Origin of the sequence: Ruegeria sp. HKCCD7251 (assembly GCF_013031165.1) — a bacterium.
Taxonomy (GTDB): domain Bacteria; phylum Pseudomonadota; class Alphaproteobacteria; order Rhodobacterales; family Rhodobacteraceae; genus Ruegeria.
Genome location: NZ_WPZC01000011.1, coordinates 57672 through 113377 on the forward strand (window position 1 = coordinate 57672; position 55706 = coordinate 113377).

Consider the following 55706-nt stretch of genomic DNA (forward strand, 5'->3'; position numbering starts at 1 on the left):
GGCTGTAGCGACGCCCGGCGGCACCGGGGCGTGTCGGCAAGCGTTCGAGATGATCCGCATGGCCAACCCTTCGGCGCGCGTCTTTGTGTCGAACCCAACATGGCCGAACCACCTGTCGATCCTGAACTATCTGGGGATGGAGACCGTTCAGTACCGCTATTTCGACGGTGAGACCCGAGGCGTTGATTTCGATGGCATGGTCGAAGACCTGAAAACGGCCAAGGCGGGCGACGTGGTTCTGCTTCATGGCTGTTGCCATAACCCGACCGGAGCCAATCTGAACATGGTTCAGTGGCAAGAGGTCGTGAACATCATCAACGAGCTTGGCCTCGTGGCGATGATCGACATCGCCTATCAGGGCTTTGGTGATGGTCTTGAGGAAGATGCGCAGGCTACCCGCCTTGTTGCCTCGTCGGTCAAGCGTTGCCTGATCGCGGCGTCTTGTTCCAAGAACTTCGGTGTATATCGCGAACGCACCGGGCTGTTGATGGCGATCAGCGATGATGCGGCGCAGACGGCGCTGAACCAGTCGACGTTGGCGTTTCTGAATCGTCAGAACTATTCCTTCCCGCCCGATCACGGGGCGCGGGTTGTGACGACGATCCTGAATGACGACGCCTTGCGCGCGGATTGGGCGGCCGAGCTGGAAGAGGTTCGCCTGTCTATGCTGGGTCTGCGCCAACAACTGGCCGACGAGCTGCAAAGACTGAGCGGGTCCGACCGGTTTGGCTTTGTCGCCCAGCATCGCGGCATGTTCTCGCGCCTTGGCGCAGCCCCGGAACTGGTCGAGAAGCTGCGTGCTGATCACGGCATCTATATGGTCGGCGACAGCCGGTTGAACATTGCGGGTCTGAACGCCAACACGGTGCCGATTCTGGCACAGGCGATTGTCGACGTCGGCGTTTGAGTTATCCATCACAACCGTTAAAGCCGCGCAGGATTGCGCGGCTTTTTTGTTTTTGGCCAATTCCAAAAGAAAAGGCCGGGCGCGAACGCCCGGCCTTTGAGTGGTGAACTCAGGTCTTAGCCTTTGGAGAATTCGGGATATGCTTCCATCCCCAGCTCTGCCATGTCGAGGCCGTTGATCTCGTCCTCTTCGCTGACGCGAATGCCGACAACGGCTTTCAGGATGCTCCACAGGATCAGCGCGCCGACAAAGGTGAACACGCCGTAGGCTGCGATACCGAGAAGCTGGGTGCCCAAGGATGCTTCGCCGTAGAAGATCACGGCGATGGTGCCCCAGATGCCTGCGAACAGGTGAACCGGAATTGCACCAACAACGTCGTCGATCTTGAACTTGTCTAGCATCGGAACCGCGAAGACCACGATGATACCACCGACGGCACCGATCCACAGCGCGCCGAACAGGGTCGGGGCCAGAGGTTCGGCTGTGATCGAAACCAGACCGGCCAGCGCACCGTTCAGCACCATGGTCAGGTCAGGCTTTTTGTACAGCAGTTGTGTCAGGATCAGGGCTGTAACAGCGCCCGAAGCGGCGGCCATGTTGGTGTTGGCGAAGATACGCGAGACGTCTGTTACGTCGCCCACAGTGCCCATCGCAAGCTGCGAGCCGCCGTTGAAGCCGAACCAACCCAGCCACAGGATGAACGTACCCAGAGTTGCCAGTGCCAGGTTCGAACCGGGCATCGGGTGGACCTTGCCGTCCTTGTATTTGCCGATCCGCGGACCAAGGATGATCGCGCCTGCCAGCGCTGCCCAGCCACCGACCGAGTGTACGACGGTCGAGCCAGCGAAATCCGAGAAGCCAGCTTCAGACAGCCAGCCGCCGCCCCACTGCCAGGAACCCGAGATCGGGTACATGATACCGGTCAGTACAACGACGAAGATCAGGAAGGGGAACAGCTTGATCCGCTCGGCCACGGCACCCGACACGATGGAGGCGGTTGCAGCCACAAAGACCAACTGGAAGAAGAAGTCCGATCCGATCGAGGCATAGTCCAGAGCAGCCTCGGCAGGGTCGACACCGACCGGGTCAAGCACGGTCGGGCCGCCAATAGCAAAGAAACCATTGAAGTCGCCCGGATACATCGTGTTGAAGCCAACCAGCCAGTACATGATCGCGGCTATGGAAAACAGCGCCACGTTCTTGATCATCTGCATGGCGACGTTCTTGGAGCGCACCAGACCGCCTTCAAGCATGGCAAAACCTGCCGCCATGAAGAAGACCAGGAACCCTGCCATCAGGAACAGCAGCGTGGTGAAGATATACTGGGTATGGAGCGCGGCTTCGCCGTCGGCGGCCTCTTGCGCCAGACCCATCTGCGGCAGCGCGACGATCGCGGCAGCAGGGATGAGAGATTTCATCAGGTTCATTGTCAGTCCTCGAATGATTGTGAGTGGGGGCGCTTACAGCGCCTCTTCGTTGGTTTCCCCGGTCCGCACGCGCAGGGCCTGCTCGACATCGAGGACGAAAATCTTGCCGTCACCGATCTTGCCGGTTTTGGCGGTTTTGGTGATGGTCTCGACGATCTGGTCGGCCATCGCAGCGGGCACCACGATTTCCAGTTTGATCTTGGGTACGAAGTTCACGGCATATTCCGCACCGCGATAGATTTCTGTGTGACCCGATTGCGAGCCGAAGCCCTTGATTTCGGTCACCATCATGCCGCGCACGCCAGCTTCGGTCAGTGCCTCGCGCACCTCCTCCAGCTTGAACGGCTTGATTGTCGCAATGATCAGTTTCACGTTGATCCCCTCTGCTTCCCGGTCTGTCCGGCTTGTTTGCACTCGCAGCAAAAAAGCGCGGCTGACGGTTTTAAGGAACGCTGAGTGCGACCGAAAGCTGGGGAAATTTGCAGCTAGGTGCACAATTTTTGCACAGATTGAGATAAATGCCCAAAAAATGTGCAAAGTGAGGAAGAGATTTACCGGAAATTCGGACCTCAACTTCACAGGTTTTGCAGGGTATGGTGCCTCAAAACGATAACCGGGCAGAGTTCGGAAATGACAGATTCCAAGCGCCGCAAAACTCCTTTGGTGGCGGATAAAAGATACCCGTCCAAGGGCCGTAAACCCAAGGCGACCAAACGCACCGCGAAACCTGCGGGAAAGAAGGCTGTCGCACGTAAAACCACCACACGAAAGCCCACCCGCAAGAAAACACGCAAGAAATCGGCCGGAGGTGGCGGAGGGATATTCCGCCGGATGTTCCGCTGGCTGTGGCGGATGATCTGGGGCGTGACATGGCGCGTGGGGGCCGTTTGCGCACTGTTGCTGGCGCTGGCGATTGGCGTTGTCTACACCTCGTTGCCCGATGTCGATTCGCTTTTGGACGGCCGCGCGCGCGGGTCGGTCACGATGCTGGACCGCGACGGTAAGGTGTTTGCATGGCGCGGTGATCAGTTTGGCGGTGTCATTACGGCTGATACCGTGTCCCCGCACCTTAAACACGCGGTCATCGCGACCGAGGACAAGCGGTTCTATCGCCATTTCGGTGTCAGCCCGCGCGGGGTTGCCAGCGCCGTGCGCATCAACCTGAGCGAAGGCCGGGGGCCGCTGTCGGGCCATGGCGGTTCGACCATCACGCAGCAGACGGCCAAGTTGCTATGTCTGGGCGTTCCATACGATCCGGCTGAATGGGAGTCCGAGGCGGCCTATGAAGCTGATTGCCGTAAGGGGTCGTTGTGGCGCAAGGCCAAGGAAGCCGTTTACGCGATGGCGATGGAGGTCAAATACTCCAAGGACGAAATCCTTACCATCTATCTGAACCGGGCGTTCCTTGGCGCAGGCGCGCGAGGGTTCGAGGCGGCCAGCCAGCGGTATTTCGGGATTTCAGCCGCCGAAGTATCTCCGTCCGAGGCCGCGATGCTGGCGGGTCTTCTGGTCGCGCCGACCCGGTATGCGCCGACGAACAACCTACAACGCTCGCAGGATCGGGCGCGTCTGGTGGTCGGTTTGATGGAGGATCAGGGATATCTTTCCCCTGCGCAGGCCAGCGAAGCCCGCACCCGCCCCGCAGAATTGTCCGAAGCCGCCGCCGCGCGTGCAGGCGGATATTTCGCCGATTGGGTCATGGCCAGCGGGCCCGAGTTCTTCACCCGCAACACGACCGAGGATGTGGTGATCCGGACGACTCTGGATCAGCGCCTGCAAAAATCGGCTGAAGAGGCGCTGCAATATATCTTTCAAGAAAAGGTTCGCGAAGGGTCCAAGGCGCAGGCCGCGATTGTCGTGATGTCCGCAGATGGGGCTGTGCGCGCCATGGTCGGCGGTCGCAAGACGCGTGTATCAGGTGCGTTCAATCGCGCGACACAGGCGTTGCGCCAGACCGGATCATCCTTCAAACCCTTCGTCTACGCGACAGCGTTGGAGCTTGGGTATTCCCCGCTGGATACGGTGGTGGACGAGCCCTATTGCATCAATATTCCCGGTTCGGGTCAGTGGTGCCCCAAGAACTATACCAACAAGTTCTATGGTAGGGTCACGCTTGCGGATGCCTTGAAGAACTCGCTGAACATCCCGGCCGTCAAAGTGGCCGAGGTTGCGGGGCTTGAAAACGTCCGCACTGTCGCCAGCGGTTTTGGGATCGCCAATGATCTGGCCGAAGGTCCCGCCCTTGCCCTGGGCGCGTCGGAAAGCACGCTGATTGAGATGACCGGCGCTTATGCGGGTATCCTGAACGGTGGCTCGTCCGTGGAACCTTATGGTCTGACCGAGTTAAAGCTGCTGGGGGACCAGGCGCCCGTAATGGTGACGACGACCGGCATCGGAGAACGCGTCATCAACGACAAGGCGGCCAAGCAACTGACATGGATGATGGAGCGCGTGGTCTCGGAAGGCACCGGCGCGCGGGCGCAGCTTCCGGGCTGGCAGGTGGCGGGCAAGACCGGCACGACTCAGGCCGCGCGCGATGCTTGGTTTATCGGGTTCACGGCGGATTACGTGGCGGGTGTCTGGATGGGTTATGACGACAACACGCCCCTTTCCGGTGTCACCGGCGGCGGGTTGCCTGCGGAAATCTGGAAGGAAACCATGCTGCGCGTGACCGAAGGGATGACGCCGACGCCCTTGCCGATGCTGGCCCCGGACCCGCCCGTGCGAACCGCGCAGCCCCGGCAGCAACGCCGCAGGCAGGGCAACGGGTTCGAGAACGCCATTAACAACCTGTTGAATAATATCTTTGGCAATTGATCGGGCAAAGAAAAAGGCGGTGCGCTGGGCACCGCCTTTTGCATTTGTATGCTCGCGTGATCAGACGGTTTCGTCCAGCGCCGCCAGAATCGCGTCACCCATTTCGGTAGTCGACACAGGCTGCACACCTTCCTCGGCCAGCAAGTCGGCGGTGCGGACACCATCGGCCAGAACTTTCTCGATCGCGGCTTCCAGACGATCGGCCTCATCCCCTTGGTCAAAGCTATAGCGCAGCGCCATGGCAAAGCTCAGGATACAGGCGATCGGGTTCGCCTTGCCCTGACCCGCGATATCAGGGGCCGAGCCGTGGACCGGTTCGTACATTGCCTTGGGACGGCCATTGGCCATCGGTGCACCCAACGAAGCGGATGGCAGCATCCCCAACGAGCCGGTCAGCATTGCCGCGCAATCGGACAGGATATCGCCGAACAGGTTGTCGGTGACGATCACATCAAACTGCTTGGGTGCGCGCACCAACTGCATTGCGCCATTGTCGGCATACATATGGGTCAGCTCAACCTCGGGGTAATCCTCGGCCACACGGTCCACGACCTCGCGCCACAGGATGCCCGATTCCATGACGTTGGCTTTTTCCATCGAGCACAGCTTTTTGTTCCGGCGCATCGCCAGCTCAAAGGCCGAGCGTGCGGCGCGTTCGATCTCGGATTCGGTGTAGCGCTGGGTGTTGATGCCCACGCGTTCGTTACCTTCTTCGAAGATGCCGCGCGGTTCGCCGAAATAGACGCCCGATGTCAGTTCGCGCACGATCATGATGTCCAGACCGGCGACGATGTCTTTCTTCAGCGATGAGAAATCAGCCAGCGCGTCAAAGCACTGCGCCGGGCGAAGGTTTGAAAACAGGTCCATTTCCTTGCGCAGGCGCAGCAATCCGCGTTCAGGTTTTACACTGAAATCAAGATCGTCGTATTTCGGGCCACCAACCGCGCCCAGCAATACCGCATCGACCTCTTGCGCCTTGGCCATGGTCTCATCCGATAGGGGCTTGCCATGGGCGTCATAGGCGGCACCGCCGACCAGATCCTCGCTCACGTCGAACGCCAGACCGCGGTTCGCGCCGAACCAGTCGATGATGCGGCGGACTTCGGCCATGACTTCGGAGCCAATACCGTCTCCGGGCAGGATGAGGAGCGAGGGGTTGGACATGAAGGATCTCCTTGCGTTTCGTCGCAATGGCCCTAGCGCCTGCGCAGCATGGGGTCAATGCGAGGAAGCTGTAAGCTGCAGGTAAAACCCGTATCTGTGCCCGGAACGACGAATTCCTGAAGAAATGCTTGCCACGCGCGGCCCTGCCGACGCTCAGGTGTTCGGTAGAAACGCCGCGTTGAACGCCTTGCGCACCCACTCAACAGTGACCTGCACGCGCTTGTACCCAACAGTATCCGGGTTGAGATAGAGGTACAGGGTGCGGCTGAAATCCGGACGACCTGTGCCAACACGCACCAGATCATCGCGCCCTTCGGCAAGGCACATTGGCAGCAACCCCTTACCCGCCCCCGCAGCAACGGCCGAGACCAGCACGCTGGCGTCCGTTGCGGTTAATCTCACTTTTTCGGCGTGTTTGCTCAGGCGTCTGACCGCGCGGTTGATGATTGGGCGGCTGGCCTCTTCGTCAAAAAAGGCAACCCAGCTTGCGGGTTCTTCTTGCAGGTGGGCGGCGTGGTAAACGGCGTAAGGGACCTGACCCAGTGTGACCGTGTATTCCGCAGATTCGGGCGGAACTTCGAACCACATCTGAATTGACGCCTCGCCCGAGATGCGCGTTGTTGCGGCACGGGTCATGAACCTCAGGTCCAATCCGGGATTTTCGGCAAGAAAACGATCCATCCCTGACAAGGCCAGGCGCTGCATTGTCCACGAATTCCCGACTATACGCATCATCCCTACAGCGCTGGCATGTGATTGAGAGATTTCGTCGGTCATTCGGTGATAGCTTGCTTCGATTTGTAGCGCGCGTTCGATTGCAATGGCCCCGGCTTCGGTCGCCACAAACCCTGACTTAGAGCGAACAAACAGGATCACCCCAAGCTCTTGTTCCAACGCGGTCAACCGGCGGCCCATTGTGGTCGCGTCCACATCAAGGAAATGTGCGGCGCCTGTCAAAGAGCCCGACCGACTAATGGCCAACAGCACTTTCAGATTGTCCCAGTTCATTTTCAGACGTCCTGCAAATTTGCATGATGTTGATGCAGATTAGCGGCTTTTTGTCCGCAGATTTCAATTCTAAAGTTCCGGCGTTCCGAAAGAGAGACAGCACTTTCCATATTTCACAGTGGGTTACGAGTACGCTTTTTTGGATGGTTTGGGCCGGTGCGGGTGTGCGTCGGCCCGTGAAAAAGGACAAGTGAATGCAAAGATACTCAAAACTATGGGCTGCGACTGCATGTCTGGCGTTAGTCGCCGACTGTGGTCAAACAGAAGTCCCAGAGCCGATCCAACCCGAGCCTATTTTCAATAAATACGGAGACGTTGTCGGTTGTACCGGCGGGGCCAGCCCCAGTGGTGCGAACCCGGACCAGCCCTGCCTGCCACCGCCGCCACCGCCCCCCGGAGGGTGCGATGACTCGGCGGTTGCTGGAACGGCGTCGGTTCCCTGCTCGCCAACCGGTGAAGAGCGTGAGCCTGAAGATAGCTCAACCTCAGGCGGGGGGCGTGACCCGGGCGATAGCTCAACCTCGGGCGGGGGGCGTGACCCGAGCGATAGCTCAACTTCCGACGGCGGCCGTGATCCAGGTGGAAGTTCAACACCTGGCGGCGGTAGCGATCCGACCGGAAGTTCGTCCACCAGCGGAGGCCGTGATCCTGCGGGCGGAGGGTCATCCTCGGCACCGCGGACCTGATACTGCATATTTTGGGTAACGAGTTCTTCAGGGTTTGAAGACGATCCTCGACAAAGGACAGGGCAGCCAACCGGTTGCCCTGTTTTGTCAGTTTCACTCCAATTCCAGATCGACCCAAACCAGCCGATGGCGGCTTGCTGTTTGCGCCGCCGTTCGCCCTTCGGTCCCTGTATCAGGCCAATAAACACCGCTGTCCCGAACCGTCCAATGGGCCGAGGGCAACACGCAATCCACCCGCATATCACCCGTTGCTTTCCAAGTGACCGTCGCCAAGTCGCCTGTCGCGTCACGCGGCTGGGGGTCTTGTAGCAGGGGATGGGACAAAAGCGCCTTAATCGCCTGTTTACGCCCCTCTCTGCGGGTCGGGTCCTGATTGGCATCCCCGGCGATCACGTAAGGGCCTTTAGGGGCGCTGCCTAGCCGACCTTCCAGAACGTGCGACCACACCTGTATCTCATCGTGATTGCGGAGCCCGTTCCGATCTTCCGGTCCGTCAAAAACGGGGGGTGCCGCATGAAAGGTCATCAGGTCGACCGGCCCAAAAGGTGTATCAACCGGAACCACCCACTGTGCGACCGAAGGCAACCGCTGTACCATTTGCGCGTCTTCTGACGGATAAAGTTGCCCGTCCAATACAGGCAATTGCGCATCCGGCAGGTCCCGCCAGAGCAAAGGCGAAAAATCCTGAACCTCGTATTGGTTGATGGGATAACGCGACAGGACTGCCATGCCGCCGTGCCCGGTGTATTTGCCCCAACCCTGCGCGTCGCCCGGACCATGGGTGCGACCGTCGCCGTCCATATCCAGGCCTGTCTCCAAACCCGAATTTGGCCGCGCGGCAAACTGATGGGGGTAGTCCAAACCGGCCTCTCGCAACTGTTCAGTCAATGCGGCAAGCGTTTCGCCGCCAAAGTCCCAGTCGACACCCTGCAACGCGACAATATCGGGGTTGACCGCTGTCAACACCTGCACCACAGCCTGAACCTGTGCGTCGCCGCGCCGAATATCCCTGAGCAACAGGCCCGGCCCATCGCGGCTGAGTTCGGTGTTAAAAGTTGCCACGCGCACAGTCTCAGCCTGCGCCATAAGGGGCAGTACTAGCAGGAATAGTATTCGGATCATGCGGTCTGAGTGGACTCGGCCGTGGAATAGGCGCGACGTTTTTCAACGATCAGGTTCGCGATACGAAGGGTCGCCATGCCGCGCATGATCATGCTGGCGGGCAGGAAAGCCCATGCGCTCATGGTCCAAATCAGGGTCTGCGGATTGCTGAGTGAAATGGGATCCGCATAATTCGTCAGCATCTTTATCATCGCGGGGATCAGGAACGGCAGCAGCACCCCGATCGAGATGTTGAGCCGCCCATCGCGCTGAAGGCGCGTGACCACATCGCCGCCTTTGGTCGGATCGAACAAGGGCAGGTTGGTCCAGACATTGAACGCACCGTTGCCCGTAGGCCAGCCACGCAATTTCACGGCGTAGGCAAAGCTGCCAATCGTAACCAATGCCGTGAGATAAGCGACACTGGCAGATATGCGAACCAGTTCGATCAGGGGCGAGCTGGCATCTACAGGCAGCATCAGCACGATCAGGCGAACTGGCGAATACGGAAAGTCGACGATATTGGCCACGCTCAGACCGACCGAATAAAAGACAGTTGTCAGATGGCTCGGTGCATAGGCGTTCTTACAGATCAGTGTCAAAAACATGATCATTGTGACCAGACCAACAAATCGCAGCCGGTTCACCGGGGGCGCGTCCCGGAACTCAATAAAGCTGGGGAAGGCCGAGTTGTATTCCGCAAAGGTCAGGAAAAACGCAAGAATGGCGAGAAACACGACGATCTCGGTCCCATTCGTTGACGATGCGGGCAGATACAACGCGGGGGTCAGCACGATCAACGCAACCAATATTCCCCGTATTGCCGCCCCTGTTGTGCGCGCAATCACTATCCGAACCCTTTCAAACTGGACCGGTCGGTTCTGTGCCGACTTCATTCCAACTTGTGCCCGCCGTTTGTTTTTTGACGGATGCCTCTTTAGCGCCAACACTGGCTGCCTCAGGCACTCCACTCAAGCCAAGGTGCAGAAAACACGTGATTTTGGGCAAAATGATGGCGAAACTGGTGCGGGTTTGCATCATTGCTGACGCAAATCCGACGTGTAATTTAGCATTGCCCCTACATGTTGTGGTTGCCGCGAATTCAACCCCTAGAATGCGAAAGAGGCCGCCGAGGCGACCCCTTTAGGTTGAGTGTTCACAGAATCATCCACAGAATCATACCCAGGGGCGGGCCTGACTCGCGTGATCCTCGAATTTGTCGATGTGATGTTCTTTCTCCATCGACAGGCCGATATCGTCCAGACCGTTCAGCAGGCAGTGCTTGCGGTGCGGGTCGATGTCGAACGCGATTTCGACGCCATCCGATGTTGTGATCTTCTGATCTTCAAGATGCACGGTCATGCGGGCGTTTTCGCCTTTATGCGCGTCATCCATCAGGATCGCATGATGCTCTTCCTCGACCACGATGGGCAGGATGCCGTTCTTGAAGCAGTTGTTAAAGAAGATGTCGGCAAAGCTGGTCGAAATTACAACCTTGATGCCGAAATCCTTGATCGCCCAAGGTGCGTGTTCGCGCGACGAGCCGCAGCCGAAATTGTCACCGGCCACCAGAATCTCGGTATTGCGATAAGCGGGTTTGTTCAGAACGAAGTCTTCGTTCTCGCCGCCGTGCTCGTGATAGCGCATCTCGTCAAAGAGCACGACGCCAAGGCCGGACCGTTTGATGGTTTTCAGGTGCACTTTGGGGATGATCATATCGGTGTCGATATTGATCAGTGGCATTGGGGCGGCCACCCCGTGGACTTTGTCAAACTTTTCCATGTTCACACTCCTGCGGGAGAGGGCCGACCCCTTGCCCCGCGTTTAAGCTTGTTTCGCTTCCGTTGTTGCGTCGTTGGGTGCGTTCTTGACGAAGAACGCCATGAAGACCAAACCGAACCCGTTGAACAGCATCTCGATCCCCAGGAAGATACCCAGAATGCTCATCAGCACTGCTGGTTCACTTCCTACATAGGTCCAGATGATACCCGCGAGCACGATCGACAAGATGCCCGAGATCATTGTCGGCCAGAAATACTGTGTTCCGCGCATTTGGAACGACAGGATAACCCGCGCGATGCCGCCTGCCATGAACAGGATCAACATGACCACCGCCAGGGTGAGCGTTCCTGCAAGCGGCTGGGACATGAAATTCCAGCCGAGGAACAGCATCACGGCACCCATGATGAATGACAGAATCTTGTTGCCGGTCCCTTCGACAGAAAATCCGCCGACAACCTGCAACGCGCCCGATATCAGCAGCAACACGCCAGTTACCACTGTCACAGCTATCGAAGCCACCACCGGCGCGCCCAGCACAAAGATGCCAAACGCAATCGAAAGTAGCCCCAACAAGAGCCATTTGACCCAATCACTCATTTCAGTCTCTCCCTCAAATATTCAGATATGAGGGTAGCTTACATCATTTCGCGGACGTCTGTCAGCCGTCCTGTGATTGCCGCCGCGGCAGCCATCGCCGGGCTAAGAAGATGGGTGCGTCCACCCCGCCCCTGACGGCCCTCAAAGTTGCGGTTCGAGGTTGCGGCGCAGCGCTCGCCCGGTTGCAACTGGTCGGGGTTCATCGCCAGACACATGGAACATCCCGCCAGACGCCATTCGAAACCGGCCTCTTTGAAGATATCCGCCAGACCTTCTTCTTCGGCCTGCAGTCGTACAAGGCCCGAGCCGGGCACGACCATGGCGCGCATCCCGTCCTTGATCTTTTTGCCCTTCAGTATTTCAGCAGCGGCGCGCAGGTCTTCGATCCGACCATTGGTGCACGACCCGATAAAGACGGTGTCGATTTCCACGTCGCTGAGTTTCTGACCGGCTTCCAGACCCATATATTCGATCGAACGGCGCGCCGCGTCGACCTTGCCGCCTTCGAAATCTTCGGGGTTCGGCACGGTTGCGGTGATTGGCAGCACGTCTTCGGGGCTGGTACCCCATGTGACGACAGGCGCGATGTCTTCACCGCGAAGGGTCACGACCTTGTCGAAATGTGCGCCTTCATCGGTATAAAGCGTTTTCCACCACTCCATCGCGGCTTCCCACTGGGCACCTTTCGGGGCATGCGGGCGACCTTTGACATATTCGAACGTGGTCTCATCGGGGGCGATCAGGCCCGCGCGGGCACCGCCTTCGATGGCCATGTTGCAGACGGTCATGCGGCCTTCCATCGACAGATCACGGATCGCTTCGCCGCAATATTCGATGACGTAGCCGGTGCCGCCGGCGGTGCCGGTTTCACCGATCACGGCCAGAGTGATATCTTTGGCGGTTACGCCCGGCTGCAATTTGCCGGTGATTTCCACCTTCATATTCTTGGATTTCTTCTGGATCAGGGTCTGAGTGGCCAGAACGTGCTCAACCTCGGACGTGCCGATACCGTGGGCCAGCGCGCCAAACGCGCCATGGGTGGCGGTGTGGCTGTCGCCGCAGACGACGGTCATGCCGGGCAGGGTCCAGCCCTGCTCGGGGCCAACGATGTGGACGATGCCCTGACGGACGTCATGCACCGGGTAATAGTGAATGCCGAAATCCTTGGCGTTCTTGTCCAGTGCTTCAACCTGAATGCGCGATTCCGGGTTTTCGATCCCGTTCACCCGGTCTGGTGTGGTGGGCACGTTGTGATCCGGCACGGCGATGGTTTTTTCCGGCGCACGCACCTTGCGGCCCGCCATGCGCAGGCCTTCGAAGGCCTGCGGGCTGGTCACTTCGTGAACCAGATGGCGGTCGATATACAGCAGGCAGGTGCCATCATCGGCTTCGTGGGCGACATGGGCATCCCAGATCTTGTCATAGAGCGTTTTGGGGGACATCGGTCCTCTCCCGTATGTAATGAGAAATAGCTGGCGAGGTGGCTTAGGCTGCGCGTAGGCGCGCCAGAACCGTGCGGGCAGCCCCATAGAACCGTTCGCGCAGACGCGCGCGATCTTCCAGATTCTGAAGTTGCGCCACATTGAGTCTCATGCGCACCAGATATATCGCGCGATCCCGGCAATCAAGGTTCAAAACCGCCGCGGACTTGCATCGTAGGGCTTTGGTCTTCAATCTGGTCGTTAGGAGGCGCTGCATGAACCAAGACCTGATCCCAAGTTCGGTGTCAAAGCTTTATGACGATATGGTCGCGGCCTTCTCCTCTCAGTTTGAAAATTTCGCCGAACTGATCGTCACACCGGGCTGGCGGCAGTACCAGATTATTATCATCCTTTGTCTGTGGGGAGCGGCATTTGTTCTAAAGCTGCTGACCCAGGGCCGTTGGGATACCTGGGCGCGCTCGCGCACCGGGTGGCCTAAGTGGCGTTTGCGGGTTCTTGTACAACTGATGCAGCGCCTGACACTGGTGTATTTCGTGGTGCTGTCATGGGCGCTGTATCTGGTCATGCAGCAGATCACATGGCCTTCGCGCAGCTACATAATCGGCGTGATCGCAACCTTGGCCGCTGCGTGGCTGGCGATTGCACTGGTGGCACGGTTGGTGCGGAACCGAACGCTGCGACGCATCTTCAAATGGGCAATGTGGGTCTATGCAACGCTTGTTGCCCTGAACCTGACCGACGACGTGGCCGGGTTTATGGATGGAGTGGCGATTTCCATAGGTGACCTGCACATCTCGGCCCTTGGGATTCTCAAGGCTGTTCTGCTGATCGGCATTCTGTTGACGCTGGCGCGCGTGGGAACCCGTGCAGCCGAGCGCGGCTTGATGAGCAATGACGATATCACCCCGTCGATGCAGGTGCTGCTGGCCAAAGGCATTCAGGTTTTGATCTATGGCGGGGTTTTTCTGGTCGCGATCCGCACGCTGGGCTTTGACCTAACCGGTATCGCGCTGTTGTCCGGTGCGATTGGTGTGGGGATCGGGTTTGGGCTGCAAAAGGTGGTGTCGAACCTGATTTCAGGGATCATCATCCTGATGGATCGGTCGATCAAGCCGGGCGATGTAATCTCGCTGGGGGACACGTTCGGTTGGATCAACGCGCTGGGCGCACGCTATGTCTCGGTCGTAACGCGCGACGGGCGGGAGTACCTGATCCCGAACGAGGACCTGATCACCAATCAGGTGGTGAACTGGTCGCATTCCGACAAATTCGTGCGGCTGGATCTAGAGTTTGGCACCAGCTATTCCGACGACCCGCACAAGGTCCGCTCGACAGCCGTCAATTCCGTTAAAACCGTGTCGCGAGTATTGAGCGGCGGGTCTCATGAGCCGGTCTGCCATATCACTGGGTTCGGCGACAGCAGCGTAGACTATGTCCTGCGCTTTTGGATTAGTGACCCGACCAAGGGGCTGACCAATATCCGCGGCAATGTCTATCTGGCGCTGTGGGATGCATTCCACGCCGAGGGCATATCGATACCCTTCCCGCAGCGCGAGGTGCGGCTGCTGCCCGACGCAGGCTCGCAACAGATCGCAGAGGATTGAGCCTGCGTTGCGTGGCGCTTCATTGAAATGTTGCAATCCCCTTGTTACCTTATTAGTACCCCGGCGCCGGGATTGCATGGCGCGCAGCAAAGGAGGACTATGTCCTGTCTCTACATACCCAGGCGGGTTTGCCCGCCGATGACGGGGCCAGCGTGATGGCCCACTCTCAGTCAATCAGCGACAAGCTGCTTGAGCGTATCCTTTCCTCACTTTCCGATGACAAGGCCGAAGACGTCGTGCAGATCAACCTGCAAGGTAAGTCTTCTGTTGCGGATCACATGGTGATTGCCTCGGGTCGGTCGACCCGTCAGGTGGCGGCCATGGCGGAAAAGCTGACGGATCGCATCAAGCAAGAATTCGGTTTCACCTCGAAGGTCGAAGGTAAGGATGCCGGCGACTGGGTGTTGATTGATACGGGCGATGTGATCGTCCATATCTTCCGCCCCGAAGTGCGTGAATTCTATCAGCTGGAAAAGATGTGGCTGCCTGCGGGCGGCAGCGCCTCAGCCAACTGAGGCGCCATCCCGGCCTGTATTGAAGGGCCGGAGGCGAGAGAGATATGCGGATCAGCATAGTTGCGGTCGGGCGATTGCGCGCCGGACCCGAGAAAACCCTGCTTGACGATTACCTGACACGCTTTGATCGGACCGGGCGCGCCTTGGGCCTTGGCCCCGCGCGGGTGATCGAGGTTGAAGAAAAGAAAAACGCGGGCATGGGGGCCGAGGCGATTTTGCTGCGCAAGGCGCTGCCCAAAGGGGCTGTGATCTGTACGCTAGACGAACGCGGGCGGGTGATGTCCTCACCTGATTTTGCGAAAAAACTAGGCAGTTGGCGTGACGCCGGGCGGCAGGATCTGGCGCTGATCATCGGCGGAGCGGACGGAATAGACCCTAATTTGCGTTCGCAGGCGGATTTTTCCCTCTCATTCGGGTCGATGGTCTGGCCCCATATGCTGGTCCGTGTGATGCTGGCCGAGCAACTCTATCGGGCCGCAACCATTCTGTCTGGCGGTCCCTATCACCGGGTCTGACCATGGCGCAGCTATTGATCGTTTACCACTCGCGCACCGGCGGAGCCCGGCAGATGGCCGAAGCTGCGGCCCGGGCCGCGCAGGGTGAAGCAGATGTTATCCTGAAAACCGCTGATCAGGCTGGACCCGATGATCTGCTGCAAGCCGAGGGCTATGTCTTCTGCGCGCCCGAGAATCTTGCTGCGATTTCGGGTCTGATGAAGGAATTTTTTGATCGCAGCTATTACCCGGTGCTGGGCCGGATCGAGGGCCGCCCCTATGCCCAGATGATCTGCGCCGGGTCCGATGGCGAAAACGCGGCCCGCCAGATCGCCCGCATCGCAACTGGCTGGCGGCTGAAAGAGGTGCAGCCGCCTTTGATCATCTTCACCCATGCACAAACGCCCGAGGCGATATTGGCCGCGAAAACCATCCCTTCCGACCAGCTTGAAACCTGTCGAGAGCTTGGACTGGCCATGGCCGCCGGGTTGCAAATGGGCGTCTTCTGACCTCAGTCCAGATCGACCACATAGGTATCTTTGGCCCAGCCATCCGTATTTGTGCGGGCCTGTACCTGAACTTGCGTAGCCTCTTCGGGAATCGTCACACCGCTAAGGGATCGGGTAAATGGCTGTTCATTCTCATGCGGGTGGTGCAGCACGCGCATTCCCAGCTCTTGCCCCTGCATATCCAGCACCCGCCAGCCATCGGCATAATCGTCCCAACCCGTTTCGGGGTGAAGGACAGTCACGTCGAATCGCCATGTCCCACCGCTCTGTTGCGCGGTGACGTTTTCAATCACGGGATCGTCGGCAAAGGCGGGAGTGGCCAGAAGGGCGGTCAGAACAAGATATCTCATGATGTGAACCTAATCGGTTTGGTGCGACCCGGCGATCACGATCCAGTGTTGAGCAGAACCGTGCGCGAATGCGATGCGAACTCACGCCGATACAGCATGGCAAGTGTCGTCACCGTACCTGCAATCAGCGCCAGAGGTCCCAGTATCCACGCCACAGCCGCCAGCGCGAAATAGGTCGCCCGCAGGCCCCGATTGAAGCTGCGCGCGGCGGTGACGCAAATCTCGGCCGCTTGGGCGGCACGGGGATAAGCGGCAGGGTCTTCGGGTTCATTGGGGACAGCGGCCATCAGCACGGCGCAATAGCCAAACAATCGGTGTGCCCAGACGTATTTCAGAAAGGCGTTGGCCAAAAACAGCAGGATGATCAGAATCTTGACCTCCCACACCATCGCGGGGGCCGTTCCCAGCGCCAGATCCTGCGCCAGCCCGGCCAGCCGTTCCGTATTGCCCAACAGGGCCAATCCACCCCCGATGGCGATCATCGTGGTCGAGGCAAAGAACGTGCTGCCCTGCCGCATTGTGCCGACCACCTGCGCGTCGAACATGCGCGGCTGACGGGTGACCATTTCCTTCATCCAGTCGCGGCGATAGTCATCCATGATCATCCCGACCGAGGGTTTGCCGGGCGACGGATTCTCGATACGCCAGCCGATCCACAGCCATGCGCCGATCAGCAGGGCGATGCCGACAAAGTCCAGCGGCGCGAAGGGCAATGTTTGATCAATCCAGGACATGGGCGCGACACTAAGTCGTGACGTCGCAACTTGCCAGATCGGAAAATTGGTAATATTATTTTACCAAACGGAGGGCCCGCCATGGAAATGCCAAAGCCAAACCCAGACATTCTGCGCCGCAAGGATGTGGTCCTGCGACGCCTGTTACAGGTTCTGCCCGAAGACGCCGTGATCCACGATCCGACTGAGACGCGCGCTTATGAGTGCGATGCGCTGACGGCCTATCGTTGCCCTCCGATGCTGGCTGTTCTGCCATCCACGACAGCCGAGGTCTCGGACGTGCTGCGCATCTGCAACGAAGAAGGCGTTCCGGTTGTTCCGCGCGGCTCGGGGACATCTCTGGCCGGTGGCGCATTGCCCACGGCGGACAGTGTCATTCTGGGTGTCGCACGCATGAATGAGGTGTTGGAGGTCGACTATGACAACCGATTTATCCGGGTCCAGACGGGGCGTACAAACCTGAGCGTGACCGGGGCCGTGGAAGAAGATGACTTCTTTTATGCGCCCGACCCTTCGTCGCAACTGGCCTGCGCGATTGCGGGGAATATCGCGATGAATTCAGGTGGGGCGCATTGTCTGAAATACGGCGTGACCACGAACAATCTGCTGGGCGTCACGATGGTCATGATGGATGGCAGCGTGGTCGAGATTGGCGGCGCGTATCTTGATGCGGGCGGGTTGGACCTGCTGGGTGTGGTCTGCGGGTCCGAGGGGCAATTGGGCGTCGTGACCGAGGCTACCCTGCGCATCCTGCGCAAGCCCGAGGGCGCGCGGCCTGTGCTGATGGGGTTCGATGATAACGAAGTCGCCGGGCAATGTGTGTCTGACATCATCAAATCGGGAATCCTGCCCGTGGCGATCGAGTTCATGGATACGCTCTGTATCAAGGCGTGCGAGAACTTTGCCCATGCCGGTTATCCCGATTGCCACGCCCTGCTGATCGTCGAGGTTGAAGGGTCCGAGGCCGAAATCGACTATCAACTGTCGAAGATCGTCGAGATCGCGAAGCGCCACAACCCCGTTGAGCTGCGCGAAAGCCAATCGGCCGAGGAAAGCGCCAAAATCTGGCTTGGGCGCAAATCGGCCTTTGGTGCGATGGGGCAGATGAACGATTACATGTGTCTTGACGGGACGATCCCTGTGTCTGCTCTTCCACAGGTGTTGCGCCGGATCGGAGAGCTGAGCACGGATTACGGATTGCCGGTAGGCAACGTGTTCCACGCGGGTGACGGGAATATGCATCCACTGATCCTGTTCGACGCCAACAAGCCCGGCGACCTTGAGAAATGCGAGGCGTTCGGGGCGGATATCCTCAAGCTGTGTGTGGATGTGGGGGGATGTCTGACCGGCGAACATGGCGTGGGGATCGAAAAGCGGGATTTGATGTCGCATCAATACGCGCCTGCGGACCTTGAGGCGCAGATGGCGGTAAAGGATGTGTTCGATCCAAACTGGCTTTTGAACCCGGCCAAAGTGTTCCCGCTGGATGTGTCCGAAGTTCGCAGGATTGCTGCTGAGTAGGGGCGCTGCCCCCATCGCGGCAGGCCGCGATTCCCCCGAAGTATATTAAAACAGAAGAAGTGTCATGAGACCTGAAACAGAGGCCGAACTGGCCGAGATAGTGGCCGGACTGCAAGGGCCCGTGCGAATTGCCGGTGGTGGAACCCGAGGGATACGCGGGCCGGATGACCTTGTTGAAACTAGCGGTTTGAGCGGGACTACCTTGTATGAGCCAGGCGCGCTGACGATCGTGGCGCAAGCCGGAACCCCCGTGACTGAGATCGAGGCCGCGCTGGACGCCGAAGGTCAACAATTGGCGTTCGAACCGATGGATCATCGCAGCCTGTTGGGTACCAATGGCACACCGACGATTGGTGGCGTCGTGGCCGCCAATATCTCGGGGCCCCGCCGGATTCAGGCGGGGGCGTGCCGCGACTTCCTGCTGGGCGTCCGTTACGTCGACGGTCGGGGTCAGATCGTAAAGAATGGCGGGCGGGTGATGAAAAACGTGACCGGGTATGACCTGGTCAAGTTGATGAGCGGTGCCTGGGGAACGCTGGGCGTGTTGACCGAGGTTTCGCTGAAAGTGCTGCCCAAGCCCGAGGCGATCGCAACGCTGCAAATCCCGGTCGCGGATGCAGGAACGGCAATTCAGGTGCTCTCTGCTGCATTGAAATCCCCGTTCGAGGTAAGCGGTGCGGCCTATGACCCGCAATCAGGCCGCGCGTTGCTGCGGCTGGAAGGGTTTGCGGATTCGGTGGCTTACAGGGTGGAGCAGTTGAAATCCACACTGGCCGGTTTTGGCGCGCCAGAAGAGGTCGAGGGCTTGCCTGACTTGTGGCGCGACATTCGGGATGCCGCTGCGTTCCATGACAAGGAGGGCGATGTATGGCGTATCTCGGTCAAACCGACGGACGCGCCAGAGGTGTCCGCGCGTCTGGACGCAAGCCAGACTCTGTTTGATTGGGGCGGCGGATTGATCTGGGCGCTTGTTCCCAAGGGCGTTGATCTGCGCGCACGTCTAGGCGCTTTTGATGGTCATGCGACGATTGTCCGAGCGGATACAGAAACCATCACAGCATTGGGTCGTTTCCAACCCGAAACAGCTGGTGTGGCGGCTCTAACACAAGGACTTCGGCAGAAATTTGATCCGCGTGGTTTGTTCAACCCGGGACTGATGGGGTAGAAAATGCAGACGACGTTTTCCGAAGAGCAACTGCGGGACCCGGGCATCAAACGCTCGAATGAAATCCTGCGCAATTGCGTGCACTGCGGGTTTTGCACTGCGACCTGTCCCACTTATCAGGTTCTTGGGGATGAGTTGGACAGCCCGCGGGGACGCATCTACCTGATCAAGGACATGCTGGAGAACGAGCGTGTTCCGGATGAAAAAACCGTCAAGCACATTGACCGCTGCTTGTCCTGTCTGGCGTGCATGACGACCTGTCCGTCGGGCGTGCACTACATGCATCTGGTGGATCATGCCCGCGAGTATATCGAACAGAATTACAAACGGCCCTTGTCAGATCGTGCATTGCGCTGGGTTCTGGCGCAAATCCTGCCCTATCCGATGCGGTTCCGCTGGGCGTTGATCGGTGCAAAACTCGGCAGGCCGTTCAAATTCCTGATGCCCGACGCGCGGCTGCGCGCAATGCTGGACATGGCACCGAAACATATCCCACCGGTGAGTCGTAACGATGATCCCCAAAGCTTTGCGCCGAAAGGTGCACGCAGAAAGCGCATCGCATTGATGACGGGTTGCGCGCAAAAGGCTCTGAATACGGATATCAACGATGCCACCATTCGTTTGTTGACCCGTATGGGCTGCGAAGTTGTCGTGGCTGATGGGGCCGGGTGCTGTGGTGCCCTGACCCATCACATGGGCAAATCAGACGACAGCCATAAGGCCGCTGCCGCGAATATCCGCGCTTGGACAGCCGAAATGGACAAAGACGGGCTGGATGCGATTGTCATCAACACGTCTGGCTGCGGTACGACCGTCAAGGATTACGGGCATATGTTCCGAAACGATGCGTTGGCCGAAGACGCGGCGCGGGTGTCCTCTATCGCAATGGATATCAGCGAGCTGTTGGTTCAGCTTGACCTGCCGGACGGCACCGGCAAGGACATGACCGTCGCCTATCATGCAGCATGTTCCCTGCAACACGGCCAAAAGATCAAGACGCACCCCAAAGACTTGTTGAAACGCGCGGGTTTCACCGTGGTCGAGCCGGCGGACAGCCATTTGTGCTGTGGCAGCGCAGGCACCTATAACTTGATGCAACCTGAGATTTCTGGAAAACTTAAACAGCGCAAGGTCAGGACTCTTGAGGCGAAGAACCCTGATGTTATCGCCGCTGGCAACATTGGTTGCATGATGCAGATCGGTTCGGGCACCGACGTTCCGATCCTGCACACGGTGGAATTGCTGGACTGGGCAACCGGAGGTCCCGTGCCCCGGGCCATGCAACAGGATCGGAAGTCAGACCATGAGGTCCCGATCCTTAGATAGGTGTTGATGCGGCAACGCATCGGTTTCGGTCAGGAACCGCCTGTCATGTCAGCGCCCTATTTTCGCCTCACCCGGTGCGTAGGAAGATGCGTAGATAGCAACGCCGGAGAACCGCTTGCGAAACTGGATCAAGGCTCTAGTGCTGGCATGTTTGCCTATGACCGCCAACGCACAGGATTCCAGACTGAAAAGTCTGGACACCACCGATGCGGGGCGCGCTTGGATGGCTGTGGGTCGCCTCGATATTGGTGGCGCTGGGTTTTGCACGGGCACGCTGATATCCCCGACCTTGGTTTTAACTGCGGCCCACTGCCTATTCGACAAGGTCACAGGTCAACGTGTGGAACTGGCCCAGGTCGAGTTTCTGGCGGCTTGGCGGCTGGGGCGCGCGTCTGCATACCGCGCCGCACGCAGGGCCGTGATTCACCCTGACTACCAGTATGGCGAAGAAGCGTCTGCTGCACGTATCGGCAGTGATATCGCGCTGATCGAGCTTTGGCAGCCAATCCGCAACACGACCGTCATTCCCTTTGAAACAGGAAACCGCCCGGCAAAAGGCGAAGAGGTTGGCGTGGTGTCTTATGCCAAAGACCGGGCCGAGGCGCCTTCGTTGCAAGAAGTGTGCTCGGTCATGACCCGCAAATCTGATGTGTTGGTCATGTCCTGCGATGTCGAGTTCGGATCGTCTGGCGCCCCTGTCTTTTCCTTTGACGGGGATCGGCCCCGGATCGTGTCTGTTGTTGCGGCCAAGGCCGAATTCAACGGGCAGCGCGTGGCCGTTGGAACAGCGGTAGAAGAATCGCTGACCGTGTTGCAGGCTGAATTGTCGGCAGGGCGCGGGTTTATCGCCTCTACAAATTCGAACGGATCAGGCAACAACGTGGGCGCCCGTTTCATCAAACCATGATCCGCTTATTATTTTCTGTTCTTTGCCTTTTTTCTGTGACATTCGCCGCGTCTGCCCAAAGTGCGAAGCGCACACTGAATGATCGTGACGATCTTTATGGTTGGGAAGCTGTCGGTCGGTTGGATATTGGTCAAGACGGGTTTTGCACAGGCACCTTGATCGCGCAGGACCTTGTGTTGACGGCGGCGCATTGCGCTTTGAACCGGGCTAGCGGGTCTCCTTATGAACCTGGTGAGGTTACTTTTCGCGCGGGGCTGAGTGATGGGAAGGCGCTGGCGGAGCGCAAGGTTGTCCAGATTGCTGTGCATCCCGATTACGCCCGACATCCGAACCTCTCGGCCGAGGCGGTTCGGGTCGACGTCGCGCTGATGAAGCTAGAGCAGCCGATCCCATACTCGGTTGCGGATCCTTTTGCATTGCACAGTGGCCGGGTTGCAGGAAACGAGGTGAGCATCGCCTCTTACGGGCGTGGTCGGTCCGAGGCGATCACGCGGGAACGCTCTTGCCGTATCCTCCAGCGTCGACAAGGGTTGATCACGTTCAACTGTGACATCACCTTCGGGTCGTCGGGATCGGCACTGTTGGCGCGAAACGGCCCGCGCTGGCAGATCCTCTCTGTCGTATCCGCAGTCGGGACAGATGGTCGCCAAAAAGTCGGGTTTGGCATGGAACTGTCTGGAATCGTGGCGGAATTGAAGTCGGTGCTGCGCCGTGACACCCCTCAGCCCAAGGCTGCGATACGCCGTTTGCAGGTGGGTTCGGGAAAGTCCAGTTCAGGCGCTAAATTCATCAGCCCCGGCGGGGGTTGAACTCGGTCAAATCTCTACCCATGTGAACTGTATCGGGTCGCCAAAAACGGGGCCAGATATCTCATCGCCCGTCCGAACTGGAGGGCACATCATAAATCGCTCAGACTTGAGGATATGACACATGCGTAGTTTTGACTTTGCACCGCTGCACCGCGCCACCATTGGTTTCGACCAGATCGCCGACATGATGGATCGCGTTCTGACAAATGACGTGGCCCAGCCCAGCTACCCACCTTACAACATTGAAAAAACCGACGCCGACGCGTACCGGATCTCCGTCGCTGTCGCCGGTTTTGCCGAGGCCGATCTGTCGGTCGAAGTGAAGGAAAACGCCCTGATCGTGGCCGGCAAGAAAGCCGCCGAAGATAAGGACCGTTCCTACCTGCATCGCGGCATCGCCACCCGCGCGTTCGAGCGCCGCTTTGCCCTGGCCGATCACGTGCGCGTCACTGGCGCAAGCCATGAAAACGGTATGCTGAACATCGACCTGAAACGCGAGGTGCCCGAGGCGCTGAAACCACGCCGGATTCAGATTTCGTCCGGTCAGGCCATCGAAAGGGATGTGGTTGACGCCAAAGCCGTGAACTAAGGCGATCCGACCAAACAGCGATAATCGCGCCTCTCTCGATTATCGCACCATACGCCCCGCGTTCCTCCAGACGCGGGGCGTTGTTTTTGGATGGGGTTTCAACTTGGCATAATCCGCTGCGACCAAAGATACGTGTCGCTTGCGCCCTTGTTTCCCTTCATCCGTGGTGCCAAGGTGGAAACACAGGCTATTCCGCGATTTTTATGTTTCGTTGTTTCATCTCGACAGTGATTGTTCTTTGGCCGATCGCAACCACGGCGGACGTTCTTCCTCCGGCCCTGAGCAGCGACTATTCCCATATGATTGCCAGTTGTCCGACAATGAATATCGGACTTGTTCGAAACGGAAACTCTGCCGACAACACGCTTGGTGGAACACGTCTGGCGGACTCGTTTCGGGGTGCAGGGGGAAATGACGTTCTGATTGGGTACGACTCGGTTGATACCTATACTTTTGAATTGGGCGACGGTGCAGATATCGTTGTCGATCACAGCGCTAACGGAAACAGGATAAAGTTCATTGATGTACCCGAAGGTGCGGTCCGGCGGTTCGAAACGCCCGGGCGTAACGGAGAAACCGACCTATTGATTACCTATGGAGACAATGATGCGATCCGCGTTGTCGGGTGGTCGGAGTTGTCCGAGAACACGAAATCAGGCTGGGCTTTCGACCATGTCTTCCGCCCCAAACAAGAACCAGTCAAAGGCACGCCAAGCTCATTAGTTCTTATTTTGACGGATCCAATGTCGGCGCTAAAGCTGTTCTTGTTGCTTTTTCTAAGCTTTTTCCCGCTGGCCCGTGTTCTTTGGGTCCGGCGGCAGAAATCGAAGGAATAGTGTCCAGAGCGGCCTGTCTGACTGCCAGTCTCTTCAGCAAAGAGACCCTGCGCAACGGCTGCGCAGGGTCACTCTTTTAGGTTTTGACCTAGTTCCCAGCCGTCACCGACCCGATCGACCAGAACATCGTTTCGCCTGAGGCATCATCGACGCCGTCATTGTCGGTCATCACAAACGCCTCGCCCGAGGGCAGGATCGCCAGGCCTTCGATTTTGTCCAGAACATAACCTCCGGTCGAGGTCAGGTCAGGCAGCAGGTCGCGGATCTCTTCTTTGCTGACGACGGGCAGGGGGTCGCCCAGCGGGGCCGGGGTCATCTCGGCCAGCGGGATGCGATAGACCTTTTTGGTCACCGCGCGATGGTCGTGCTGATTGTCGCGCTCGATCACATAGACGTGGTCGCCGAAGGCCACGATTTCCGACAGGCCGACCCAACCGGTTTCCGGGTCTGCCTTGGGATAGTGCACGGCACCCCATTCTTTGGTCTCAAGGTTGTAGGCTACCAGTTTCACATGGTTTTCCGGATCGTCTTTCCATTCACGCTGAACGGCCATCCATAGGGTGTCGCCGACGCGGGTAATGCCTTCGAAGCCGAAACGTTTCTCGGCCGCCATTAGTTCGGCAGGCAGGCCGATCTCACCCTTGCGGTCCTTGATCAGACCATCTGCGCTGACGTGATAGATCGCGTGCGGGATCACACGGTCAGTGCGACCTTCGGATGCGACGTAGAAGCCACCCTTGCCGTCCAGCGTGATGCCCTCAAGGTCCAGCTTCTGCGCTGGGTTGCCATCCTGACGGTGGATGCGGATCACGTCCACGATGCGGGCGGGTTGCTGGCTGGGGTCGATCTTGAAGATGGACGGCTGGAAGCCATAAAAGCTGTCATTGACGGCATAGATCATGCCGTCTTCGTCCGCTACCAGACCGGACAGAGCACCCCATCCGATCAACTCATCCGCGCCTTCCGATGTCAGATGCGGGTAGGCGGCGGGGGCCTCTTGATATGCGAAGACCGACACATGCGCACGTGGGCCGCCATCTTCGATCAGATCTTTTTCGTTAGCCGAGATCAGCAGGTTCCGCTCAGGGATCGCCACATAGCCTTCCGGTCCAACGCCTGATGGCAACAGTTGTTTCAGAATCGGGTTCGCGGGGTCAGTGGCGTCATAGACACCCACGACCGAGGCGCGCTCCGCCCCGACAAAGATCATCGGCGTACCGCCAAAGGTGGCTGCGGTTACGCTTTCCGGCTCAACGCCTTTGCTGTCCGAGCGTTTGTCGGGGTAGTGCCCGATCTGGATGATGGCCTTTTCAAACTCGGTGCCGTTCTCATACACAACGGTGCCGTCCTTGTGGAAGATTGTCCAACCACGCGAGCCGCCCTCATAGTCGCCTTCATTGGCGGTGGCGAAGTGGTCGTCGTCGATCCATTTCACCGCGTCGGGTTCGCGCAGGCGACCCGGCTGGCTTTCGGTGAAGATCAGTGCGCCGCGCTCATCGGTGGCGTCGATGCCTTCCAAATCCACGCTTCCGGCCGAGAAATGGTTGAGCACGGTGCCATCTTTGGCAACAACCGCGATGTGGTTGTTTTCCTGCAGAGTGACGACGGTCTCGCCAAGGTTGTTGATGTCAACGAATTCGGGTTCGGGATCGGTGGGCGCAACCTCGGCCAGTCCGGTCAGAGAGGCCATTTCCATGCCCGAACAATCTAGCGCTCCATCTTTCAGCGGCACCAGTGCCAGTTCACCCGCAGGAAGCTGCGGGATGATGCCATCGTTCAGGTCTTCGTCCCGCTCGTTCTCAATCGCCACGGCGACAAAGCTGCCATCCGGCGAAATGGCAACGCTGTCGGGTTGACCGCCCAGATCGCAAGCACCAGTTTCGGCCTTGCCCGCAATATCGACCGAGATCAGCTTGCCCGATGGCGCAACATAGCTTTCCGAGGTGTTCACGCCGACAAAGGCGGTCGCGCCGACGATGCCCACGGACGTCGGTTCTCCACCCACGTCCATCGCACCCAAAGGCGCTGGGTTCGCCGGGTCGGTGATGTCGACCATGCCGATCAAGCCCAAAGGGCTGTCGGTATAGACCAGCGTCATGCCATCTGCGGTGGCCGCGATGATCTCGGGCGAGGTCTCGCGGGTCGTGTCCGCGCCGTCGGCCATGTTTTTCACCACGGGGAAGGACGCAATTCGGTTGAAATTCATTTCTGCCATGGCCTGACCGGCGGTCAGGGCAAGGGCAGATGTCAGGCAGACAGCGCGCAACGACATCGGTTGATTTCCTCTCACTGTTGGATGACAGGGGGATGAACCGGGATCGTTGCGGTGTTGTGACAGTTTGGCTTCAGTTTTGTGACAAACGCGGCCACCGCCGAAACGGTGGCCGACAAAGATCAGACCGACATGCAGATGTATTTCATCTCAAGGTAGTCCTCCATACCGTGATGGCTGCCTTCGCGGCCCAGACCGGATTGCTTGACGCCGCCGAACGGACCCAGCTCGGTCGAGATGATGCCGGTGTTCACGCCGACGATGCCATATTCCAGTGCCTCGGCCACTTTGTAGACGCGGCTCAGGTCCTTGGCATAGAAATACGAGGCCAGACCAAAGATCGTGTCATTGGCCATGGCGATCACGTCATCTTCGTCCTCGAACTTGAACAACGGGGCCAGCGGGCCAAAGGTTTCTTCCTGCGCGACCTTCATGTCCTGCGTCACGCCGGTGACGATGGTGGGTTGAAAGAAAGTGCCACCCAGATCATGCGGCAGGCCGCCTGTCACGACCTGCGCACCCTTTGCGGTGGCGTCCGCGATATGGTCCTGCACCTTGGCTACGGCTTTGTCATTGATCAGCGGCCCGGTGGTGACACCATCGGACAGGCCGTCCCCTACCGACAGGGCTTCGGTCGCGGCTTTCAGCTTTTCGGCAAAGGCATCATAGACACCGGCTTGTACATAGATTCGGTTGGCGCAGACACAGGTCTGACCGTTATTGCGGAATTTGCACATCATCGCGCCTTCGACGGCTGCATCCAGATCGGCGTCGTCAAACACGATGAAGGGCGCATTGCCGCCCAGTTCCATCGAACATTTCATGACCTGATCTGCGGCCTGCCGCAGCAGGATGCGCCCCACCTGGGTCGAACCGGTAAATGTCAGCTTGCGCACGCCGGGGTTTTCGCAAAATTCCTTGCCAATCTCGCTGGCATTGAGGGACGGCAAAACGTTGAACACACCTGCCGGGATGCCCGCCTGATCGGCCAGAACCGCCAGAGCCAGCGCAGACAGGGGCGTTTCCTCGGACGGACGGGCGACAAAGGCGCAGCCCGCCGCAAGTGCCGGCGCAGCCTTGCGGGTGATCATCGCATTGGGGAAGTTCCACGGCGTGATCGAGGCCGCCACACCAATTGGCTGTTTCAGCACTGTGATCCGCTTATCGCGCTGATGGCCGGGAATGGTTTCGCCGTAAATCCGTTTCGCCTCTTCCCCGAAAAACTCGATGAACGATGCGCCATAGCCAATCTCTCCTACGGCTTCGGCCAGCGGTTTGCCTTGCTCGGCTGTCAGAATACGGCCCAGATCCTCGGCGTTTTCCATCATCAGGTCATACCAGCAGCGCAGGATCGCTGCGCGCTCTTTCCCGGTCAGCTTGGCCCATTCCTTTTGCGCGGCCTCGGCCTGTGCGATCGCCCCTGCCACCTGTGCACGGCTAAGGTCTGCAACTTCGGCCACCACATCACCGCGCGCGGGGTTGGTGACGGCAAAGTTGCCATTGTCGCCATCCACCCACTGCCCGCCAATATAGGCTTGGGTTGCCAGCAGATCAGGGTTCTTGAGGATGGATTTCAGGTCGGTCGTTGCGTCCAGCATAGGTCAGCCTCCGGCAGGAATTTCGGTCGTCGCACCCAAACAGGTGGTACGCAGAATGTCTATGTCCACTGTCCGTCGCAGATCAATCCAAATTTGATCAAAAACTCCGGCATTTGCTGCCCGTGTGGTGCCTATCTTTTTCAGGTGGAGTTTGCCAAAGTTCCGGGGAATTTTGGACGCAAGGGGATGTAAATGGCCATAACATTCCCTATCTTATTGGGTAATTGGACAAAAAAGGGGATAGTGCAGATGTCGAACCATCAATTTGACGCTTTAATAGAAGAGACGCAGGCGAAAGTGCGTGAAAGCCAGTCGCAGATTGAAGGGCTAACGTCGCGGATTGACGCCGCACGCGCCAAGATCGGCACAGCCGAGGCCGATATCGACATTGAAAACGCCACGCTTGAGGATGTCCATGCCCATACCGAGGTGATGAACGCCAATATCGCCGAACTGATTATGGGGCTGGACGACGTCACCAACGCGTTCTCCAAGGATTTCGACGAAATGCGCTCGAAGACAGGGTGGGAGTCTTTTGTCGGCATTTTCGCCAAGGCCAAGTCCGAGTCGATGCGGCAGGAGCGGATGCGCACCGCCAATATCGACGACAAGTTGCAGGATTTGATCGCCAAATCCGATGTGATCGTAAATCTGCTGGAAGGGCAGCTATCCGTGCTGGAAGAACAGCGCGTTAAGGTCGAGGACAACCTAACCGGCACGCTGGACGACCGCGAAGCGACCGTGGCCGAACTGGAAGCCTTGCGCGCTGAAATTCAGGATATGGACCCGACGATTATCACGCTGGAAAACAAGATCAGTGTCGAACAGGACGCCGCTGCGCGTACCCAGCTGGAGACCGAACTGGCCGAGCTGAACAAGCAATACAACGCCAAGGTTCAGGACGAGCAGGTCAAGCTGGCCAAGTCCCAGACGCTGGAGCGCTATATCGAAAAAGGTAAGACCTGGGTCGATTCACTCCAGAACCAGGCGGCGACGCAGATGGTGCTGATCAACAAGCTGCAGACAGACACGCAACAACGGGTGGTGCTGTACGACGCCCTGACTAAATCGCTGAAAACCGCGCAGCAGCAGGACGTGGCCCACCGCATCAACGAAATCGGTGTGCAGACCGACCAGGAGGCCCAGACCGCCATGGCCGCAATCGGCACCGCGACCAACCAGAAAATGGCCGACATGCTTGAGGCGCACGAAGGCCACATGGTCTTTGCCCGCGATGTGCTGGAGAAAAAGGCCAAGGCGGATGAACGCTTTGCCCGTCGGTTCGCCTCGATTGTCGAGAAGCATGATAAGAATTTGTATGGGGGCTGAACTGTCAAAGAAAAGCGAGAACAAACTCCTTTGGATCGGCTGTACACTGGTAGTCTGGCCGTTTGCGACAATGTTCATATTGTGGCTGTATACTAACACTGAAATTGGAAACGACGTTTCGCTCCTATGGGGTTACCTTACTTGGTTGTTAGGAACTGCAAGCGTTCCAATCGGACTGTTGTTGATTGTTTGGTTTGTTTCAAAAAAGTTGATTACCGCAGTTACAGACTGGCGCTCAGGTATCTCCGATGACTAACCCCACCCAAGACCATGTTGGCCTGACCGACACCTTCGCCTCGCGCCGCTATTTCCGCAAATTCGAGGTGATCACTGTCCACCTCCTGCGCGTGGCCGCGACGATGGAGGCGGAGGGCGCGATCAGCAAGCAAGAGGTGCGGATCGTGTCACGCTACCTCTCGGGGTTGCTCTACACCTTCCGCGCGCTCAGCATGAAATACCTGCTGGTCGGGCGCGATACGGGGCGGTTCTTTGGCAGCCTCGCGATGGACAAGCGCGACAGCGGCTTTCCGGTGGCGGCGGAACTGCTGACCATGGCCAATGACGCGCAGCAGGCGCAGGTGCATCTGGCGAATATGCCCTCGGAAGACGACCTGAAAACCGACATGGTCCGCACCATTATTGGCGATCAGGAAATCCCGAACAAGCTGCAATTCGCTCTGTCCCAAAGGCTCTATTATGAGGAATTGCTGAAAGGTCAGCTGTTCTGGGCCCGCAATGATCCCGAATGCCACTGGATCGGGAATGAGGGTGAGCGGCGCAGGTTCATGATCCATTGGGCGGTCTATGACAGTCAGATCAATCTGCCGGTCATCTACCTGATGCAGTTGGAGGATAGCGGCAAGACGGCCCTGCCCAAAGACCAACGCCGCTGGCCCGAGGTGCAGGCGCATCTGATGGCGCAGTCCTTGGGTGGCCTGAAATTGGTGACAATCGCCAAAGGCTTCGATCAGGATTTCGACGACCTGCACCCCAAACATCTGCGCCGCATCCACGTGGGGCCGATGTATTCCTCGGCCTATACCGAGCAATCCGGTCCGTTGCGGCAGGTGCTGGAGGACGCGCAGGCTCCGCAGGGGCAGGATTGGGCTTTGGCCTGGACCACGGAAGAGCTGGAAAGCGAAGAGGTGATCGAAGAACGCACCGGATGGTTCTCGACCGTTGAGCGTGAGGTGTTTGCGCTGGACCCGTTCGGTGGGCAGGGGGCCGAAACCGGGGCCACGCGCACGCAGCGCTCGATCATCCTGCCTCAGCGCCCGTTTCAGGTGCTGGCCGAGCGCAACCCGCCGGGGTTCGCTGATGTGCGCAAGTTTGTCGTCAGCAAGAGCGGGCAAGTGTTGAGGTATTGAAGCGGGTGGCGGGGCGAAGCCCGCCCGACGGAGTTTGAGTAGGCCGGGCCTCAGCCCGGCATTGCGAGGAATAAGATGAGTTTGACGTCAGATCAGATGGAATTGCGCGAAGACGATATTCGCAAACATTATCCCGCAGCGACCGTCATGCTGAACGGGTTCGAACACGCGCCGCGGATTGCGAAACCAGTTGATGTGGCGGTCGAGCGGTCCTCGGGTGTGTCGACGGGGCGGCGTTTCCGGTCGACCACGCCGGGGCTGGTGACACGGCGCACCGCGCGCGCGGACGGAGTGCATCTGGTTGAACGGATCGAAGCCTCGGATGAGGGCGACACGTTGGTCTCGCCCCCTCAGGCCACCACGCAGCAGGCCATTCGGCGCGCCATCGCCATCGCTGTGGCCGTGGCAGAGACTTATGCTGAGCAGACTCCGTTGGCTGATCTGAAACGGGCCAATTTGGCGGGCGACCTGCCCGCTGCCCGCAAGACCGAGTTTTCCGAATTGTTGACGGCTGAAGCGTTGATCACCTCGCATACCTTCGGCAATGCCTTGGCTTATCTGATGTCTTCGCATCTGGGTGAAACCACGGTTGATTTGGGCGAGATCGAAGAAGTTCTGACCGACAATGGCCAGCTTGCCCTGCACGGCGCGCTGTGGGAGCTGGACCAAACCCTTGCCAAACATGCCCCCGACGACGCCCATCTGATCGCCGCCACCAGCGCCTATGCCGAGCAATTGATGGACAAGGTCGCTCTGCGCGCGCAATCGGCTGGCCGTCTGGCCCCCTTCCAGAACGCCGCGTGGCATATCGAGGCGGATGACCTGACCATCCGGGGGTTTGACCCGGCGTCCAAGGCGAAATCCACCACCCTGACCATGACGTTCAAGAAACCGAATGAGGTGGTCGGCAACCATATCGCCAAATATCAGGCGATGAAGCTGGCCAAGATGCTGATGGCCTATGATTTCGACCGACGCCTGAACCCGTTTGCAGAACTTGGCGGGTTCATCTTTACCTTCATGGGCGACGGTAAACCAGGCACCGGCAAGACCACCCTTATTCAGATGATGGCCGGGCTGATTAACGAGTATTGCCAGAACGCAGGCTATCCGTTCCGCTATCAGAACCTGAGCACCGATAATATCGACAGCTATCAGGGTAAATCCGGCCAGAACGCCAAGGCCTTTATCAACACGATCATCGACCCCTCGGTTATCGGCTTTGGCACAATCGACGATATCGACCAACTGGCGGGCAAACGCGGCGACCGGCAGTCCTCGGCCGGGCAGTTGGAGATTACCGCCGTGCTGATGGAGAGCTTTGCGGGGGCCAACACCGTTGTGCGCGGCAACTGCACCTTTGGCATGTTTTCGAACTATCCAGAAAACGTAGACGACGCCCTGCGCCAGCGGGCGGGAGCTCGGTTCCTGGTGGACGGACCGCAGACGCGCGAGGATTACATCGACATCCTGCATTTGCTGATGGGCCGCAACCACGACATCCCGCTGGGCGAGCACGACGCCTATGCTGCGCAGGAAATCAAAAAGGCCGTCGCCGCCAGTTTCGAAAGCCACGCCCGCCCGCATGAGGATGCGCTTCTGCAGGTCTATGATCAGGTTTCGGGTCAGATCGGTCAGATGGACACGATCGCCAAGCTGGGCACCTACCTCAAGGCGATCCAGCAGGCGGATGAGCGGTTCACCGGTCGCGCGATCAAGAACATCACCGACGCGGTCAAGGTCCGTGCGATGGATTTCGAACTGCCCGACGAGTGGATGGAGAACCCCGACCTGTTCCTGTTCCGCGACTATGACACCAAGAAAGCCATGATCGAAGACCTGCGCCAGCCGATCACGGTCGAGATGGTGATTCAGGAAATCAACCGCTACGCCGACAGCGAATTCCGCTATGCCGACAAGAGCGACGAGGTCGCTATCGAGAACGCAGTGCGTGAGATGAGCCGGATGGAAGAGGCCAAGCGACGCTATCTGGATGGGAAGGGATGATGGGCAGGATTCACCCGTCTTCAAGAGAGCGGAAACCGTTGATTGACCTGCCTTCACATTTCCTTGTCCGGGCGTTGTTCTGGTTCGTGCTCGCGATGATTTTGTCCGGAGGTGCGTATGCAACAACGCATCGTCGGAAAAAGGAAGCAATGACATGACTTTAACGCTTGCAATCTCTGGTCTTTCCCTTGTTCTTGGCCTGATCCTGCCTCTGCGCTGGGGCGTCTTCGGGTTTCTGGGAGCCGTGGCGGTTTTGTTTCTGACTCAGTTCGGCGTGAACACAGGCGGCGGGTTCGAGGGCACCACATGGGAGGAAACGCTGATCCTTTTTGAAGGCAGTTTGGTGTCTTATATCGGGTTCAACCTGCAAATCACCGCGCGAGCTTTTGCGTTGCCGCTGTTGGTGTTGGCGGTTGTGGTTGTTGTTCGTCTTAACAGAATGGCGAGGTGACTAACTTGAGATTGATCATCTCAGCAGCCTTATTTGCAGCCCTTTTGGCTGTATTCATGACAGTCACAATTTGTGGTTGGCAAGGGCTACTGCCTGAGAATTTCGATTTCATTCGCACTTGTGGCGCTACCGATTCACCGCGCGAAGTTTTCTTTAGCTTCTTAATGCTGGGGTGCATGTTGGGCGCAATCTTAACATCTCTGCTTGTTGTTTGGCGGTGGGTATCGAAAAGGCAAATCTCATGATCCGCCTCATCGAAAAAGGCCTGATGTTCGGCAACCTCGTCCACATCTCTAGCCCGGCTTTGGTCGAGCGGTATAACCGCGCGTTGCAGCATCTGGCGGGCAAGACTACGGCCCTGACGGATTTCCATGTTGATATTTCGGGCTACTCGCCTGAGATCGGACAAGAGTTTGAAGACCCGCTCTACCTCAATCCAAACGGGGTGAACCGGCAGTTCATCCTGCTGACGACCGAGCAGAAACGCGCGCCTTTGCTGAACGTCAAATTCTCGACCTCGCGCGGTATCCTGCGTGAATTCATCGAGATGAACGAGGCGCAGCTTTTTGCCCTGACCGCCACGGATGCCGTGGCCGGAGAGTTGGTGAACTCTGTCTTTGAACTCACCACGCCTGCTGATCTGCTGAGCCTGCGCAGGATCGAGGTTGAGGCAGATACGGTCGGCGGCACCCTGCGCAAGGCTGAACAGTTGGCCGGTATGGTCGAACGTTTCAAGACCGAGGAGGACGCATGGTTTGACGATGTCCTGATCGCTCAGATGATCGAAACCGCACGGGACACCGGTGATGTGACCCGCAACCCGGTGCGCTTGCGCCATACAGCCTTTGATCGGCGCAATTTCTGGACGGCGCATTTCGGCGGGCTGTATCTGTTTGCGGATGTGGATCATCCGGCGGCGGTTTATATGGGCGACAAGCCGGACGGGTTGCCGATGGAGTATTTGCTTCACCAATTGCAGCGCAACGGGATCGCGCAGTTTCTGGAAAATAACGCGTTGGTCGAAACGATCATCGAGGCTCGTGGGCTGAACTCGGCCGCTATTTTGCAACAGAAGATGGATTTCCTGACGATCGCTGCGGCGGCAGATGCCGGTGTCGATCTGACTGGGCTGGACCGCGGCGATATGCGGCGTTTGGCGCGCAACCACTCGGATCGCTTGCCTGAGGCGTATCATGGGCTTGCCGAATTGTTGCGCTGGGCGACAGATGGCGGGCCCTGGCCGCGCATCACCTCGGATCACCCGGCCTATTTCTACACGCTGCGCGCTGCGGACACGCCCAACCGCGATCTTGTGAACATGCTGCTGGCCGAACTGGCCCCGCTGGACCCGCGTCAATTGTTCATCTGCCACAAGGAACTGTTCTACAGCACCTACAAAACCTGGCCCGAAACCAAGAAAGCCTTTGTTGCCGACTTCCTCGCGCGCGAGTATCAGGTGGACAAAGCCGGTGCGCGCGCGGCTCTGTTCGGTCACGAACCGGATATGAGCGGCGAGGACCGGGTAAGTGATGATATCATCGCGCGCGTTGGCCCCTGGGGCGCAGTAGGAAGAGGTTGAATGTTCGTCGCTCTGCGATTTTTGATCCCTTTGCTGATCATTCTGACGGTGATCTATTTTGTTCTGTCGCTTTATTCCCGTTGGGTTCGACGCGGCAAATTGATTGCGCATTGGGAAAAGAAGGGAATTACCGGTGATCGTGAAGCCTTTTTGAAGCGGGGCATGAGGCAATATGACAGGTCTTTCCGCAAGAAACTGCTGCTGGGTGTCTATGTCGTCCCGCTTGGGGCAATCGCCCTGTTGTTATATATTACAAATTTCATGTGAGGGCCGGACAGATGGTCTATGTTAAATGGGCGTTTATCATACTCTTTTGGGGGTCTGTTGCGGCAGTACTGGAGTATACTTTGCCGCAACAGGACGTTGTCCGGGTCGTCAAGACCGAGGTGCGCCGGGTCGATTTTGGCGAGAATTCGATTTTCTGGGCGCAGCAGGATACTGGTCAGGAAGGCGCGCAAACTGTCAATCGTGATGTGCGGTTCGTTGAAACGTTCCGCCCTAACGGAACCCCGCGCGTTTACCGCAACGAGGATACCGGGTGGGGATGGCCGCCCTATTTCAAGCTCGACAGCTCTAATCTGCAGGCAGAGCTGACCAATCTGGTTTCAACAGCAGCAGATCCGCAATGGGTGGTGTTGCGCCACTATGGCTGGCGCAATCAGCTTATGTCGATCTTTCCCAATGTGGTGTCGGTGCGCCCGGTAGACAGCCCGGATGTGCGATTGATCCCGTGGTTCAATATCATTTTCCTGACAGTGTTCTTTTCGATCCTCTGGGCAATTTGGGTGCGGTGGCGCAGGTTTCGGCAACGCCGTATCGACCCGATGCTTGAGAACGTGGAAGATGGGTTTTATGCCGCTGGCGACGCAATCGAAGAAAAGAGCAGCAGCTTCAGGAAATGGCTGGATACTTGGAAATCGAAATAGGGGTCGTTGGGGCGCCGTGACCTTGGCCGTGTCTGGTAAACTCAACGGACGACGAATTCCGCATGCAGGGCACCCGCGGCCTTGATCGTTTTCAAGATGTCTATCATGTCGCGCGGCGACACCCCAAGTGCGTTCAGCCCTGCCACAACCTCGGACAGCGTCGTGGCTTCGGGTATCTCTGCTAGGCCGGTGCCTTCGTCTTCTTCGATGCCGGCGATGGTTCGGGGGACCACCACGGTTTCGCCGCGTGCGAATGGGTTGGGCTGAACGGCGATCGGGGCCTCTTCTACAGTAAGGGTTAGGTTGCCTTGAGAGACTGCAACCCGGGAAATCCTTACCTCTTGCCCCATGACAATCGTGCCCGAACGTTGGTCAACCACAACCCGAGCCTTGGCCTCGGGTTGCACCAGAATGTTTTCGATCCGACCCAGCGCATGTGCCGTAGAAAGAGACTGCGTGGCGGCGATGTTCAACTCGACTGTCCCGGAATCGCGCATGATGGCCACGGGGCGAATTGACCGTCCAGTGTGCGTCCGGTTTCGACCCGAGTTATGGCGCGCAGGACGTCAATAGGGACATCGTGTGACAGCGCTGCGCGCAGCGCCGCCCGATCACAGAGCGCTGCCGTCTGGGGGGAAGCTAAAGCTATCGCCGCTTGCGCGATGTACAACGCAAAAGCCAGTCCAAGGATCGTTCGAATGGGCATTCTGCCGGTCCGGGATTCTGATCAGTCCGGGCCAAGCTAGCCGTGCGAGGGTTTACAGACAGTTATCGGCTGTTCAGATTCGGTCGATCCTGCGCCCGAATACAACGCTGGTATTGGTCCGAAGGACGCCCGGAATCTTGGCGAGGTCATCGACCAGAATATCCAAATCCTCGATCCGGGGGGCCTCGGCCGACAGCAGCAGATCGAACTCGCCATTGATGGACAGGCAAAGTTTGACCTCGGGGTAGGCCTCCAGTCGCTTGATAATGCGCGTGGTTTCTTTCTGCTGCACTTCAAGCAAAACGACAACCTGAACGCGTGGGGCATCTTCGGGGGTATTTAGCACCACGGAGTACCCGGCGATCACGCCGCGTTCCTCCATGCGATTGATGCGCTCATGCACCGTGGTTCTTGCCACGCCAAGCTTCGCCGCGATCCGAGTGGTTGAATCGCGAGCGTTGTGTTGAAGGGCGGCGATGATGCGGCGGTCCAGTTGATCCATGGCTCAAAGGTGTAGTGCAGAGTTGCGCTGTTGCTCAAGGCTTGTGAAGGTGTTCTTTGGAAACGGCTTTCCTGTCTTTGGTGGGCCACAACAGAACCGCCAGTGCCAGTCCCAAGACCGCAGCGAACGCCATCCAGCCCAAGGCATGTGTTACTCCTTTGACCGTCATCAGCCAGCCCGCCAACGGATAAAGCACCAACCAGCAGGCATGGGATAGGGTGAACTGCGCGGCAAATACGGGCGGGCGGTCCTCGGGCGCGGCAGACCGTGTCAACAACCGGCCAGATGGCGTAAGGGTCGCCGAATATCCGAACCCGACGCAGACCCAAGTCAGGATCAGTGTCGGCAGCGTGATTTGGCCCCCAATGGACAACACTGCCCCCATCGCCATGGAAAAGGTACCAAAGAAGGCTCCCGTCAGCATGACCCTGCGATCCCAGAACCTGTTCAGCAGCGTCGGCAGGACAAATGCGGCCAGCATCGAACCGCCCCCGAATCCGGCAAGTGAAATGGCTACCGCGCTTTCCGATAAACCCAAATCGGCCCGGACGATCACGACCGTGTTCACGATGACCATCGCGCTTAGCGCGGCAGCTGCCCAGCTCAGCGCCAGTAACCCGCGCAGGCGGGGCGTCTCCAGATATAAACGGATACCGCGCGTCGTGCGGTCATAGACGCCACGGGGTCTTGTCGGTTCGGGCGAGGGCAGGACAACCGAAGTTACCAGAAGTGCCGATGCGACAAACCCAAGACCCGTTCCCCAGAACAGGCTGTCGAAACTTACGATTGTCAGCAAAAGCGCGGCCAGGATCGGGCTTACCACGCTTTCAAGATCGTAAGCCAAACGCGAAAGCGACAGAGCTTTGGTATAATCCTGCTCATCCGTGAGAACGTCCGGAATCGTCGCCTGAAAGGTCGGTGTGAATCCGGCAGAGGCAGATTGAAGGACGAAGATCAGCAAGTAGACCTGCCAGATTTCCGTTACAAAGGGCAGGCACATCGCAACGGCAGCGCGCACCACGTCCAGGGCGACCAGCATTCGCCGCCGGTCCAGCTTTTCGGCGAAAGCGGCGGCAATCGGCGCAACCACCACATAAGCGACCATTTTGATGGTCAGGGCCGTGCCAAGCACCAAACCGGCGGCTTCACCGGCAAGCTCAAACGCCAAAAGACCCAAAGCAACGGTTGCCAATCCGGTTCCGGTCAGCGCCACGATCTGCGCGGCCAGTAAATGGCGGTAAACCCGGTTTCGCAGGATGCTGAGCATCTGCAATGCCTTTCTTTTGCGCCCAATTGCTCTGACGGTGATGTTGCCCGGTAAAGAACGCCATTTTCCAGTCAAACGCGCAAGGGGCAAGAAACATGCGCATATTGGTCGCATTCCATGGATGGCGTTGAGTTTACGGGCCAAACCTCCTATCTCGGGGGCGATACGGCATAAAGGAAGACCCCCGTGGCAAACCATCTTTATAAAAACGACCTGCCAGACGGGTTGGATATGGGCCCTGTTGTGGCCATTGACTGTGAAACCATGGGATTGAACCCGCATCGTGACCGTCTGTGTGTCATCCAGATGTCCGGGGGGGATGGTGACAGCCATATTGTGCAGGTCGAAAAAGGCCAGACCGCAGCGCCAAACCTGTGCGCCATGCTGGAAAACACCGACGTGCTGAAACTGTTCCACTTTGGCCGCTTCGACATTGCCGCGCTGTTTCATACCTTTGGCGCGCTGGCCGCACCTGTCTATTGCACCAAGATCGCCAGCCGATTGGTGCGGACCTATACCGACCGCCACGGGCTGAAGAACCTGTGTCAGGAACTCATCGGTGTTGATATCTCAAAACAACAACAGATGAGCGACTGGGGCGCGGAAACCCTGGCCGAGGCGCAGTTGGAATATGCGGCCTCGGATGTCCTGTACCTGCACCGCCTACGCGAGGCGCTGGACGGGCGTTTGGCCCGCGAAGGCCGGACCGAGATGGCCCAGGCCTGTTTTGACTTTCTGCCGATGCGTGCGAAACTCGACCTCGCCGGTTGGCCCGAAACGGATATATTTGCGCACTCATGACCGATACCGAAGCTTTCCTGAAAACCGCGCGGCAAGTCGTCACTGACGAAGCCCGCGCGTTGGATGTTCTGGCCGAAGGCCTGGACGATCAATTTGCCGATGCTGTGCAAATGATATTGCAGGCCAAAGGCCGCATCATCATCAGCGGCATCGGAAAATCGGGTCATATTGGCCATAAGATCGCGGCAACGCTGGCCAGCACCGGCACGCCCGCCTATTTCGTTCACCCTGCCGAGGCCAGCCATGGCGATCTGGGTATGGTGTCCAAAGGCGACGTGGTTCTGGCCATCTCGAACTCGGGTGAAGCGCCCGAACTTGCGAACCTGCTGGCCTTTACACGCCGTTTTGGTATCCCGCTGATAGGTCTGTCCAGCAAACCCGAAAGTACCTTGATGACACAGGCGGATGTGCATCTGCTGATCCCGTCGATGGGCGAGGCCTGCGGGTTCGGCATGGTGCCTTCGATCTCGACCACGCTGACGCTGGCGATGGGTGATGCGCTGGCGATTGCGCTGATGAAGCATCGCGATTTCAAACCCGAGGATTTCCGCGCGTTTCATCCTGGTGGCAAATTGGGCGCCCAGTTGTCCACCGTGCGCGATTTGATGCACTCAGGCGACGCGCTGCCTCTGGTGGCGGCTGACACCGCGATGAGCGAGGCGTTGATCGTGATCAGCCAGAAAGGGTTCGGCGTCGCTGGCGTTACAGATGCGCAAGGTCAACTGACCGGTATCATCACGGATGGTGACCTGAGGCGTCACATGGACGGGCTTCTGGACAAGACCACCGCCGAAGTCATGACGGAAAGCCCGACCACAATCAGCCCCGATTCACTGGCGGAAGAAGCTGTTGCGATCATGAATGACCACAAGATCACTTCTTTGTTCGTGGTTTCGCCTGACTCCGACGGCTCAGCCGAGGGGCTCCTGCACATTCACGACTGCCTGCGCGTCGGGCTGGGATAAGAGGGCGGATCTGTGGACAGTCATTCGCGCATGGTGCAATTCCTCAAGGTGTTGCTGCCACTGGCGGCTATCGTGCTGCTGTCCACCGTTTTCCTTTTGTCGCGCAGTATCGAAACCAACGTAACGGTGCCCTTTACGCAAAGAGATATCGAGGAACGGCTGGCAGATCAGATCGTGACCTTGCCGAATTATCGCGGCACCACCCGCAAGGGCGAAGAGGTTCAGATCGAAGCGACAAAGGCGACGCAGGGGACCAAAAACTCGGTTCCGACAGCGTCTGATTTCAAGGGGCGGCTTGGTCTTTCGGATGGGGGTGTGATCACGCTGGACTCAAATTCCGGGATGATCCGCCCGGACAAGAACACCGCGACCTTTGTTGGCGATGTGGTTATAATTACAACAGACGGTATCAAGGTTACGACGGACCTTTTGAATACGGCGTTGGACGAAATCCGTGGTGATACACCGGGTCAGGTCGACGGAACGGGCATAATTGGCAACTTTTCCGCGGGCCGGATGACATTTGGGACTGAAAAAAAGGACGGGCCGGTCCATATTATTTTTACAGATGGCGTCAAGTTGGTGTATGAGCCGGAAAAAGCAGAAAGATAACCTGTGTTCGATTTTCGTTTAGCCATTGCGTGTTGTGCCCTTGTAGCCGGTGCTGTTTCAGCGACTGCGCAAGAAACACAGGTCGCGTTCGGGGCCGTCAAGGCAGACCCCAGCCTGCCGGTTGAGGTGACGTCAGAAACGCTCAACGTGAATCAGGAAAACGGATCGGCCGAGTTTCAGGGCAATGTGATCGTAATCCAGGGCGAAATGCGCTTGACAGCCGAACGTGTTCTGGTCATCTACAACGAAGATCGGTCCGCGATTGAACGCATGGAGGCGACCGAGGATGTCGTTCTGGTCAGCCCGCCGGACGCTGCGGAAGGTGACTGGGCGGAATACACCATCGACTCGGGCGTGATCGTCATGAAGGGCAATGTTCTGCTGACGCAGGGGCCAAGTACGATCAGTGGCGACCAGATGAACGCGAACCTTACGACCGGTACAGCGACGATGACGGGCAACGTCAAAACCATTCTGCAGCAGGGGGCCAATTGATGGCCGGTCCGAGCCTGACTGTTGCCGAGGGCAACTCGGGCCTCAGAATTGAAAAACTGCGCAAGTCTTATCGTAAGAAAACGGTGATCCGGGACGTTTCCATGACGTTGGACCGGTCCGAAGTGGTCGCTCTGTTGGGGCCGAACGGATCAGGCAAGACGACGACATTCTATTCTGTGGCCGGTTTGGTGTTCCCCGAAGCGGGGACCGTCACGATTGACGGGCAGGTGGTCACGACTTTGCCGATGTACCGTCGCGCGCGTCTTGGGATCGGCTATCTGCCGCAGGAAATGTCGATTTTCCGCGGGATGAGTGTTGAGGACAACATCGCCTCGGTGCTGGATATCACTGTCAGTCACGCGCATCGCCGCAAGGAACGGCTGGAAGAGCTGCTGTCGGACTTTTCGATCGAACATCTGCGCCGTGCGCCCGCGCTGGCCCTGTCAGGTGGTGAACGTCGTCGCGTCGAAATCGCGCGCTGCCTTGCAGCAGACCCCAAATACCTGCTGCTGGATGAACCCTTTGCGGGCGTTGACCCGATCAGTGTGGGGGATATCCGTCATCTGGTCGCGGATCTGAAGAAACGTGGAATCGGCGTTTTGATTACCGACCACAATGTCCGCGAAACCCTCGAGATCGTGGATCGCGCCTATATTCTGCATGACGGCCAGGTCCTTATGTCCGGCACGCCGGACGAGGTGGTCGAAAATGAAAACGTGCGCCGCGTCTATTTGGGCGAAAATTTCCGAATTTCATAGGTTTGCGCAGGTCTGTGCCGACTGCATGGCGGAAATCGCGTATATACACATCTGTTTTGATTGACTCTTCCGCCGTCTCTTGCCTCAATTGGGGTATGGCATTTCTACGGTTCAATTCTGGATCACGATGCCCCTTCCCTGAAGGGTGCGCGGTTCGGTTACTGCGGAAATTGTCGATACCCCCCACCCGATAATCAACAAGCGCGTCGCGATTTGCGGCGTCAGAATGGGTGTGAATTGTGAAGGAGATCACATGCGTTACCAAATTAGCGGAAAACAGATCGACATCGGTGAAGCACTTCAGACCCATGTGCAGACCGAACTTGGCGAGGTGGTGGGTAAATATGCCCAGCGTCCGACCGATGCCAATGTCGTCTTTTCCCGTTCTGCGCATGAATATGTGTGCGAAACTACCGTGCATCTTTCCACCGGCCTGACGGCTCAGGCCAAAGCCCACGCAACTGAAATCTACGCAGCTTTTGAGGCTTGCTGCGACAAGATGGAAACACAATTGCGCCGTTACAAGCGCCGTTTGAAGGACCACCACAAGGATCGGGCCGAGCCGGTTGAACTCTTTGGAGCATCCTCTTATATCCTCGCCTCTGACGAATCGGAGTCGGCTGACGAACCCGAATCTCTGCAGCCGATGATCGTGGCTGAGATGGAGACCAAGATCCCATCGCTGAGTGTTGGTGAAGCCGTAATGCAGATGGAACTGGCTGGTGCCCCGGTGCTGGTGTTCCGGAATGAAAACAAGGACGGATTGAACGTCGTGTACCGTCGGGACGACGGGAATATCGGCTGGATCGATCCGTAACAGGCAAGAATAGCAAGGCTAGCCCCTGCATTAGCGGGGGCATTGCCGTGGAGCGTGATCATGGAGCTTTCGAGCATACTAAAGCCCGAAGCAGTACGTGTTTTGTCCGCCGCTTCCAGTAAGAAGCGGTTGTTTCAGGAAATCGGCGATATTGCGGCCGGGATTCTGGGACTTGAAGCGCAAACAGTTGTGGACAGTTTGCTGGAACGTGAAAGCCTTGGGCCGACGGGTGTTGGGCATGGCGTGGCCTTGCCGCATGCTCGTCTGAACGAAGTCGAAGAGGTCTCCGGGGCGTTTGTCATGCTGGAAAAGCCGATTGATTTTGGCTCGGTTGACCGGCAGCCCGTCGATATCGCGTTTGCGCTTTTTGCGCCGGAAGTGGCCGGTGTCGATCACCTGAAGGCCCTTGCTCTGGTGTCTAGAACGCTGCGGGACACTGCGGTTTGCGCCAAGCTTCGGGCCAATCCCGATCCGGTCAAGCTTTATGCGATCTTGACCGAGGCGCAGTCGATGCAAGCGGCATAAGCCACTGACAAACAATAAAAAAGCCCCCGATTTTCGGGGGCTTTCTTTTTTGGATGGATTGGCGTCTTAGCCGCCGGTTCCCATTTCCAGAGTCCACCAGATTTTGCCGCCATTTTCCTGATGCCAGGCAAAGCCCATCTGTGTGGCTTTCGGGTCCATGATCACGGACCGCGGACCCGGCTCCTGCATCCATGCGGCCAGTGTCTCGGTCTCGGTCTCGTAGGTCTCCGAGATCGCTTCGCCCAGGAAAGTACCGAAATACCCCACGCGTGCGGCGCGGTCGATTGGCGATGAACCGTCTGATCCGAAGTGCCATGGCCGGTTCTGGCGCGCCATGTCCTTGGAATGAGTCGCCGCAGCAGCGTTGAGCTGCGAGTTCAACTGCACAGATTGCAGCCCCGACGCCTGACGCAGCGCGTTCACCGAATCAAGCATCCGGAACTGCAACTTTTCCGGGTTTCCGCGAATCTTGTAAACCGTCGGCAGCGGGCGACCATCCGACCCATAGGTTGGGGTGCTGCTGGGGGTGCACGCTGCCAGCGCAACGAAGCAAACGAAAAGTAATGAAATAATACGCGTCATGGCCGACCTGATGATTGTGATGCCTTACGGCATAGCGCGCCCGACTGACTTGGGCAAACCTGCAAAAGCTGATTCTCGCGTGATTCTGCCGGTTTGATTTGCGAATGAGGTATTCTGGCAATAAAATGCGTTAGATTTTCAACTTTGGTTTAGCAAAGGACCGCCTGATATGGTCAAGAAGCTCATTCCCTCGACGACCCGCCGTGGATTTTTAACCGGCGCTTCGGCTGTTTTAGCCTCGCCCGCGATCGCGCAGTACATCCCCGGTGATCCGCTCCGCCCTGCGCCGGAACCTGAACCGCAGGTCCGTAGAAACGTTTCGGGCTTCCGTGCGCTGGATTGGCAGCCTTATTTCTCGAACACGCGGAACGGGGCCATTCTGGTCGATACGGTATCACGCGCGCTGCATTATTGGTCAGATGATCAATCGGTCTACAAACTCTACCCGTCTTCGGTGCCACTGACCGAGGAATTAACGCGCCGTGGCCGCACAAGTGTCATCCGCAAGGTTGAAGGACCAAGCTGGTCGCCAACGCCATCCATGAAGAAAAGAAATCCGGAATGGCCGGACTATATCCCTCCGGGGCCGGATAACCCGTTGGGAACGCACGCTTTGTATCTAAGCTGGAAGTACTATCGGATTCACGGCACACATGACACACGTAAAATCGGGCGTAGATCATCCAACGGATGCATCGGTCTGTTTAACGAGGATATTGCCGAGTTGTTTTCAATGGCGAACGTAGGTACGCAAGTGTTGCTTATTTGACGACATTTCCGCGCACGAACCCGCTTTTGGAGCAAGTTCCATTTGCATTCCAGTCGGATAGCTGATTAGAAAAAAACACGAGGTAAGTCTTGGGTGTGCGGTTTCAATATATGAAACCGTGCGTATTCTGGAGGTTAATATGAAGAAACTCGTTCTCGCCGCTGCACTGACCGCTGCTGCATCGACCGCTTATGCTGGCAACCTGGAAGAGCCGGTTGTTGAAGCACCTGTTGTTGTCGAAGAAACTCAGGGTTCGTCGCAGGGCATCATCCTGCCGCTGGTCCTGCTGGTTGTGGTTGCCGCAGCTGTTGCAGCAAGCTAATTCGACGAGCGCAATACAAAGAAAAGGCGGTGGAGTTTTCCACCGCCTTTTTTTATGCCCAAGGGCCGGGGCGAATTAGTCCAACCAGCCTTTCAGATTGTCTTCGATCACTTTGCCAAGCGCAGCGATGTGCGAATCGTCATCGTTCAGGCAGGGTATATAGGTAAAGGTCTCGCCGCCGGCCTCTTCAAAGCTTTCTTTGATCTCTTCGTTGATCTCCTCCAGCGTTTCGATGCAATCGGCGGAAAACGCCGGAGCGATGACGGCAATATTCTTCTTACCCTGCCGCGCCAACTCAGCAACATGATCGACTGTATAGGGTTTCAGCCATTCTTCCGGCCCGAACCGGGATTGGAATGTCGAGACAAGCTGGTCATCCTGCCATCCCAGACGCTCTTTCAAAAGCCGGGTCGTTTTCGCGCATTGGCAGTGATACGGATCGCCCTGCTGCAGATAGCGTTCCGGCATCCCGTGGTAGGAACAGACCAGAATATCTGGTTTGGTTTCCATCGCGGCATAGGCGTTCTGGACTGAACCGGCCAAGGCGTCGATATAGGCGGGTTCGTCGAAATAGGCGGGAACGGTGCGTGACGCAGGCTGCCACGCTTCTTCCATCAGCGCGCGAAAGAACTGATCGTTTGCCGTGGCGGTCGTCGCGCCTGCATATTGCGGATAGAGCGGGAAGAACAGGATGCGGTCACAGCCTGCCGCCGCCATCTCATGCACCTTGGACTTGGTCGAAGGGTTGCCGTAGCGCATGCAGAAATCCACCATCACCTGATCGCCATAACGTGCCTGCATCGCCTCGCGCAGCTTGGCCGTCTGATCCTTGGTGATCGTCATCAGCGGGCTTTCACCCTTGTCGTGGTTCCAGATCGACTTGTACGCCTCACCCGAGCTAAAAGGCCGCTTGGTCAGGATGATACCTTGCAGGATCGGCTGCCATTTCCATTTCGGATAGTCGATGACGCGCTGATCCGACAGGAACTCGTTCAAATAGCGACGCATTGGCCAATAGCTGTAATCGTCCGGGGTGCCCAGATTGGCCAAAAGAATACCGACGCGGCCCATTTTGACCTTCGGGTGGTCGTCGGGGGCATGAGCGGGGCGGGTGGCGTCAAACATGGGATGCTTCCTGAAATCGTCGTGTTTCGGGCTGAGATAAACGGAATTAGCCCGCCGTCAATCGGACAGTTTGCCTTCTTTTGTTCCCAGTGCGTCGGCAAGGCGCGCTTGTGCCGATCCGGGGCGCAGGGGTTTTTGCTGGCTTTCATCGGGCGACCAACCGGTCAAACAGATCAATTCGAAAGTTGTCGCCAGACGACCCTGCGGGGTTGCGAAATTTTCGGCATAGATGTCTTGCGCCCGTCCAAAGATCTGCTTTCGGGTGGGGTGCTTTAACCTCTCGGACAGGCTGTTGGTCTCTCCCATCGCGCGCAGATCGTGCATCAGGTGGACTATGTCGCGGTATTCCGCAGTCAGGCGCGCGGTATCGGCGACAGGCAGAGCGAAACCCGCCCGTTGCAGCAATCCGCCCAGATCGCGCAACTCACCCATCGGGGCAATGCGCGGGCTGAGGCCGCCGGTGACCTCGATCTCGGCCTTCCCCAGGGATGTGCGCAGCTCGTGCAAGGTTTCCCCACCCAGACACGCAACCAGCAACAGCCCGTCGGGTTTAAGCGCGCGATGGCACTGAATCAGTTGCCCGACCGGATCGTTAGCCCAGTGCAACGCCATTGCGTGTACCACCAGATCGTGCGCGCCGGGCGTCAGCCGCAAAACATCTTCATCGGCAACAATATGCGCTTTGGGCAACACACCCTGCCAAACATGCGCAAAGGGCGTCACGATCGCCGGGGCGGTAAAGCTTTTGTTAACCATGGAGAGGCGATCCTGCACCTCGTCAATCGCGGCGCGGTGCAAAAACAATGCGTCGTCTTGCGCGCGGGCGCGATGCTTTGTCAGGGCAAAGCGGTCAAACAAAGAGGGTGCATTGGAGTCAGGCAGCTTCATAAGGCGCAATTATCGCATCTGGCCGCGGATTCAAACCGCCGTCCAATTGATCTATCCGCCGCGCTGTCTGGGATGCGGCGCGCTGACAGAATCGGACTTTGCCCTGTGCGGACCCTGCTGGAGCGACACGCCATTTATCGGGGGCACCGTCTGCGAAAGCTGCGGCGTCCCCTTGCCCGGTGATCCGGACGGGCACCGGATTGAATGCGATGACTGCATGAAGGTTTCCCGGCCGTGGCGGGATGGGCGTTCCGCTCTTTTATACAAAGGCAGGGCGCGGGCGCTGATATTGGCGCTGAAACATGGTGACCGCTCGGAACTGGCGCGCCCGGCGGCGCGATGGATGGTGCAGGCAGGGCGTGACTTGTTTCGTGACAACATGCTGCTCGCTCCGGTGCCGCTGCATTGGACCAGATTGTTAAAACGGCGATACAACCAATCCGCTTTGTTGGCGCACCACGTGGGGCGGGAAACCGGATTTCAGGTGTGTCCCGACCTTTTGGTTCGGCCCGTCCGAACTCCGATTCTGGATGGAAAAACTGCAGCGGAACGCGCGCGGACATTGGAAGACGTGATTGTTGCGCATCCCAAGCGGCGGCACCGGATGCAGGGGCGGGATGTCCTGCTGGTCGACGACGTGATGACGTCCGGCGCGACGCTGTCCGCTTGTGCAAGTGTCTGCCTTGCATCTGGCGCAAATCATATTTTCGTGTTGACCCTAGCGCGCGTTGCCAAGGATGCCTAATTCGTCGAAGATTACGTGAAACCCCAAGGGACGGATTATGAAACCTGTTGAAATCTATACCTCTCCGCTATGCGGCTTTTGCCACGCGGCCAAACGACTGCTGAAACAGAAAGGCGTTGAGTTCAAAGAAGTCGATGTTTTGATACACCCCAAACGCAAGCCCGAGATGATCAAGCGCGCTGGTGGTAAACGCACCGTGCCACAGATTTTCATCGGCACGCAGCACGTGGGTGGCTGCGACGATCTTTATGAGCTGGAGCGTCAGGGCAAGCTGGACCGGCTTCTGGCCGCGTGATGCTGACTGCGCTGCTGCAGGTCACCTCGTCGGATGATCCGTCCGAAAATCTGAAGATGGTGCGCGCCCTGATGACCGAGGCGGCCGAACAGGGCGCGCAGTTCATCCTCACCCCCGAGGTAACGAACTGCGTCTCGACCTCGACAACGCGGCAGCGTGAAGTATTGCAGCACGAAGAAGATGACCTGACGCTGGCCGGGCTGCGCGATCACGCGCAGGCGCTGGGCGTATGGCTGTTGATCGGCTCGCTGGCGGTCAAAACTCAAGACGCGGACGGGCGTTTTGCCAACCGTTCCATCATGATCGACCCGCAGGGGCAGATCGTTGCGCGGTATGACAAGATCCACATGTTTGACGTGCAGGTCACAGAGACCGAGACTTATCGGGAATCTCGAAACTACCGCCCCGGCGACCGGGCCGTGATTGCCGACACAGACTTCGGCAAAGTTGGCCTGACCGTTTGCTACGATATCCGCTTTCCCCACCTCTATGCGGCGCTGGCTCAGGCTGGTGCGCGCATCTTGACTGTTCCTGCGGCGTTTTCCCCAGTTACGGGGGCTGCACATTGGGAATCGCTGTTGCGTGCCCGGGCGATTGAAAACGGCGCTTGGGTGCTGGCACCGGCCCAAACCGGAGAGCATCCCAAAACCCGTGGCAGAACGCGCTATACCTACGGTCACAGCATGGTCGTCGCCCCGTGGGGAGAGGTCATCATCGACGCAGGTACCGATCCGGGCATTCACATTTTTGATTTGGATGATAGTTCTGTGTCAGAGGCGCGCCGCCGCGTGCCTTCATTGACGCACCTGCGGGCTTTTGACGGCCCCTGACCCAGAGCCGGACCCAATGACGGACGACACCAATGCCCTTGCGGTCACGCTGTTCAGCGAGATCCTGACCGCCGACCAGCTATTGCGCAACCGGCTTAGCCGGGTGCTGCCCAAGGGCATGGAAATCTCACATTTCTCGGTGCTGAATCATCTGGTTTTCGTGGGGGATGAACGCACGCCCGCACAACTGGCCAGCACTTTCCACGTCACGCGCGGGGCGATGACCAACACATTGGCCAAGCTGGAATGGGCCGGATACATCCACATCCGCCCCGATTGGGACGACGCCCGCCGCAAAATGGTCGCGATCAGCCCTGCCGGCCGCCGCGCCCGCGATCAGGCGATTTCCTCTATCGCCCCGCTGATTAACCGTGTGGTTGGAGAGCTGGGGTTGGAGCGTGTCCGCGGCACGCTGCCCGTGTTGAGGGATTTGCGGTTGCAGTTGGAGGGGGAGTAAGCTCAGCCCGCCTTCACACTCGCCGTCACATAATTCACGCTTAAATCCCGGTCCGAGATCGACCAGCTCCACAGAATCGGGTTGAAGACGAAGCCCTTGCGGTCGACCGGGTCCAGCCCGGATTGGCGCAGCAGGTCGAACAGCTCATCAGGGGTGATGAACTTGTTCCATTCATGCGTGCCGCGCGGCAGCCAGCGCATGACGACCTCGGCCCCGAAAATGGCCATCGCATAGGATTTCGGGTTGCGGTTGATGGTCGAGCAGATCAGCAACCCACCCGGTTTCAGCAGTTGTTGCGAGGCGGTCAGGAAGCCCAATGGATCGGCTACGTGCTCGACCACTTCCATGTTCAACACGACGTCGAATTGTTCGCCCGCAGCGGCCATGTCCTCGGCTGTGGTGTGGCGATAGTCGATCTCAAGTCCCGATTGCTCGGCATGGATACGGGCGACGGGTAGGTTGCCCTCGGCGGCGTCGGCGCCCACGACCGTCGCGCCCAAACGCGCCATCGGCTCGCTTAAAAGCCCGCCGCCGCAGCCGATATCCAGCAGGCGCAGGCCTTCGAATGGTTTCGCGGTCGTCAGGTCACGGTCAAATTCACCCGCAATCTGTTGTGTGATATAATCCAGACGGCACGGATTCAGCATGTGCAGCGGTTTGAATTTCCCATGGGGATCCCACCATTCAGCCGCCATCGCCTCGAATTTTGCGATCTCGGACGGGTCCACCGTGTTCGGATGCGCTTGCATTCCTGTCTCCGTGTGCTCTTTTACGTTTAAAGACTATATAGGGCCCTAATGGATAAGTACCCGGACCAAAAGCGCGCAGTTCAATATCTGTACCCGCCGATCGACCCGTTCGATCAGCGAATGGTCGATGTGGGCGATGGGCACCGTATTTATATGGAGCAATGCGGCAATCCCGAGGGGCTGCCGGTTGTCGTGTTGCATGGTGGCCCCGGTGGCGGATGTAGCCCGGCGATGCGGCGGTATTTTGATCCGCGTGTGTTTCGGGTGATTCTGTTTGATCAGCGCGGGTGTGGCCGGTCGCGGCCTCATGCCTCGGTGGTGGATAATACGACGTGGGATCTGGTGGATGACATCGAATGCCTGCGGACTCTGCTGGATATCGACGATTGGACGGTGTTTGGCGGCAGTTGGGGCGCGACTTTGGCGCTGGTTTATGCGCAGGCGCATCCGGACCGGGTGAACCGGCTGGTGCTGCGCGGCGTGTTTCTGGCCACGCAGGCCGAGCTGGATTGGTTCTATGGCGGCGGCGCGGGCAAGTTCTGGCCCGAGCAATGGGCGAAATTCACTGCTCTGCTGACCGAGGATGAGTTGTCGGACACGATAGGCGCCTATCACAAACGCTTGTTCTCGGGCGATCGGGCGACGGAAATCCTGTATGCGCGGGCGTGGTCGGCGTGGGAGAACGCGCTGGCCTCGATCCATTCGCACGGGTCGACGGGTGAAAGCCCCGGCGAATACGCGCGCGCCTTTGCACGGCTTGAGAATCACTATTTCACGCACAGCGCCTTTCTTGAGAAGGACGGGCAGATTCTGGATCAGATGGACCGGATCGCCCATATCCCCGGCCATATCGTTCAGGGGCGGTATGACATGATCTGCCCGCCGCAGGCCGCGTGGTCCTTGGCGGAACGCTGGCCCAATGCCGAGCTCAAGATGGTGCGACAGGCAGGCCATGCCCTGTCCGAGCCGGGCATCAGCGCCGAGTTGGTGCGTATCATGGACCGCGTGGCGGAGGGCATCGCATGACCCGTATGGACCGTCGTGCCTTGTTTGCTTCGGGTGCAGCAGCGGCTCTGCTGGCAGCAACCGGCGCGTCATTGGCCAACACGCCCAAGTCCGGCGGAACGCTGCGATTGGCCGTGCCCCGGGACGAAAGCCTTGAACAGGTGGCGCGTGGCGCTGTGTTCGACACGCTGACCGAGATCGCGCCGGATGGCACGTTGCGCGCGGAATTGGCGACAGGCTGGCAAACCGATGCGAACGCGCGGGTTTGGCGTTTCGATCTGCGCCCTGGTGTTCTGTTCCATGATGAGGCCCCGTTGGACGTTGCCGACGTTCTTGCCGTGCTGGAACAGGTCGGGCGTGTTGAGGCCACCTCGCCCTTATCCCTGCGGCTGGAACTGGCGGAAGCTAATCCGGGCCTGCCGTTTCTGCTGGCAGACAGTCGATTTGTCATAACGCGCAATGGGCAAGACGTAACGCCATTGCGCGCGGCCAACGGCACCGGATGTTACCGGGTCGAGCGTGCCGAAGACGGGCGGCATTTCTTGGGGCGCAAAGTCGCCGGTCACTATAAAAGCGGTCAGGCGGGCTGGGTCGATGCGCTGGAAGTTATCGTGATCCCTGATGCGCGTGTTCGGGCTGAGGCTTTGCGGGATGGCTATGTGGATGTCGCCGCTCTGCCCGCGCAGGACGATTTAAGGGGGCAACGCGGTCTGCGCTTTTTCCCAAGCGAGACGGATATGGCGCTGGCCGTGGCCGCTCGTGTCGGAATGCCGGGTCAGGTCGGACAGGCGCGTGCGCTGGACGATGGCCGCATCGCCGAGCGGTGGTGGCTGGCTTAATTCCCGCCGGGGGGTTGCAGACTCGGGAAACCCTGCGTATATGCAGTTCCAACAGCGGCGCGTTGGACTTCTGGTTCAAAGCTCCACCGGAAAGTACGACGGGCCGCGCGCCCGTTTTTTTGTGCCCGATTGAAGGGTAGAGACCCGAATGACAAACGACCTGATAGCCAAAGCAGCCATCGACCGGCGACTGGCCGAGATCATAACCCCCGTGATCGAGGATCTGGGGTATGAGTTGGTCCGCATCCGTTTGATGAGCGGTAAGTTGACCACGCTGCAGATCATGGCGGACAAGCCCGATGGCGGCATCGAAGTGGATGATTGCGCCGAGATTTCCAACGCGGTCAGCGCCACGCTGGACGTCGAGGACCCGATCCTTGACGCTTATACGCTTGAGGTGTCCAGCCCCGGCATCGACCGCCCTCTGACCCGTCTGAAGGATTTTGAGACCTTCGAAGGGTATGAGGCCAAGATCGAGACCGCTGAACTGATCGACGGCCGCCGCCGGTTTAAGGGCGAATTGGCCGGGATCGAAGGGGATGAGGTTCTGATCAACATCCCCGAGGGGGACGAAACGATCACTATTGGTCTGCAATTCGACTGGCTGAGCGATGCCAAGCTGGTCCTGACCGATGATCTGATCAAGGAAATGCTGCGCCAGCGCAAAGACGCCGGTGCCCTGAACGAAAACGCTTTCGACGAGATTGAGACCGAAGGGTCCGAAGAGGAGACGAACTGATGGCAATCACCTCAGCCAACCAGCTGGAGCTGCTGCAGACCGCCGAGGCCGTGGCCCGGGAAAAGATGATCGACCCCGGTCTGGTTGTCGAAGCGATGGAAGAATCGCTCGCCCGTGCCGCCAAGAGCCGCTACGGCGCTGAGATGGACATCCGCGTGTCGATCGACCGCAAGACCGGCAAGGCGACCTTTACCCGCGTCCGCACCGTGGTCGAGGATGAAGAGCTGGAAAACTATCAGGCCGAGTTCACTGTCGAGCAAGCCAAGCAATACATGGAAAACCCTGAGGTCGGTGACGTTTTCGTCGAAGAAGTCCCGCCGGTTGAAATGGGCCGGATCGCGGCGCAATCTGCCAAGCAGGTGATCCTGCAAAAGGTCCGCGAAGCCGAGCGTGACCGTCAGTACGAAGAATTCAAGGATCGCGCAGGCACCATCATCAACGGTGCGGTCAAGCGCGAGGAATTCGGCAATGTCATCGTCGATCTGGGTGGGGCCGAGGCCGTTCTGCGCCGCAATGACAAGATCGGCCGTGAAAGCTATCGTCCCAACGACCGCGTGCGCGCCTACATCAAAGAGGTTCGCCGCGAGGTCCGTGGCCACCAGATCTTCCTGTCGCGCACCGCGCCGGAATTCATGGCTGAGCTGTTCAAGATGGAAGTGCCGGAAATCTATGACGGCATCATCGAAGTCAAAGCTGTGGCCCGCGACCCCGGCTCGCGCGCCAAGATTGCCGTGATTTCGTATGACGGTTCGATCGACCCCGTCGGTGCCTGCGTTGGTATGCGCGGCAGCCGCGTGCAGGCCGTTGTGAACGAACTGCAGGGTGAGAAAATCGACATCATCCCGTGGAATGAAGATCAGCCGACCTTCCTGGTGAACGCGCTGCAGCCCGCCGAGGTTTCCAAGGTGGTTCTGGACGAAGAAGCCGGCAAGATCGAAGTGGTTGTGCCCGAGGAACAGCTGTCTCTGGCTATCGGTCGTCGCGGTCAGAACGTGCGTCTGGCCAGCCAGCTGACCGGCCTGGACATCGACATCATGACCGAGGCCGAAGAATCGGCGCGTCGTCAGAAAGAATTCGAAGCCCGCACCCAGTTGTTCATGGACAGCCTGGATCTGGACGAATTCTTCGCGCAGTTGCTGGTCTCTGAAGGGTTCACAAACCTCGAAGAAGTTGCCTATGTCGAGCTGGACGAGCTGCTGGTCATCGATGGTGTTGACGAAGGCACCGCGCAGGAACTGCAGACCCGGGCTCGTGAATTCCTGGAAGCACAGGCCAAGGCGGCGTTGGATGCTGCCCGTGCGCTGGGTGCCGAGGACAGCCTTATTGAATTCGAAGGCCTCACACCCCAGATGGTAGAAGCGCTGGCCAAGGATGACGTGAAGACGTTGGAAGACTTCGCCACCTGCGCCGACTGGGAACTGGCCGGTGGCTGGACCACGGTCGACGGCGAGCGCATCAAGGATGACGGTGTTCTGGAACCTTTTGGCATTACGCTGGAAGAAGCGCAGGATTTGGTCATGACCGCCCGCATCATGCTGGGCTGGGTCGATCCGGCCGAGCTGGAGCAGGCCGAAGAAGAGGTCGAAGGCGAAGCTGACGAGGAGGCCGAGGCCTGATCTCAGGGCCTCGGGGTGGCGTGAATGGGTCGCGGTGGCGTCCATAAGGATCGGTCGGAAGGCCCCGAGCGCAAGTGCATCGCCACGGGCGAGGTTCAGCCAAAATACGGGTTGATCCGCTTTGTGATGGGGCCGGATGGTCAGGTCTTTCCCGATGTTGCGGCAAAATTGCCGGGGCGTGGGGTCTATGTAGCGGCGGATCGCGCCGCGCTGGATAAGGCCGTCGGCAAAAAGCTGTTCTCGCGCGGGTTCAAGGCGCAGGCAACGGCGCAGACGGACCTGGCTGACGAGGTTGAAAAACAAGTCGCGCGGCGGGTAATCGAACTGATCAGCCTGGCGCGTAAGTCCGGCGACGCAGTCGCGGGATATGAAAAGGTCAAGACGTGGCTGGACCGGGAAGAGGCTCAGGTACTGATTCAGGCCTCTGATGGATCGGGGCGCGGCAAGTCGAAACTCAGCACGCCGCACTTCGGAAAATACATCGGTTGGCTGACAGCGGATGAATTAGGGGCGGCATTTGGGCGCCAAACCGTGATTCATGCGGCGCTGGCCTCTGGCGGACTCGCCAAACGTGTTGTAGAGGAAGCGCAGCGCCTGCGTGGCTTGCGCGAAACGGATGACGGCGGCAAGGGCCGCTCGGAAGGGTAAGAAGCTTTATGAGCGATAGTGACGGCAAAAAGACATTGGGTCTTCGTGGCGGGGCACGCCCCGGAAATGTGAAACAGAGTTTCAGCCACGGACGCACCAAGAATGTCGTGGTGGAAACCAAACGCAAACGCGTGGTGGTCCCCAAGCCGGGTGCCGGAAAGCCGGGTGGCGGTGCAACGCCCTCGGGTGATCCGTCGCGCCGTCCTGCCGGGATTTCCGACGCGGAAATGGCACGCCGGATGAAGGCGCTGCAAGCTGCCAAGGCGCGTGAGGCTGAAGAAGCCGCCGCTCGCGAAGCGCAGGAAAAGGCGCGTGAAGAAGAACGCGCCCGCCGCCGTGCCGAACAGGAGGCCAAGGAACGCGAACAGCGCGAGGCCGAAGAACGTGCCCGCGCCAAGGCCGAGGAAGAAGAGCGCAAGCGCAAAGAGGCGGAAGAAGCCGCAAAGCGCGCTGCTGCCGCCCCCGCGCCCGAAGAACCCAAAGCCGCGCGCAGCCCGGCCAGCAAGCCTGCGCCTGCTGCCGCTCCGCGCAAGCAAGACCGCGAACGCGAACAGCGCGGTCGTGGCAAGGGCCGTGACGATAACCGCCGCTCGGGCAAGCTGACACTGGGTCAGGCCACCGGCGGCGAAGGCAACCGTCAACGCTCGATGGCGTCGATGAAGCGCAAGCAGGAGCGCGCGCGTCAGAAAGCCATGGGTGCCCCGGTCGAGCGGGAAAAGGTGATCCGCGACGTACAGTTGCCCGAGGCGATCATGGTTTCGGAATTGGCCAACCGTATGGCCGAGCGTGTGGCGGATGTAGTCAAATCGCTGATGCAGATGGGCATGATG

General features: G+C 58.5%; 59 protein-coding genes and 1 pseudogene (2 of these 60 cut by a window edge). 39 read left to right on the forward strand and 21 right to left on the reverse strand.

Translation table 11 applies throughout. From position 1 onward, the window contains the following. Positions 1-907, forward strand: partial view of an amino acid aminotransferase gene (locus GOX75_RS19170; RefSeq protein ID WP_171125853.1) — the 3' portion only. It extends 278 nt beyond the left edge of the window; only the last 907 of its 1185 coding nucleotides appear in the window; its start codon lies off the left edge, out of view; the stop codon is at positions 905-907. 116 nt (positions 908-1023) lie between these two features. Here GOX75_RS19170 and GOX75_RS19175 read toward each other — a convergent pair whose 3' ends face one another. Further along, a complete protein-coding gene (locus GOX75_RS19175) occupies positions 1024-2334 on the reverse strand; it encodes an ammonium transporter (protein WP_171125855.1) in 1311 nt (436 codons plus the stop codon). A 33-nt stretch (positions 2335-2367) separates the two neighbouring features. Continuing rightward, positions 2368-2706, reverse strand: coding sequence for a P-II family nitrogen regulator (locus GOX75_RS19180; protein WP_171125856.1), 339 nt, complete (start codon positions 2704-2706; stop codon positions 2368-2370). Positions 2707-2964: 258 nt separating this feature from the next. Between GOX75_RS19180 and GOX75_RS19190 the strand changes: the two genes are divergently transcribed. After that, a complete protein-coding gene (locus GOX75_RS19190; RefSeq protein ID WP_171125858.1) occupies positions 2965-5151 on the forward strand; it encodes a transglycosylase domain-containing protein in 2187 nt (728 codons plus the stop codon). Between the two features lie 60 nt (positions 5152-5211). On the opposite strand, the gene leuB is transcribed toward GOX75_RS19190, so the two are convergent. From leuB to GOX75_RS19235, 8 genes are all read right to left on the reverse strand, one after another. Further along, positions 5212-6315, reverse strand: a complete 1104-nt coding sequence (gene leuB / locus GOX75_RS19195; RefSeq protein WP_171125860.1) for a 3-isopropylmalate dehydrogenase — start codon at positions 6313-6315, stop codon at positions 5212-5214. A gap of 153 nt (positions 6316-6468) precedes the next feature. Further along, positions 6469-7323 carry a LysR family transcriptional regulator gene (locus tag GOX75_RS19200; RefSeq protein ID WP_171125862.1) on the reverse strand — a complete coding sequence of 285 codons (855 nt, stop codon included), beginning with the start codon at positions 7321-7323 and terminating at the stop codon, positions 6469-6471. 779 nt (positions 7324-8102) lie between these two features. Then, the gene (locus GOX75_RS19210; protein ID WP_171125866.1) at positions 8103-9131 is read right to left on the reverse strand and encodes an endonuclease/exonuclease/phosphatase family protein; all 1029 of its coding nucleotides are present in this window, start codon (positions 9129-9131) and stop codon (positions 8103-8105) included. Then, on the reverse strand, positions 9128-9958 hold the full coding sequence (locus GOX75_RS19215; protein ID WP_171125868.1) for a hypothetical protein: 831 nt from the start codon (positions 9956-9958) through the stop codon (positions 9128-9130). The genes GOX75_RS19210 and GOX75_RS19215 overlap by 4 nt, the downstream gene beginning before the upstream one ends. A gap of 328 nt (positions 9959-10286) precedes the next feature. Then, entirely contained in the window at positions 10287-10892 is a 606-nt protein-coding gene (gene leuD / locus GOX75_RS19220; RefSeq protein ID WP_171125870.1) for a 3-isopropylmalate dehydratase small subunit, read from the reverse strand. A gap of 42 nt (positions 10893-10934) precedes the next feature. Beyond that, on the reverse strand, positions 10935-11489 hold the full coding sequence (locus GOX75_RS19225) for an HdeD family acid-resistance protein (protein ID WP_171125872.1): 555 nt from the start codon (positions 11487-11489) through the stop codon (positions 10935-10937). Between the two features lie 38 nt (positions 11490-11527). Continuing rightward, complete coding sequence (leuC, locus tag GOX75_RS19230) at positions 11528-12931, reverse strand: 3-isopropylmalate dehydratase large subunit (protein ID WP_171125874.1); 1404 nt, start codon at positions 12929-12931, stop codon at positions 11528-11530. Positions 12932-12974: 43 nt separating this feature from the next. Beyond that, the gene (locus tag GOX75_RS19235; protein WP_254428854.1) at positions 12975-13070 is read right to left on the reverse strand and encodes an isopropylmalate isomerase; all 96 of its coding nucleotides are present in this window, start codon (positions 13068-13070) and stop codon (positions 12975-12977) included. 115 nt (positions 13071-13185) lie between these two features. On the opposite strand from GOX75_RS19235, the gene GOX75_RS19240 reads away from it, so the two are divergent. The 4 genes from GOX75_RS19240 (at position 13186) to GOX75_RS19255 (ending at position 16053) form a co-directional block, all read left to right on the forward strand. Continuing rightward, positions 13186-14535, forward strand: a complete 1350-nt coding sequence (locus tag GOX75_RS19240; protein ID WP_171125876.1) for a mechanosensitive ion channel family protein — start codon at positions 13186-13188, stop codon at positions 14533-14535. Positions 14536-14690: 155 nt separating this feature from the next. Beyond that, a complete protein-coding gene (gene rsfS, locus GOX75_RS19245; RefSeq protein WP_170353820.1) occupies positions 14691-15050 on the forward strand; it encodes a ribosome silencing factor in 360 nt (119 codons plus the stop codon). A gap of 44 nt (positions 15051-15094) precedes the next feature. Next, positions 15095-15565 (forward strand): 23S rRNA (pseudouridine(1915)-N(3))-methyltransferase RlmH, encoded by a 471-nt coding sequence (gene rlmH, locus GOX75_RS19250; protein WP_171125878.1) that lies wholly within the window; start codon positions 15095-15097, stop codon positions 15563-15565. A gap of 2 nt (positions 15566-15567) precedes the next feature. After that, the gene (locus GOX75_RS19255) at positions 15568-16053 is read left to right on the forward strand and encodes a flavodoxin family protein (RefSeq protein WP_171125880.1); all 486 of its coding nucleotides are present in this window, start codon (positions 15568-15570) and stop codon (positions 16051-16053) included. Between the two features lie 2 nt (positions 16054-16055). Here the strand turns inward: GOX75_RS19255 and GOX75_RS19260 are convergent, their stop codons facing one another. Both GOX75_RS19260 and GOX75_RS19265 read right to left on the reverse strand, forming a co-directional pair. After that, a complete protein-coding gene (locus GOX75_RS19260; RefSeq protein ID WP_171125882.1) occupies positions 16056-16403 on the reverse strand; it encodes a hypothetical protein in 348 nt (115 codons plus the stop codon). Positions 16404-16438: 35 nt separating this feature from the next. Beyond that, entirely contained in the window at positions 16439-17137 is a 699-nt protein-coding gene (locus GOX75_RS19265; protein ID WP_171125884.1) for a DUF599 domain-containing protein, read from the reverse strand. Positions 17138-17218: 81 nt separating this feature from the next. Here GOX75_RS19265 and GOX75_RS19270 point away from each other — a divergent pair, with 81 nt between their 5' ends. The 7 genes from GOX75_RS19270 to GOX75_RS19300 all read left to right on the forward strand — a co-directional run bounded on the left by GOX75_RS19270 (position 17219) and on the right by GOX75_RS19300 (position 24290). Beyond that, complete coding sequence (locus tag GOX75_RS19270; RefSeq protein ID WP_171125886.1) at positions 17219-18658, forward strand: FAD-linked oxidase C-terminal domain-containing protein; 1440 nt, start codon at positions 17219-17221, stop codon at positions 18656-18658. Positions 18659-18722: 64 nt separating this feature from the next. Beyond that, entirely contained in the window at positions 18723-19823 is a 1101-nt protein-coding gene (locus tag GOX75_RS19275; protein WP_171125888.1) for an FAD-binding protein, read from the forward strand. Positions 19824-19826: 3 nt separating this feature from the next. Continuing rightward, positions 19827-21149 carry a glycolate oxidase subunit GlcF gene (gene glcF, locus GOX75_RS19280; protein ID WP_171125890.1) on the forward strand — a complete coding sequence of 441 codons (1323 nt, stop codon included), beginning with the start codon at positions 19827-19829 and terminating at the stop codon, positions 21147-21149. Positions 21150-21306: 157 nt separating this feature from the next. After that, the gene (locus GOX75_RS19285; RefSeq protein WP_171125892.1) at positions 21307-22056 is read left to right on the forward strand and encodes a serine protease; all 750 of its coding nucleotides are present in this window, start codon (positions 21307-21309) and stop codon (positions 22054-22056) included. Next, the gene (locus tag GOX75_RS19290) at positions 22053-22865 is read left to right on the forward strand and encodes a serine protease (protein WP_171125895.1); all 813 of its coding nucleotides are present in this window, start codon (positions 22053-22055) and stop codon (positions 22863-22865) included. Before GOX75_RS19285 ends, GOX75_RS19290 begins: the two co-directional genes overlap by 4 nt. A gap of 121 nt (positions 22866-22986) precedes the next feature. Continuing rightward, positions 22987-23454 (forward strand): Hsp20 family protein, encoded by a 468-nt coding sequence (locus tag GOX75_RS19295; RefSeq protein WP_171125897.1) that lies wholly within the window; start codon positions 22987-22989, stop codon positions 23452-23454. Positions 23455-23657: 203 nt separating this feature from the next. Further along, the gene (locus tag GOX75_RS19300) at positions 23658-24290 is read left to right on the forward strand and encodes a hypothetical protein (protein WP_171172832.1); all 633 of its coding nucleotides are present in this window, start codon (positions 23658-23660) and stop codon (positions 24288-24290) included. Positions 24291-24378: 88 nt separating this feature from the next. Here GOX75_RS19300 and GOX75_RS19305 read toward each other — a convergent pair whose 3' ends face one another. Next, on the reverse strand, positions 24379-26562 hold the full coding sequence (locus GOX75_RS19305; protein ID WP_171125901.1) for an esterase-like activity of phytase family protein: 2184 nt from the start codon (positions 26560-26562) through the stop codon (positions 24379-24381). A 122-nt stretch (positions 26563-26684) separates the two neighbouring features. Next, complete coding sequence (locus GOX75_RS19310) at positions 26685-28160, reverse strand: NAD-dependent succinate-semialdehyde dehydrogenase (protein WP_171125902.1); 1476 nt, start codon at positions 28158-28160, stop codon at positions 26685-26687. Positions 28161-28409: 249 nt separating this feature from the next. On the opposite strand from GOX75_RS19310, the gene GOX75_RS19315 reads away from it, so the two are divergent. From GOX75_RS19315 to GOX75_RS19345, 7 genes are all read left to right on the forward strand, one after another. Further along, entirely contained in the window at positions 28410-29489 is a 1080-nt protein-coding gene (locus GOX75_RS19315; RefSeq protein ID WP_171125904.1) for a hypothetical protein, read from the forward strand. A 248-nt stretch (positions 29490-29737) separates the two neighbouring features. Continuing rightward, positions 29738-30856, forward strand: coding sequence for a hypothetical protein (locus tag GOX75_RS19320; RefSeq protein ID WP_171125906.1), 1119 nt, complete (start codon positions 29738-29740; stop codon positions 30854-30856). Positions 30857-30931: 75 nt separating this feature from the next. After that, a complete protein-coding gene (locus GOX75_RS19325; RefSeq protein ID WP_171125908.1) occupies positions 30932-32863 on the forward strand; it encodes an ATP-binding protein in 1932 nt (643 codons plus the stop codon). A 154-nt stretch (positions 32864-33017) separates the two neighbouring features. After that, a complete protein-coding gene (locus GOX75_RS19330) occupies positions 33018-33314 on the forward strand; it encodes a hypothetical protein (RefSeq protein WP_171125910.1) in 297 nt (98 codons plus the stop codon). Positions 33315-33555: 241 nt separating this feature from the next. After that, positions 33556-34893 carry a DUF6638 family protein gene (locus tag GOX75_RS19335; RefSeq protein WP_171125912.1) on the forward strand — a complete coding sequence of 446 codons (1338 nt, stop codon included), beginning with the start codon at positions 33556-33558 and terminating at the stop codon, positions 34891-34893. Further along, on the forward strand, positions 34894-35160 hold the full coding sequence (locus GOX75_RS19340; RefSeq protein WP_171125914.1) for a hypothetical protein: 267 nt from the start codon (positions 34894-34896) through the stop codon (positions 35158-35160). It abuts the gene before it with no gap. 11 nt (positions 35161-35171) lie between these two features. Beyond that, entirely contained in the window at positions 35172-35819 is a 648-nt protein-coding gene (locus GOX75_RS19345; RefSeq protein WP_171125916.1) for a DUF1523 family protein, read from the forward strand. Between the two features lie 41 nt (positions 35820-35860). Here the strand turns inward: GOX75_RS19345 and GOX75_RS19350 are convergent. The 3 genes and pseudogenes from GOX75_RS19350 to GOX75_RS19360 form a co-directional block, all read right to left on the reverse strand. Next, positions 35861-36331 (reverse strand): annotated as a pseudogene (locus GOX75_RS19350) (flagellar basal body P-ring protein FlgI); the annotation flags it as partial. A 267-nt stretch (positions 36332-36598) separates the two neighbouring features. Further along, positions 36599-37027, reverse strand: coding sequence for an Lrp/AsnC family transcriptional regulator (locus tag GOX75_RS19355; RefSeq protein ID WP_171125918.1), 429 nt, complete (start codon positions 37025-37027; stop codon positions 36599-36601). 34 nt (positions 37028-37061) lie between these two features. Next, entirely contained in the window at positions 37062-38294 is a 1233-nt protein-coding gene (locus GOX75_RS19360; RefSeq protein ID WP_171125920.1) for an MFS transporter, read from the reverse strand. Between the two features lie 186 nt (positions 38295-38480). Here GOX75_RS19360 and GOX75_RS19365 point away from each other — a divergent pair, with 186 nt between their 5' ends. The 7 genes from GOX75_RS19365 (at position 38481) to GOX75_RS19395 (ending at position 43267) form a co-directional block, all read left to right on the forward strand. Beyond that, positions 38481-39095 carry a ribonuclease D gene (locus tag GOX75_RS19365; protein WP_171125922.1) on the forward strand — a complete coding sequence of 205 codons (615 nt, stop codon included), beginning with the start codon at positions 38481-38483 and terminating at the stop codon, positions 39093-39095. Next, complete coding sequence (locus GOX75_RS19370; protein ID WP_171125924.1) at positions 39092-40060, forward strand: SIS domain-containing protein; 969 nt, start codon at positions 39092-39094, stop codon at positions 40058-40060. Before GOX75_RS19365 ends, GOX75_RS19370 begins: the two co-directional genes overlap by 4 nt. 12 nt (positions 40061-40072) lie before the next feature. Beyond that, on the forward strand, positions 40073-40672 hold the full coding sequence (gene lptC, locus GOX75_RS19375) for an LPS export ABC transporter periplasmic protein LptC (RefSeq protein ID WP_171125926.1): 600 nt from the start codon (positions 40073-40075) through the stop codon (positions 40670-40672). A gap of 3 nt (positions 40673-40675) precedes the next feature. Continuing rightward, on the forward strand, positions 40676-41167 hold the full coding sequence (locus GOX75_RS19380; RefSeq protein ID WP_171125928.1) for an LptA/OstA family protein: 492 nt from the start codon (positions 40676-40678) through the stop codon (positions 41165-41167). After that, positions 41167-41925, forward strand: coding sequence for an LPS export ABC transporter ATP-binding protein (gene lptB / locus GOX75_RS19385; protein WP_171125929.1), 759 nt, complete (start codon positions 41167-41169; stop codon positions 41923-41925). Before GOX75_RS19380 ends, lptB begins: the two co-directional genes overlap by 1 nt. A gap of 253 nt (positions 41926-42178) precedes the next feature. Continuing rightward, positions 42179-42742 (forward strand): ribosome hibernation-promoting factor, HPF/YfiA family, encoded by a 564-nt coding sequence (gene hpf / locus GOX75_RS19390; RefSeq protein WP_171125931.1) that lies wholly within the window; start codon positions 42179-42181, stop codon positions 42740-42742. A 60-nt stretch (positions 42743-42802) separates the two neighbouring features. Beyond that, entirely contained in the window at positions 42803-43267 is a 465-nt protein-coding gene (locus tag GOX75_RS19395) for a PTS sugar transporter subunit IIA (protein WP_171125933.1), read from the forward strand. A 66-nt stretch (positions 43268-43333) separates the two neighbouring features. Here GOX75_RS19395 and GOX75_RS19400 read toward each other — a convergent pair whose 3' ends face one another. Beyond that, on the reverse strand, positions 43334-43849 hold the full coding sequence (locus GOX75_RS19400) for a CAP domain-containing protein (protein WP_171125935.1): 516 nt from the start codon (positions 43847-43849) through the stop codon (positions 43334-43336). Between the two features lie 169 nt (positions 43850-44018). On the opposite strand from GOX75_RS19400, the gene GOX75_RS19405 reads away from it, so the two are divergent. Together GOX75_RS19405 and GOX75_RS19410 are read left to right on the forward strand one after the other, a co-directional pair. After that, positions 44019-44618, forward strand: a complete 600-nt coding sequence (locus tag GOX75_RS19405) for a L,D-transpeptidase (protein ID WP_171125937.1) — start codon at positions 44019-44021, stop codon at positions 44616-44618. Between the two features lie 139 nt (positions 44619-44757). Further along, positions 44758-44940, forward strand: a complete 183-nt coding sequence (locus GOX75_RS19410; RefSeq protein WP_108861641.1) for a hypothetical protein — start codon at positions 44758-44760, stop codon at positions 44938-44940. Between the two features lie 75 nt (positions 44941-45015). On the opposite strand, the gene hemH is transcribed toward GOX75_RS19410, so the two are convergent. Beyond that, positions 45016-46065 carry a ferrochelatase gene (gene hemH, locus GOX75_RS19415; protein ID WP_171125938.1) on the reverse strand — a complete coding sequence of 350 codons (1050 nt, stop codon included), beginning with the start codon at positions 46063-46065 and terminating at the stop codon, positions 45016-45018. Positions 46066-46122: 57 nt separating this feature from the next. Then, a complete protein-coding gene (locus tag GOX75_RS19420) occupies positions 46123-46953 on the reverse strand; it encodes a methyltransferase domain-containing protein (protein WP_171125940.1) in 831 nt (276 codons plus the stop codon). On the opposite strand from GOX75_RS19420, the gene GOX75_RS19425 reads away from it, so the two are divergent. From GOX75_RS19425 to GOX75_RS19440, 4 genes are read left to right on the forward strand one after another with little or no spacing between them, the layout of a single operon-like run. Further along, complete coding sequence (locus tag GOX75_RS19425; RefSeq protein ID WP_174825893.1) at positions 46934-47698, forward strand: ComF family protein; 765 nt, start codon at positions 46934-46936, stop codon at positions 47696-47698. The two genes, GOX75_RS19420 and GOX75_RS19425, sit on opposite strands and share 20 nt — an antisense overlap. A 37-nt stretch (positions 47699-47735) precedes the next feature. Then, positions 47736-47993, forward strand: coding sequence for a glutaredoxin 3 (grxC, locus tag GOX75_RS19430; protein ID WP_171125942.1), 258 nt, complete (start codon positions 47736-47738; stop codon positions 47991-47993). Next, positions 47993-48823 carry a carbon-nitrogen hydrolase family protein gene (locus GOX75_RS19435; RefSeq protein ID WP_171125945.1) on the forward strand — a complete coding sequence of 277 codons (831 nt, stop codon included), beginning with the start codon at positions 47993-47995 and terminating at the stop codon, positions 48821-48823. Before grxC ends, GOX75_RS19435 begins: the two co-directional genes overlap by 1 nt. A gap of 16 nt (positions 48824-48839) precedes the next feature. After that, positions 48840-49280 carry a MarR family winged helix-turn-helix transcriptional regulator gene (locus tag GOX75_RS19440; RefSeq protein WP_171125947.1) on the forward strand — a complete coding sequence of 147 codons (441 nt, stop codon included), beginning with the start codon at positions 48840-48842 and terminating at the stop codon, positions 49278-49280. A 2-nt stretch (positions 49281-49282) separates the two neighbouring features. On the opposite strand, the gene ubiG is transcribed toward GOX75_RS19440, so the two are convergent. After that, on the reverse strand, positions 49283-50029 hold the full coding sequence (ubiG, locus tag GOX75_RS19445) for a bifunctional 2-polyprenyl-6-hydroxyphenol methylase/3-demethylubiquinol 3-O-methyltransferase UbiG (RefSeq protein ID WP_171125949.1): 747 nt from the start codon (positions 50027-50029) through the stop codon (positions 49283-49285). A 48-nt stretch (positions 50030-50077) separates the two neighbouring features. Between ubiG and pip the strand changes: the two genes are divergently transcribed. The 6 genes from pip to infB all read left to right on the forward strand — a co-directional run. Further along, a complete protein-coding gene (pip, locus tag GOX75_RS19450) occupies positions 50078-51055 on the forward strand; it encodes a prolyl aminopeptidase (protein WP_171125951.1) in 978 nt (325 codons plus the stop codon). Then, positions 51052-51873, forward strand: a complete 822-nt coding sequence (locus GOX75_RS19455) for an ABC transporter substrate-binding protein (RefSeq protein WP_171125952.1) — start codon at positions 51052-51054, stop codon at positions 51871-51873. The genes pip and GOX75_RS19455 overlap by 4 nt, the downstream gene beginning before the upstream one ends. A gap of 148 nt (positions 51874-52021) precedes the next feature. Continuing rightward, entirely contained in the window at positions 52022-52612 is a 591-nt protein-coding gene (gene rimP, locus GOX75_RS19460; protein ID WP_171125954.1) for a ribosome maturation factor RimP, read from the forward strand. Continuing rightward, positions 52612-54228 carry a transcription termination factor NusA gene (gene nusA, locus GOX75_RS19465; RefSeq protein ID WP_171125956.1) on the forward strand — a complete coding sequence of 539 codons (1617 nt, stop codon included), beginning with the start codon at positions 52612-52614 and terminating at the stop codon, positions 54226-54228. Before rimP ends, nusA begins: the two co-directional genes overlap by 1 nt. A 24-nt stretch (positions 54229-54252) precedes the next feature. Beyond that, positions 54253-54876: an RNA-binding protein gene (locus tag GOX75_RS19470; RefSeq protein WP_171125958.1), complete on the forward strand. Its 624-nt coding sequence runs from the start codon at positions 54253-54255 to the stop codon at positions 54874-54876. An 8-nt stretch (positions 54877-54884) separates the two neighbouring features. After that, positions 54885-55706, forward strand: partial view of a translation initiation factor IF-2 gene (gene infB, locus GOX75_RS19475; RefSeq protein ID WP_171125960.1) — the 5' portion only. It continues 1653 nt past the right edge of the window; only the first 822 of its 2475 coding nucleotides appear in the window; its start codon is at positions 54885-54887; its stop codon lies off the right edge, out of view.

Excerpts from the sequence above, each read along its gene's own strand:
- GOX75_RS19290 (WP_171125895.1), top strand. The coding sequence starts at position 22,053 with ATGATCCGCTTATTATTTTCTGTTCTTTGCCTTTTTTCTGTGACATTC.
- leuD (WP_171125870.1), bottom strand. The coding sequence starts at position 10,892 with ATGGAAAAGTTTGACAAAGTCCACGGGGTGGCCGCCCCAATGCCACTG.
- GOX75_RS19405 (WP_171125937.1), top strand. The coding sequence starts at position 44,019 with ATGGTCAAGAAGCTCATTCCCTCGACGACCCGCCGTGGATTTTTAACC.
- GOX75_RS19395 (WP_171125933.1), top strand. The coding sequence starts at position 42,803 with ATGGAGCTTTCGAGCATACTAAAGCCCGAAGCAGTACGTGTTTTGTCC.
- GOX75_RS19265 (WP_171125884.1), bottom strand. The coding sequence starts at position 17,137 with ATGTCCTGGATTGATCAAACATTGCCCTTCGCGCCGCTGGACTTTGTC.
- GOX75_RS19440 (WP_171125947.1), top strand. The coding sequence starts at position 48,840 with ATGACGGACGACACCAATGCCCTTGCGGTCACGCTGTTCAGCGAGATC.
- GOX75_RS19410 (WP_108861641.1), top strand. The coding sequence starts at position 44,758 with ATGAAGAAACTCGTTCTCGCCGCTGCACTGACCGCTGCTGCATCGACC.
- nusA (WP_171125956.1), top strand. The coding sequence starts at position 52,612 with ATGGCAATCACCTCAGCCAACCAGCTGGAGCTGCTGCAGACCGCCGAG.
- GOX75_RS19420 (WP_171125940.1), bottom strand. The coding sequence starts at position 46,953 with ATGAAGCTGCCTGACTCCAATGCACCCTCTTTGTTTGACCGCTTTGCC.
- GOX75_RS19300 (WP_171172832.1), top strand. The coding sequence starts at position 23,658 with ATGTTTCGTTGTTTCATCTCGACAGTGATTGTTCTTTGGCCGATCGCA.
- GOX75_RS19240 (WP_171125876.1), top strand. The coding sequence starts at position 13,186 with ATGAACCAAGACCTGATCCCAAGTTCGGTGTCAAAGCTTTATGACGAT.
- GOX75_RS19320 (WP_171125906.1), top strand. The coding sequence starts at position 29,738 with ATGACTAACCCCACCCAAGACCATGTTGGCCTGACCGACACCTTCGCC.
- GOX75_RS19270 (WP_171125886.1), top strand. The coding sequence starts at position 17,219 with ATGGAAATGCCAAAGCCAAACCCAGACATTCTGCGCCGCAAGGATGTG.
- GOX75_RS19345 (WP_171125916.1), top strand. The coding sequence starts at position 35,172 with ATGGTCTATGTTAAATGGGCGTTTATCATACTCTTTTGGGGGTCTGTT.
- GOX75_RS19360 (WP_171125920.1), bottom strand. The coding sequence starts at position 38,294 with ATGCTCAGCATCCTGCGAAACCGGGTTTACCGCCATTTACTGGCCGCG.
- GOX75_RS19295 (WP_171125897.1), top strand. The coding sequence starts at position 22,987 with ATGCGTAGTTTTGACTTTGCACCGCTGCACCGCGCCACCATTGGTTTC.
- GOX75_RS19190 (WP_171125858.1), top strand. The coding sequence starts at position 2,965 with ATGACAGATTCCAAGCGCCGCAAAACTCCTTTGGTGGCGGATAAAAGA.
- rlmH (WP_171125878.1), top strand. The coding sequence starts at position 15,095 with ATGCGGATCAGCATAGTTGCGGTCGGGCGATTGCGCGCCGGACCCGAG.
- GOX75_RS19330 (WP_171125910.1), top strand. The coding sequence starts at position 33,018 with ATGACTTTAACGCTTGCAATCTCTGGTCTTTCCCTTGTTCTTGGCCTG.
- GOX75_RS19225 (WP_171125872.1), bottom strand. The coding sequence starts at position 11,489 with ATGAGTGATTGGGTCAAATGGCTCTTGTTGGGGCTACTTTCGATTGCG.
- glcF (WP_171125890.1), top strand. The coding sequence starts at position 19,827 with ATGCAGACGACGTTTTCCGAAGAGCAACTGCGGGACCCGGGCATCAAA.
- GOX75_RS19260 (WP_171125882.1), bottom strand. The coding sequence starts at position 16,403 with ATGAGATATCTTGTTCTGACCGCCCTTCTGGCCACTCCCGCCTTTGCC.
- GOX75_RS19370 (WP_171125924.1), top strand. The coding sequence starts at position 39,092 with ATGACCGATACCGAAGCTTTCCTGAAAACCGCGCGGCAAGTCGTCACT.
- GOX75_RS19210 (WP_171125866.1), bottom strand. The coding sequence starts at position 9,131 with ATGATCCGAATACTATTCCTGCTAGTACTGCCCCTTATGGCGCAGGCT.
- hpf (WP_171125931.1), top strand. The coding sequence starts at position 42,179 with ATGCGTTACCAAATTAGCGGAAAACAGATCGACATCGGTGAAGCACTT.
- grxC (WP_171125942.1), top strand. The coding sequence starts at position 47,736 with ATGAAACCTGTTGAAATCTATACCTCTCCGCTATGCGGCTTTTGCCAC.
- hemH (WP_171125938.1), bottom strand. The coding sequence starts at position 46,065 with ATGTTTGACGCCACCCGCCCCGCTCATGCCCCCGACGACCACCCGAAG.
- leuC (WP_171125874.1), bottom strand. The coding sequence starts at position 12,931 with ATGTCCCCCAAAACGCTCTATGACAAGATCTGGGATGCCCATGTCGCC.
- GOX75_RS19435 (WP_171125945.1), top strand. The coding sequence starts at position 47,993 with ATGCTGACTGCGCTGCTGCAGGTCACCTCGTCGGATGATCCGTCCGAA.
- lptB (WP_171125929.1), top strand. The coding sequence starts at position 41,167 with ATGGCCGGTCCGAGCCTGACTGTTGCCGAGGGCAACTCGGGCCTCAGA.
- rimP (WP_171125954.1), top strand. The coding sequence starts at position 52,022 with ATGACAAACGACCTGATAGCCAAAGCAGCCATCGACCGGCGACTGGCC.
- GOX75_RS19175 (WP_171125855.1), bottom strand. The coding sequence starts at position 2,334 with ATGAACCTGATGAAATCTCTCATCCCTGCTGCCGCGATCGTCGCGCTG.
- rsfS (WP_170353820.1), top strand. The coding sequence starts at position 14,691 with ATGGCCCACTCTCAGTCAATCAGCGACAAGCTGCTTGAGCGTATCCTT.
- GOX75_RS19355 (WP_171125918.1), bottom strand. The coding sequence starts at position 37,027 with ATGGATCAACTGGACCGCCGCATCATCGCCGCCCTTCAACACAACGCT.
- GOX75_RS19400 (WP_171125935.1), bottom strand. The coding sequence starts at position 43,849 with ATGACGCGTATTATTTCATTACTTTTCGTTTGCTTCGTTGCGCTGGCA.
- GOX75_RS19340 (WP_171125914.1), top strand. The coding sequence starts at position 34,894 with ATGTTCGTCGCTCTGCGATTTTTGATCCCTTTGCTGATCATTCTGACG.
- ubiG (WP_171125949.1), bottom strand. The coding sequence starts at position 50,029 with ATGCAAGCGCATCCGAACACGGTGGACCCGTCCGAGATCGCAAAATTC.
- GOX75_RS19255 (WP_171125880.1), top strand. The coding sequence starts at position 15,568 with ATGGCGCAGCTATTGATCGTTTACCACTCGCGCACCGGCGGAGCCCGG.
- GOX75_RS19310 (WP_171125902.1), bottom strand. The coding sequence starts at position 28,160 with ATGCTGGACGCAACGACCGACCTGAAATCCATCCTCAAGAACCCTGAT.
- GOX75_RS19285 (WP_171125892.1), top strand. The coding sequence starts at position 21,307 with ATGACCGCCAACGCACAGGATTCCAGACTGAAAAGTCTGGACACCACC.
- GOX75_RS19470 (WP_171125958.1), top strand. The coding sequence starts at position 54,253 with ATGGGTCGCGGTGGCGTCCATAAGGATCGGTCGGAAGGCCCCGAGCGC.
- GOX75_RS19315 (WP_171125904.1), top strand. The coding sequence starts at position 28,410 with ATGTCGAACCATCAATTTGACGCTTTAATAGAAGAGACGCAGGCGAAA.
- GOX75_RS19455 (WP_171125952.1), top strand. The coding sequence starts at position 51,052 with ATGACCCGTATGGACCGTCGTGCCTTGTTTGCTTCGGGTGCAGCAGCG.
- GOX75_RS19335 (WP_171125912.1), top strand. The coding sequence starts at position 33,556 with ATGATCCGCCTCATCGAAAAAGGCCTGATGTTCGGCAACCTCGTCCAC.
- GOX75_RS19325 (WP_171125908.1), top strand. The coding sequence starts at position 30,932 with ATGAGTTTGACGTCAGATCAGATGGAATTGCGCGAAGACGATATTCGC.
- GOX75_RS19200 (WP_171125862.1), bottom strand. The coding sequence starts at position 7,323 with ATGAACTGGGACAATCTGAAAGTGCTGTTGGCCATTAGTCGGTCGGGC.
- GOX75_RS19305 (WP_171125901.1), bottom strand. The coding sequence starts at position 26,562 with ATGTCGTTGCGCGCTGTCTGCCTGACATCTGCCCTTGCCCTGACCGCC.
- leuB (WP_171125860.1), bottom strand. The coding sequence starts at position 6,315 with ATGTCCAACCCCTCGCTCCTCATCCTGCCCGGAGACGGTATTGGCTCC.
- GOX75_RS19275 (WP_171125888.1), top strand. The coding sequence starts at position 18,723 with ATGAGACCTGAAACAGAGGCCGAACTGGCCGAGATAGTGGCCGGACTG.
- pip (WP_171125951.1), top strand. The coding sequence starts at position 50,078 with ATGGATAAGTACCCGGACCAAAAGCGCGCAGTTCAATATCTGTACCCG.